Annotated in this window: 63 protein-coding genes, 1 pseudogene and 1 riboswitch (1 of these 65 only partly in view); of the genes and pseudogenes, 37 read left to right on the forward strand and 27 right to left on the reverse strand. The window is 63.9% G+C overall.

Annotation, left to right across the window (positions count from 1 at the left end):
- The first annotated feature begins 761 nt into the window (after positions 1-761).
- Together ABD837_RS23335 and ABD837_RS23340 are read left to right on the forward strand one after the other, a co-directional pair.
- Entirely contained in the window at positions 762-1046 is a 285-nt protein-coding gene (locus ABD837_RS23335) for a hypothetical protein (protein WP_345059421.1), read from the forward strand.
- Entirely contained in the window at positions 1030-1500 is a 471-nt protein-coding gene (locus ABD837_RS23340; protein WP_345059423.1) for a M15 family metallopeptidase, read from the forward strand. Before ABD837_RS23335 ends, ABD837_RS23340 begins: the two co-directional genes overlap by 17 nt.
- Before the next feature lie 73 nt (positions 1501-1573).
- Here the strand turns inward: ABD837_RS23340 and ABD837_RS23345 are convergent, their stop codons facing one another.
- Positions 1574-1996 carry a response regulator gene (locus ABD837_RS23345; RefSeq protein ID WP_345059425.1) on the reverse strand — a complete coding sequence of 141 codons (423 nt, stop codon included), beginning with the start codon at positions 1994-1996 and terminating at the stop codon, positions 1574-1576.
- 436 nt (positions 1997-2432) lie between these two features.
- On the opposite strand from ABD837_RS23345, the gene ABD837_RS23350 reads away from it, so the two are divergent.
- The 4 genes from ABD837_RS23350 (at position 2433) to ABD837_RS23365 (ending at position 5955) form a co-directional block, all read left to right on the forward strand.
- On the forward strand, positions 2433-3512 hold the full coding sequence (locus ABD837_RS23350; protein WP_345059427.1) for an ATP-binding protein: 1080 nt from the start codon (positions 2433-2435) through the stop codon (positions 3510-3512).
- A gap of 4 nt (positions 3513-3516) precedes the next feature.
- The gene (locus ABD837_RS23355) at positions 3517-3921 is read left to right on the forward strand and encodes a response regulator (protein ID WP_345059429.1); all 405 of its coding nucleotides are present in this window, start codon (positions 3517-3519) and stop codon (positions 3919-3921) included.
- A gap of 11 nt (positions 3922-3932) precedes the next feature.
- The gene (locus tag ABD837_RS23360; RefSeq protein WP_345059431.1) at positions 3933-4352 is read left to right on the forward strand and encodes a response regulator; all 420 of its coding nucleotides are present in this window, start codon (positions 3933-3935) and stop codon (positions 4350-4352) included.
- Between the two features lie 379 nt (positions 4353-4731).
- On the forward strand, positions 4732-5955 hold the full coding sequence (locus ABD837_RS23365; protein ID WP_345059434.1) for a PAS domain-containing sensor histidine kinase: 1224 nt from the start codon (positions 4732-4734) through the stop codon (positions 5953-5955).
- Positions 5956-6047: 92 nt separating this feature from the next.
- Here the strand turns inward: ABD837_RS23365 and ABD837_RS23370 are convergent, their stop codons facing one another.
- Positions 6048-6182: a hypothetical protein gene (locus ABD837_RS23370; RefSeq protein ID WP_345059436.1), complete on the reverse strand. Its 135-nt coding sequence runs from the start codon at positions 6180-6182 to the stop codon at positions 6048-6050.
- Between the two features lie 123 nt (positions 6183-6305).
- Between ABD837_RS23370 and ABD837_RS23375 the strand changes: the two genes are divergently transcribed.
- From ABD837_RS23375 to ABD837_RS23430, 12 genes are all read left to right on the forward strand, one after another.
- The gene (locus tag ABD837_RS23375) at positions 6306-6506 is read left to right on the forward strand and encodes a hypothetical protein (protein ID WP_345059438.1); all 201 of its coding nucleotides are present in this window, start codon (positions 6306-6308) and stop codon (positions 6504-6506) included.
- 102 nt (positions 6507-6608) lie between these two features.
- Positions 6609-6800, forward strand: coding sequence for a hypothetical protein (locus ABD837_RS23380; RefSeq protein WP_035565303.1), 192 nt, complete (start codon positions 6609-6611; stop codon positions 6798-6800).
- Between the two features lie 133 nt (positions 6801-6933).
- Positions 6934-10131 (forward strand): sensor histidine kinase, encoded by a 3198-nt coding sequence (locus tag ABD837_RS23385; protein ID WP_345059440.1) that lies wholly within the window; start codon positions 6934-6936, stop codon positions 10129-10131.
- 2 nt (positions 10132-10133) lie between these two features.
- Positions 10134-10781 carry a response regulator gene (locus ABD837_RS23390; protein ID WP_345059442.1) on the forward strand — a complete coding sequence of 216 codons (648 nt, stop codon included), beginning with the start codon at positions 10134-10136 and terminating at the stop codon, positions 10779-10781.
- A 312-nt stretch (positions 10782-11093) separates the two neighbouring features.
- The gene (locus ABD837_RS23395) at positions 11094-11396 is read left to right on the forward strand and encodes an STAS domain-containing protein (protein WP_345059444.1); all 303 of its coding nucleotides are present in this window, start codon (positions 11094-11096) and stop codon (positions 11394-11396) included.
- A 70-nt stretch (positions 11397-11466) separates the two neighbouring features.
- Positions 11467-12525 (forward strand): chemotaxis protein CheB, encoded by a 1059-nt coding sequence (locus ABD837_RS23400; RefSeq protein WP_345059446.1) that lies wholly within the window; start codon positions 11467-11469, stop codon positions 12523-12525.
- A 40-nt stretch (positions 12526-12565) separates the two neighbouring features.
- On the forward strand, positions 12566-12829 hold the full coding sequence (locus ABD837_RS23405) for a hypothetical protein (protein ID WP_345059448.1): 264 nt from the start codon (positions 12566-12568) through the stop codon (positions 12827-12829).
- A gap of 86 nt (positions 12830-12915) precedes the next feature.
- The gene (locus ABD837_RS23410; RefSeq protein ID WP_345059450.1) at positions 12916-13989 is read left to right on the forward strand and encodes a sensor histidine kinase; all 1074 of its coding nucleotides are present in this window, start codon (positions 12916-12918) and stop codon (positions 13987-13989) included.
- 11 nt (positions 13990-14000) lie between these two features.
- Positions 14001-14396, forward strand: a complete 396-nt coding sequence (locus tag ABD837_RS23415) for a response regulator (protein WP_345059452.1) — start codon at positions 14001-14003, stop codon at positions 14394-14396.
- A gap of 287 nt (positions 14397-14683) precedes the next feature.
- Positions 14684-15274: an RNA polymerase sigma factor gene (locus tag ABD837_RS23420; protein ID WP_345059454.1), complete on the forward strand. Its 591-nt coding sequence runs from the start codon at positions 14684-14686 to the stop codon at positions 15272-15274.
- 141 nt (positions 15275-15415) lie between these two features.
- Positions 15416-16093 carry a ferritin-like domain-containing protein gene (locus ABD837_RS23425; RefSeq protein ID WP_345059456.1) on the forward strand — a complete coding sequence of 226 codons (678 nt, stop codon included), beginning with the start codon at positions 15416-15418 and terminating at the stop codon, positions 16091-16093.
- Between the two features lie 15 nt (positions 16094-16108).
- Complete coding sequence (locus tag ABD837_RS23430; protein ID WP_345059458.1) at positions 16109-16921, forward strand: ferritin-like domain-containing protein; 813 nt, start codon at positions 16109-16111, stop codon at positions 16919-16921.
- Positions 16922-17259: 338 nt separating this feature from the next.
- On the opposite strand, the gene ABD837_RS23435 is transcribed toward ABD837_RS23430, so the two are convergent.
- Both ABD837_RS23435 and ABD837_RS23440 read right to left on the reverse strand, forming a co-directional pair.
- Positions 17260-17673: a response regulator gene (locus ABD837_RS23435; RefSeq protein ID WP_345059460.1), complete on the reverse strand. Its 414-nt coding sequence runs from the start codon at positions 17671-17673 to the stop codon at positions 17260-17262.
- 76 nt (positions 17674-17749) lie between these two features.
- Positions 17750-21037 carry a PAS domain-containing protein gene (locus ABD837_RS23440; protein ID WP_345059461.1) on the reverse strand — a complete coding sequence of 1096 codons (3288 nt, stop codon included), beginning with the start codon at positions 21035-21037 and terminating at the stop codon, positions 17750-17752.
- Positions 21038-21586: 549 nt separating this feature from the next.
- Between ABD837_RS23440 and ABD837_RS23445 the strand changes: the two genes are divergently transcribed.
- Entirely contained in the window at positions 21587-22300 is a 714-nt protein-coding gene (locus tag ABD837_RS23445; RefSeq protein ID WP_345059462.1) for a GAF domain-containing protein, read from the forward strand.
- A gap of 195 nt (positions 22301-22495) precedes the next feature.
- On the forward strand, positions 22496-22987 hold the full coding sequence (locus ABD837_RS23450; protein ID WP_345059464.1) for a hypothetical protein: 492 nt from the start codon (positions 22496-22498) through the stop codon (positions 22985-22987).
- A gap of 292 nt (positions 22988-23279) precedes the next feature.
- On the opposite strand, the gene ABD837_RS23455 is transcribed toward ABD837_RS23450, so the two are convergent.
- A complete protein-coding gene (locus ABD837_RS23455; protein WP_345059466.1) occupies positions 23280-23639 on the reverse strand; it encodes a hypothetical protein in 360 nt (119 codons plus the stop codon).
- 300 nt (positions 23640-23939) lie between these two features.
- On the opposite strand from ABD837_RS23455, the gene ABD837_RS23460 reads away from it, so the two are divergent.
- Positions 23940-27422, forward strand: coding sequence for a class I SAM-dependent DNA methyltransferase (locus ABD837_RS23460; protein ID WP_345059468.1), 3483 nt, complete (start codon positions 23940-23942; stop codon positions 27420-27422).
- 10 nt (positions 27423-27432) lie between these two features.
- Here the strand turns inward: ABD837_RS23460 and ABD837_RS23465 are convergent, their stop codons facing one another.
- The 7 genes from ABD837_RS23465 to ABD837_RS23490 all read right to left on the reverse strand — a co-directional run bounded on the left by ABD837_RS23465 (position 27433) and on the right by ABD837_RS23490 (position 31575).
- Positions 27433-27849, reverse strand: a complete 417-nt coding sequence (locus tag ABD837_RS23465) for a hypothetical protein (RefSeq protein ID WP_345059470.1) — start codon at positions 27847-27849, stop codon at positions 27433-27435.
- Positions 27850-28171: 322 nt separating this feature from the next.
- Complete coding sequence (locus ABD837_RS25090; RefSeq protein WP_425554387.1) at positions 28172-28357, reverse strand: DUF3606 domain-containing protein; 186 nt, start codon at positions 28355-28357, stop codon at positions 28172-28174.
- A gap of 36 nt (positions 28358-28393) precedes the next feature.
- Entirely contained in the window at positions 28394-28804 is a 411-nt protein-coding gene (locus ABD837_RS23470) for a VRR-NUC domain-containing protein (protein ID WP_345059472.1), read from the reverse strand.
- Positions 28801-29643 (reverse strand): hypothetical protein, encoded by an 843-nt coding sequence (locus tag ABD837_RS23475; RefSeq protein WP_345059474.1) that lies wholly within the window; start codon positions 29641-29643, stop codon positions 28801-28803. The genes ABD837_RS23470 and ABD837_RS23475 overlap by 4 nt, the downstream gene beginning before the upstream one ends.
- Positions 29531-30562 carry a hypothetical protein gene (locus tag ABD837_RS23480; protein WP_345059476.1) on the reverse strand — a complete coding sequence of 344 codons (1032 nt, stop codon included), beginning with the start codon at positions 30560-30562 and terminating at the stop codon, positions 29531-29533. The genes ABD837_RS23475 and ABD837_RS23480 overlap by 113 nt, the downstream gene beginning before the upstream one ends.
- A 9-nt stretch (positions 30563-30571) precedes the next feature.
- Positions 30572-31159, reverse strand: a complete 588-nt coding sequence (locus ABD837_RS23485; RefSeq protein ID WP_035565256.1) for a hypothetical protein — start codon at positions 31157-31159, stop codon at positions 30572-30574.
- Between the two features lie 95 nt (positions 31160-31254).
- A complete protein-coding gene (locus tag ABD837_RS23490; RefSeq protein WP_345059480.1) occupies positions 31255-31575 on the reverse strand; it encodes a hypothetical protein in 321 nt (106 codons plus the stop codon).
- 120 nt (positions 31576-31695) lie between these two features.
- On the opposite strand from ABD837_RS23490, the gene ABD837_RS23495 reads away from it, so the two are divergent.
- Positions 31696-32571, forward strand: a complete 876-nt coding sequence (locus ABD837_RS23495; RefSeq protein WP_345059482.1) for a S24 family peptidase — start codon at positions 31696-31698, stop codon at positions 32569-32571.
- A 2-nt stretch (positions 32572-32573) separates the two neighbouring features.
- On the opposite strand, the gene ABD837_RS23500 is transcribed toward ABD837_RS23495, so the two are convergent.
- The 5 genes from ABD837_RS23500 to ABD837_RS23520 all read right to left on the reverse strand — a co-directional run bounded on the left by ABD837_RS23500 (position 32574) and on the right by ABD837_RS23520 (position 36570).
- Positions 32574-32894, reverse strand: coding sequence for a helix-turn-helix domain-containing protein (locus tag ABD837_RS23500; RefSeq protein ID WP_345059484.1), 321 nt, complete (start codon positions 32892-32894; stop codon positions 32574-32576).
- 126 nt (positions 32895-33020) lie between these two features.
- Positions 33021-34013 (reverse strand): hypothetical protein, encoded by a 993-nt coding sequence (locus ABD837_RS23505; RefSeq protein WP_345059486.1) that lies wholly within the window; start codon positions 34011-34013, stop codon positions 33021-33023.
- A gap of 48 nt (positions 34014-34061) precedes the next feature.
- Positions 34062-35312: a site-specific integrase gene (locus tag ABD837_RS23510; RefSeq protein WP_345059488.1), complete on the reverse strand. Its 1251-nt coding sequence runs from the start codon at positions 35310-35312 to the stop codon at positions 34062-34064.
- A 523-nt stretch (positions 35313-35835) separates the two neighbouring features.
- Entirely contained in the window at positions 35836-36186 is a 351-nt protein-coding gene (locus tag ABD837_RS23515) for a hypothetical protein (protein WP_345059490.1), read from the reverse strand.
- Between the two features lie 81 nt (positions 36187-36267).
- Entirely contained in the window at positions 36268-36570 is a 303-nt protein-coding gene (locus ABD837_RS23520; RefSeq protein WP_345059492.1) for a phage terminase small subunit P27 family, read from the reverse strand.
- A 540-nt stretch (positions 36571-37110) separates the two neighbouring features.
- On the opposite strand from ABD837_RS23520, the gene ABD837_RS23525 reads away from it, so the two are divergent.
- Positions 37111-37563, forward strand: a complete 453-nt coding sequence (locus tag ABD837_RS23525; protein WP_345059494.1) for a hypothetical protein — start codon at positions 37111-37113, stop codon at positions 37561-37563.
- 306 nt (positions 37564-37869) lie between these two features.
- Here the strand turns inward: ABD837_RS23525 and ABD837_RS23530 are convergent, their stop codons facing one another.
- The 5 genes from ABD837_RS23530 to ABD837_RS23545 form a co-directional block, all read right to left on the reverse strand.
- Complete coding sequence (locus ABD837_RS23530; RefSeq protein WP_345059496.1) at positions 37870-38523, reverse strand: hypothetical protein; 654 nt, start codon at positions 38521-38523, stop codon at positions 37870-37872.
- Positions 38524-38694: 171 nt separating this feature from the next.
- Positions 38695-39282 (reverse strand): DUF3987 domain-containing protein, encoded by a 588-nt coding sequence (locus ABD837_RS23535; protein WP_345059497.1) that lies wholly within the window; start codon positions 39280-39282, stop codon positions 38695-38697.
- 101 nt (positions 39283-39383) lie between these two features.
- The gene (locus ABD837_RS25095) at positions 39384-39605 is read right to left on the reverse strand and encodes a DUF3987 domain-containing protein (protein ID WP_425554388.1); all 222 of its coding nucleotides are present in this window, start codon (positions 39603-39605) and stop codon (positions 39384-39386) included.
- Between the two features lie 15 nt (positions 39606-39620).
- Positions 39621-39776 carry a hypothetical protein gene (locus ABD837_RS25100; RefSeq protein ID WP_425554380.1) on the reverse strand — a complete coding sequence of 52 codons (156 nt, stop codon included), beginning with the start codon at positions 39774-39776 and terminating at the stop codon, positions 39621-39623.
- Between the two features lie 53 nt (positions 39777-39829).
- Positions 39830-39964: a hypothetical protein gene (locus ABD837_RS23545; RefSeq protein ID WP_345060019.1), complete on the reverse strand. Its 135-nt coding sequence runs from the start codon at positions 39962-39964 to the stop codon at positions 39830-39832.
- A 42-nt stretch (positions 39965-40006) separates the two neighbouring features.
- On the opposite strand from ABD837_RS23545, the pseudogene ABD837_RS23550 reads away from it, so the two are divergent.
- The 3 genes and pseudogenes from ABD837_RS23550 (at position 40007) to ABD837_RS23560 (ending at position 41692) form a co-directional block, all read left to right on the forward strand.
- Positions 40007-40767, forward strand: a pseudogene (locus tag ABD837_RS23550) (IS5 family transposase).
- A 145-nt stretch (positions 40768-40912) separates the two neighbouring features.
- Entirely contained in the window at positions 40913-41311 is a 399-nt protein-coding gene (locus tag ABD837_RS23555; protein WP_345059498.1) for a hypothetical protein, read from the forward strand.
- Positions 41312-41440: 129 nt separating this feature from the next.
- Positions 41441-41692, forward strand: coding sequence for a hypothetical protein (locus ABD837_RS23560; RefSeq protein WP_345059499.1), 252 nt, complete (start codon positions 41441-41443; stop codon positions 41690-41692).
- A 205-nt stretch (positions 41693-41897) separates the two neighbouring features.
- On the opposite strand, the gene ABD837_RS23565 is transcribed toward ABD837_RS23560, so the two are convergent.
- The 4 genes from ABD837_RS23565 to ABD837_RS23580 are packed head-to-tail and all read right to left on the reverse strand — an operon-like array spanning position 41898 to position 43371.
- Complete coding sequence (locus ABD837_RS23565) at positions 41898-42104, reverse strand: hypothetical protein (RefSeq protein WP_345059500.1); 207 nt, start codon at positions 42102-42104, stop codon at positions 41898-41900.
- A gap of 43 nt (positions 42105-42147) precedes the next feature.
- Positions 42148-42378, reverse strand: coding sequence for a GDCCVxC domain-containing (seleno)protein (locus tag ABD837_RS23570; RefSeq protein ID WP_345059501.1), 231 nt, complete (start codon positions 42376-42378; stop codon positions 42148-42150).
- 10 nt (positions 42379-42388) lie between these two features.
- Positions 42389-43009, reverse strand: coding sequence for a mercuric transport protein MerTP (gene merTP, locus ABD837_RS23575; protein ID WP_345059503.1), 621 nt, complete (start codon positions 43007-43009; stop codon positions 42389-42391).
- Entirely contained in the window at positions 43006-43371 is a 366-nt protein-coding gene (locus ABD837_RS23580; RefSeq protein ID WP_345059505.1) for an ArsR/SmtB family transcription factor, read from the reverse strand. Before ABD837_RS23580 ends, merTP begins: the two co-directional genes overlap by 4 nt.
- 484 nt (positions 43372-43855) lie before the next feature.
- Positions 43856-44056, forward strand: a riboswitch (cobalamin riboswitch).
- Between the two features lie 178 nt (positions 44057-44234).
- Here ABD837_RS23580 and ABD837_RS23585 point away from each other — a divergent pair.
- The 5 genes from ABD837_RS23585 to ABD837_RS23605 all read left to right on the forward strand — a co-directional run bounded on the left by ABD837_RS23585 (position 44235) and on the right by ABD837_RS23605 (position 47584).
- Entirely contained in the window at positions 44235-44501 is a 267-nt protein-coding gene (locus ABD837_RS23585) for a hypothetical protein (protein ID WP_345059507.1), read from the forward strand.
- A 62-nt stretch (positions 44502-44563) separates the two neighbouring features.
- A complete protein-coding gene (locus ABD837_RS23590; RefSeq protein ID WP_345059509.1) occupies positions 44564-45142 on the forward strand; it encodes a DUF6580 family putative transport protein in 579 nt (192 codons plus the stop codon).
- 6 nt (positions 45143-45148) lie between these two features.
- Positions 45149-46207, forward strand: coding sequence for a nicotinate-nucleotide--dimethylbenzimidazole phosphoribosyltransferase (cobT, locus tag ABD837_RS23595; protein WP_345059511.1), 1059 nt, complete (start codon positions 45149-45151; stop codon positions 46205-46207).
- Positions 46208-46247: 40 nt separating this feature from the next.
- Positions 46248-47030: an adenosylcobinamide-GDP ribazoletransferase gene (locus tag ABD837_RS23600; protein WP_345059513.1), complete on the forward strand. Its 783-nt coding sequence runs from the start codon at positions 46248-46250 to the stop codon at positions 47028-47030.
- Positions 47015-47584 carry a histidine phosphatase family protein gene (locus tag ABD837_RS23605; protein WP_345059515.1) on the forward strand — a complete coding sequence of 190 codons (570 nt, stop codon included), beginning with the start codon at positions 47015-47017 and terminating at the stop codon, positions 47582-47584. Before ABD837_RS23600 ends, ABD837_RS23605 begins: the two co-directional genes overlap by 16 nt.
- Positions 47585-47748: 164 nt before the next feature.
- Here ABD837_RS23605 and ABD837_RS23610 read toward each other — a convergent pair whose 3' ends face one another.
- Positions 47749-49233: a L,D-transpeptidase scaffold domain-containing protein gene (locus ABD837_RS23610; RefSeq protein ID WP_345059517.1), complete on the reverse strand. Its 1485-nt coding sequence runs from the start codon at positions 49231-49233 to the stop codon at positions 47749-47751.
- A gap of 541 nt (positions 49234-49774) precedes the next feature.
- On the opposite strand from ABD837_RS23610, the gene ABD837_RS23615 reads away from it, so the two are divergent.
- The 6 genes from ABD837_RS23615 to ABD837_RS23640 form a co-directional block, all read left to right on the forward strand.
- Entirely contained in the window at positions 49775-50077 is a 303-nt protein-coding gene (locus tag ABD837_RS23615; RefSeq protein ID WP_345059518.1) for a four-helix bundle copper-binding protein, read from the forward strand.
- A gap of 114 nt (positions 50078-50191) precedes the next feature.
- On the forward strand, positions 50192-51679 hold the full coding sequence (locus ABD837_RS23620; RefSeq protein WP_345059520.1) for a BON domain-containing protein: 1488 nt from the start codon (positions 50192-50194) through the stop codon (positions 51677-51679).
- Positions 51663-51878, forward strand: a complete 216-nt coding sequence (locus ABD837_RS23625) for a hypothetical protein (RefSeq protein ID WP_345059522.1) — start codon at positions 51663-51665, stop codon at positions 51876-51878. The genes ABD837_RS23620 and ABD837_RS23625 overlap by 17 nt, the downstream gene beginning before the upstream one ends.
- 24 nt (positions 51879-51902) lie before the next feature.
- Entirely contained in the window at positions 51903-52730 is an 828-nt protein-coding gene (locus ABD837_RS23630; protein ID WP_345059524.1) for a universal stress protein, read from the forward strand.
- A 62-nt stretch (positions 52731-52792) separates the two neighbouring features.
- Positions 52793-53665: a universal stress protein gene (locus ABD837_RS23635; protein WP_345059526.1), complete on the forward strand. Its 873-nt coding sequence runs from the start codon at positions 52793-52795 to the stop codon at positions 53663-53665.
- Positions 53666-53711: 46 nt separating this feature from the next.
- Positions 53712-53886 carry the beginning of a universal stress protein gene (locus ABD837_RS23640; RefSeq protein WP_345059528.1) on the forward strand. The gene runs 740 nt beyond the window's last position, so 175 of the gene's 915 nt are visible here — the first part of the coding sequence; it begins with the start codon at positions 53712-53714; the stop codon falls past the right edge of the window.

Raw genomic sequence — 53886 nt, forward strand, 5'->3', positions numbered from 1 at the left:
CCCGCAGAACAGACCCTCCGGGACCACTGTAAGATAACCCCATTTTAATGCGTTTACCCTGGGGGGCTCTCCCCAATGAAACCCTCCGCGAAGCGGGCCTTGCTTCTGCCTGCGTGGCCTGAACGCAAACTTTACTGGCAGGTGGCAGGCTTTTTCGGCCTGCGGCCTGCAACCAAATTTGGAGGGGCTGACGGGCGGCGTGGGGCCTTTTCCTGGCCCGGCGCGGCATGGCGGCGGTGCGGTGGGCTGGCATTGGGGTATTGCTGAAGCATCCTGGCTACTGCTGATGCGGGGGGCTTAGCGCGGGACGATGCGCAGCGAAGGGTGCCTGCAAGCGTAGGGCGCGATGGCGCGGAGGAACGCAGCGCCTGAGCGGCCGTAGCGCGGCGTGGCACCCTGAGCGGAGCAGTGGCCGGCGCGGGTGGGTGGGCTGGCATCAGGGCCTGGAACGGCGGTATCGGGCCGGTGCTGCCTGACGAGACGCTAGGAGCGGCGGGCTACGCCGGATGAAAGCGGTGGCATCGGGGGTAGTGCGCTAAGGATAGGAAGGGAGTGACCAGCGGGAACTGTGCGCAGCACCGAAGCATTCTGCGCATCAAGCAGAGACGGAGCCCTGGATAGCCTGGCCCGAAGGGAGTGCCCAAATAAAGTGCAATTATCAAATTATAAATCACGGGCAACTGAGGAAGCACAGTTAGCGTATAAATGTGTAATAAAGCAATTATCTTTAGGCTGAATTTACCCAAATTAGTACGCTACTCATGGACCGCCTCATGTTATTCAGCAGCACCAAAACCGGGCACCTGGCCCACATTTTTACAACGGCCGTGCTCGGTCAGGTAGCCAGTCAGGGCCTGGTGCCGCCGGACCCGACGACGATTGAAAATTACGGTCACCTGATTATTCAGGCGCTGGTGGCCATCGTGACCATCTGGGCGACGGTACGGAAGGCGCTGCAAAGGCCCGAATCGGTGGTGAAGGTGCCGGCAGCTTCGGTACCTGTTCCGACTCCTACCCTGCCTGCGTCCGATGCTCAGGCGGAGTAACGCGCCGGTGGCGAAGCAATTGGCGCGGCTTGCACCGCAGCTGAGCGGGGTGCAGCAGCGGATAGAGGCGGCGCGGCTGGGGCAGGCGGTGCCGAGCCTCGGGGCGGCGTATGCGCACGCGCTGGCCCGGTGGGCGGGCGACCCGGTGCTGCGGCTGCTGGGGCGGCCTTTTATTACGGAATGCTACCGCTCGCCGGAGCGGCAGGACGAGCTGTATGAGCGAGGCCGAAGTAAGCCGGGGCCGGTGGTAACATACAAGCGGGGCGGGGAATCGAAGCACAACCGGCTGCCCGCGCCGGCTTTGGATGTGGCGTTTCTGCTGGCCGACGGGGAGGTGTCGTGGTCGGGGCTGCTGCTGAGCAAGTTTGCGCGGCTGATGAAGGCGGCCGATGCGCGGGTGCATTGGGGTGGGGACTGGCCGGGGTTTAAGGACCGGCCGCATTTTGAGGTGTAGGATGGAAATGAAACGAGCGGGCCGGGTGGTCCGCTCGTTTTGGTTTTAGCATTGCAGATGGTTCGGCGCGCCACTACGCGACCGGAAAGCGGCGCTGGAAGTGGAGCTTGAGGATGGTGTCGAGCTTTTCCTTGGTGAGCGGCTTGCTGGCCAGGCCGGCGATGGGCAGGGACTCGACGCGGCCGAGGTCGTCCGAGTTCATGAAGGCGGTGTGCATGACGATGACCACGGCTTGTTGTTGGTTTTCGGGCAGCTGCTGGTAGGCGTCGACAAAGGCCATGCCGTCCATACGGGGCATCTTCACGTCGAGCAGCACGAGGACCGGGCTGGTGGGGTTGGCGTCCAAAGCGAGCTGCTCCAAGGCCGCGAAGGCTTCCACGCCGTCATTGGCCGAGAGGTATTGGTCGGCCACGCCAAGCCCTTGCAGCAGGCGTTTGTTGAGGTCGTTGGTGAGCTGGTCGTCGTCGACGAGCAGCACGCTGGAAAGTTTTATCATAAAAAGAGCAAGGCAGCGGGAAAGCCGGGCTTGAACGGGGCCTGTTGCTGGTAAACCGCCGCCGTACAAAAGTAGTGCCGGGGTGCCTTGCCAAGCCAGCTCAATGAAAAAGGCGGCACCTTCCTGTTCGCGGCCTTCGCGCCCGATGGCGCTGCCGGGTAGTTCGACAAGTTGCTTGGCAATGAGGGGCCCTATCAAAAAAACGGAAAGTATAGCACGTTAAGTAAATTAGCGTAATCGCACTTGGGAGAATTACAATCCCGCGCTGGGAAAAATGGCGGTTTTCGTTCCTCTTTTGGCTAGCATTCAGGTTAGCATTTCCATGGAATAGGCCCTTGAAAAACAGGGCTATTTCGCCCCCAATCGCTGCTGGCCCGTATGTTCTTTTGAAGGGCAGCGGTTGGCCCTTGCGGCCCGCTCTAAAACCTGTTCCGTCATGTCCAAGAAAGTCACCCCGCCCATCGCCACGAGTGAGGTCCGGTTCCGGTCCCTGTTCGACGACACCACCGACCTGCTGCTCTATCAGAACGAAAAGGCCATCATTCTGGACGCCAACCCGGCCTTTCTCGACCTGGTGGGCGAACCCAAGGACCGGGTGGTGAACCGCTCCTACAACGAATATCTGCCCCCGAAGGTGCAGCCCCTGTTCACGGAGAAGCTGAAAGAAGCCTTCACCGGCAAAACCGTGCGCTTCGATATGTTCGCCTCCCAGGGCAAGTCCGAGCCCCGGCACTGGGACGTGGTAAAAATACCGCTCCGGAAAAAAGGCGTCGTGATTGGGGTCCACATGGTTGCCCGCGATGTCACCGAAAAGACGCTGGCGCAGGAGGACCTAGTGACCCAAAACCTGGACCTGCAACAGTTTACCTACATCGTGTCGCACAACCTGCGCGCCCCGCTGGCCAGTGCCCTGGGCCTGGCCGACCTGTTGGGCACGGAAGAGCCCGGCTCCCCGCACTTTGAAGAAACGCGCACTCATCTGCATACCAGCCTGCGCCAGCTCGACCAGGTGCTGCGCGACATGAACACCATCCTCACCATTCGGGACCAGAAAAACCTGGCCGAAGCCAAGGAGGTGCCGCTGGCTAAAGTGGTGCAGCAGGCGGTGCACAACCTGCAGGAGGTGATGGAGCAGGGCGGCGGTACCGTGCGGGTTGACATTCCCGCCGACCTAACCCTGCACGCCAACCGGGCTTACCTCTACAGCATCTTTTTCAACCTGCTCTCCAACGCAATCAACTACCGCGCCGAGGAGCGGCCCCTGGAAGTGAGCGTGACGGCGACGGGCGGGGAAGGGCAGCCTACGCAAATTACAGTCGCCGACAATGGTTCCGGCTTTGACCGGGAGCGGGCGGGCGACGACGTGTTCAAGCTCTACAAGCGGTTCCACCCCCACCGCCCCGGCCGTGGGATGGGCCTGTACCTGACCAAAACCCACGTCGAGAGCATGGGCGGGAACATTTCGGTCCACAGCCGGGTAGACGAGGGCACCCGCTTTACCATCGTGATACCTTAATCAGATGGATACCCTCATCATCGACGACGACCCAACGGGCATCTTTTTGACCACCCGGCTCCTGCACCGCGAAGGGCAGCCCACCGACGTGATTACCTCCTTCGTCTCCCCGGTGGAAGCGGTGGCCTTTTTTCAGCAGCAGGGTCCCATCGACGCACTGCCCCACGTCGTGCTGCTGGACCTGAACATGCCCCTGCTCAGTGGTTGGGACGTGTTGGACGCCCTCAAACCTCTGGAAGCGCACCTGTTGGGCCGGTGCGTGTTCTACATCCTGACCTCCTCGCTGGCTCCCGCCGACGCGGCCCGCTCCCGGGAGTACCCTCTTGTGGCGGGCTTACTGCACAAACCGCTGGACGGGGCAGAGATTCAGGCGATGCAAGCCCGGCTACAGAAAACGATGCCTTCCTAACCGCTTCACCCATGCTGCAACACCCTACCGTACTGCTCGTGGACGATGACGCGGCCACGAATTACTACAACCAGCGCCTGTTGCAGCGCATGCAGGTGAGCCAGGAAGTGCTGGTGGCCAGCACGGCCGAAGACGCACTGGCCGTGCTTAACGCCCGCTGCGCGCACCCCGAGACGGCCGAATGCCCCACCTTGATTTTGCTGGACTTCAACCTGCCGCTGCGCAACGGCTTTGAGTTCCTGCGCGCCTTTACCCGGCTGCACCCGGCCTTGCCGCAGTCGTTCGTCGTGGTCCTGCTCACCGCGTTGCCCCTCGACCCCAACCTGGTGGAGGACCAGCACCTGCCCGTCACGGCAGTGCTGACCAAGCCCCTGACAGCAGAAGCCATCAATCACTTGTTACACAATTACTTCGCGGTGCCAATTCCTTAACGTGCTAGTTTCTCCGAATTTTGAGCAGAGCTCATAAACAGCCGGAGCCAGGGGAAAGCTTTTTTCCTGGGCCGCTGAGGGAGCGAAGACAGCACGAGCGCCCTTACATGGCCCGCTCAGGCTGTCTGGGAAGGAAGTGGTGGTTGCTGCCAAAGGAGCTGGCCGGGGGGGAGTGGCCGAAGTGTGCTGGAAGAAGTTGGGTGATTTTGTCGCGGGTGAGGGGTATGGTAAGGTAGCCGGCGATGGGCAAGGTGCCGCCTCTCCACCCGCCGCATGGACGAGGGCGCGGCTTTTGGCGTATACCTTGAGTCGCACGCCGCCTTAACCCCTCCCCTGGCGGCGCGGGCCGGCACTTTCCCTTCGTTATTCCCATCATTTTATGGCTTCCCCCTCGTCCACCCCGGCTTCGGCCGCCCCCGAAAAGAAGCAGGTTAAGTCCCTGCAGAAAAAGAATACCCACCTGCGGGAGCAGAAAGTAGTCGCCGACGAGCAAAAAGTGGTGGATGAGCGGTACCAGCGCAGCCAGGACCGATTCCGGACCGTGTTCGAGAACTCGCCGATGGGCCAGAAAATCATTGACCCGGACCTGTGCATCCGCCAGGCCAACCAGGCGCTGGCCACCATGCTGGGCCTGAAAAGCGTGAAGAAGGTGGTGGGACGCAAAATCATCGACTTTGCCCACCCCGACTTTGTGAAGGACTGGGAGCAGCTGCAGGAGCAGCTCTGGGACCACAAAAAGCCGAGCTTCGTGCTGGAAACCTGCCTGGTGCGTCAGGACAAGTCCTCGTTCTGGTGCCGGGTCACGTCGGTGCTCTTTCCCGACGACGAGGCCGAGGACGGGGAGCTGGGCTATACCACGCTGGAAGACATCACCGGGCGCAAGCAGCTGGAGCTGGCCAACCAGCACCTCTACGACACGCAGGAAACCATCCTGCAGCTGGCCGCCCACGACCTCAAAGCGCCCATCGCCAACATCCGCATGATAATGACCATGCTACGGGGCCACGCCGGAGTGCTCAGCATCGACTCGGACATGGCCCGGCAGGACGTGGAGGAGCTGCTGGGCATGGTGGAGCAAGCGTGCGGCCAAGCCGACGCGCTGCTGCGCGACGTGCTGTTTCTGGGCCAGCTGGAGGCCACCCGCTCGAAAAAACACCGCACCAACCTGGGGGCCTTTCTGGATAAGCGCATGGCCCTGTTCCGCCTCTCGGCACAGGATAAAGGCATCCACCTGCGCCTGGAGCTGCCCAAAACCCCCATTCACGCCGACATCCACGCCGACAAGTTCGGCCGCATCCTCGACAACCTGCTCTCCAACGCCCTCAACTTTACGCCCGCCGGCGGGAAGATTCGCGTGGGGCTGCGCCAGCTCAAAGGCCGCATCCGCCTCGTGGTGCACGACACCGGGCTGGGCATTCCGGAAGCACTGCAGCCCCACGTGTTCGACAAGTTCACCTCGGCCGCGCGGCCGGGCCTGTACGGCGACACCACCACGGGCCTGGGCTTGTTCATTACCAAGCAGATTGTGGAAATGCACCAGGGTAAAATCTGGCTTGAGAGCAAGGAAAACGAGGGCACGACCTTTTTCATTGACCTGGAATAAGGCCCCGGACCCCGGCCTCGTTTAACCCGGAGCACCGTGGCCCGGGCGCGCTGATGCCGCGGCTCCAGCCCAGGCAGCGAGCGGGGTGGCCACTACAGCGGGCGGGGTCTGGCCCTGGCTTTGGGAGCCACGCCGCGCACGGGGGCACTGAGCTGCGGGTAGTGGCCGAAGAGGAATTCGAGGCGGGCCGGCTCGGAGGTGAGGGGCTGGGGGCGGTAATTAGTCACGCAAAAGTAACCGTCATGCAGAGCGCAGCGAAGCATCTCGCTCGCATCGTTAAACGATTGATTTACTGCCACACGCGAGATGCTTCGCTGCGCTCTGCATGACGTGCTTTTACTCCTTTACTTTTGCACACCTACTTAGCAGCGGTCAACGGCGCTGTCCAGGGCGGCGTGGGTGCCAGCGTTTGGTTGAACGACATCGTTCAACGGTTCTGCCGCGAGTTGTTCAACCGGCCGTTCAGCGACGAGACGCTACGCCTGGCGTCTTTGCCGACGCAAACCACTTCGCGCCGGGCTTATTCTATTCTTGCCTTGCGCAAAATCTAGGTATAATCCGCAACTACATTCTGGTATTGGCCGCAGCGCATGGCAACGTTCCCGGCCAGACCTTTGTGAGAGCGTACCCTTGCGCTCCCTTTTGGTCCTTTTATGGCATACGACGCCCGCTTTGGCCCCACTGCCCAAACCCCGGCGCAACGTGCGCGGGTGTTGGAGCAGCTGCAGGCCGCCCTGCCCTACTTGAAAACCAAGGCCACGCCGTCCGCCCGACAGCTGTACGCCCGCTACGTAGCCGGCGAATTGACGTGGGTGGACGTACACCAGGCGCTCAACGCCGCCTAACGGCGCAAAAGCCCGGGGTTAACAGCTGATACCGCTCTTCCCCCTGGTGCTTTCACCGCTAACCTGAAACGGAAACTCTTGCGTAAGCCTTTCTAGTAGGCAATTAGCGGCTCACTGTTGCCCACCGACGTGCATGCGCAAACCTAACTCTCCTGGTTCTCAGCCCCTGGGCTCCTCCGCTCCTTCGTCCGATGGCCATGCCGCCGGCAGTAGCACCGACGCGGAAGCCCGGCGCGAATCGGACGCGAGCCTGCGGCAGGCCGTGGGGCTGGCCCACCTGGGCATTTGCCACTGGGACTACCAGACGGATATCATGCGGGGCAACGACGAGCGGTTCCTGATGCTGGGGCTGGAGCCCGCCCAGGAAATAATTACGGTGGCCCAGGCCATGGCCCTGACGCACCCCGACGACCGCCCGGCCTGGGCCGGCATCCGCCGGCAGCTGGAAGCGCAGGGCGAATTCCGGGCCGATTACCGCATCGTGCGGGCCGGCGACGGGGCCGTGCGCTGGATTTCCGAGGTGGGGCGCGTGGTGGAATGGCACCGGAAGAAGCCGGCCCGCATCAGCAGCGTACTGCTCGACGTGACGGCTAACCACGAAGCCGCCGAAGCCCTGCGCCAGTCCGAAGGCCGCTACCGCTCCCTGTTCACTAACATGGAGCAGGGCTTTTGCCTGCTGGAACAAGTGGCGACGGCCCCGGCCGAGCCCACCGACTACCGGTACCTGGTCGTGAACCCGGCGTTTGAGCGCCAATCCGGCCTGGCCGACGTGGTTGGCCGAACGATTCGGGAGCTGGTGCCTGGCATCGAGCCCCACATCATGGCCATCTACGACGACGCGGTGGCCAGCGGGGAACTCCGCCAGTTTGAAGAATACGTGGCCGAGCTGGACCGGTGGTTTGCGGTGGAAGCCGTGCCGGAGGCGCAGCCCGGCCACTTGGCGTTGCTGTTCAGCGACGTGTCGGCGCGCCGCCGGGCCGAGCAAAACCTGCGCGAAAGCGAGGCCCGCGCGCAGGCCGCCCGCACCGGGGCGCTGCAAGCCGAGCTGCTGGCCGTGCGCGAGCAGCTGCTGCGGGCGCAGGAGCGGGCCACCTTCTACCAGGTATTCGAGCAAACCACGGCTGCGGTTGCCTTGCTGCGCGGCCCGGAGCACCGCATCGAATTCTACAACGCCGCTTTCCAGCGGCTGTTTCCCAACCGGGAGCTGCGCGGCCGCCCGATGGGGGAAGTGGAACCGGAAACGGCCAGCCAGGGCCTTGTGGACCTATTGGATGGGGTGTACCACACGGGCACAACGCACTTCGGCACGGAGGTGCCCTTATTGCTGGAGCAGCCCAACGGCCAGCCGCCCAAAACCCACTACTTTAATTTCACCTACCAGCGCTTCGAGGAGAACGGCCAGCCCGCCGGCATCTCCGTGTTTGCCTACGACGTGGCCGAGCAGGTGCTGGCCCGCCAGGAGCGCGAAACCCAGCGGCAGCGGCAGCAGGAGCTGTTCGAGCAGGTCCCCGTGGCGATGGGCGTGTTTGCCGGCCCCGACTACGTGGTGGAGGTGTGCAACCCGAAGCTGGAAGCCATCTGGGGGCGGCCGGCGGCCGAGGTGTTGGGGCGGCCCCTGTTCGAGGCGCTGCCCGAAATCTGCGACCAGGGCTTTCGGGAGCTGCTGGACGGCGTGCGGGCCACCGGCACGCCCCACCTGGCCCACGAAATGCCCGGCCAGTTGCTGCACCACGGCGAGCCGACCACGGTGTACCTCGACTGCGTGTACCACCCGCTGCGCGATGCCCAGGGCACCATCACGGCCATTGCTGCCGTGGCCACCGATGTGAGCGCCCGCAAGGAAGTGGAAGCGCGGCTGCTGGCCTTCACTGCCGGGCTGGAGCGGCAGGTAGCCGAGCGCACCCAGGCCCTGGGCGAAAGCCAGGCCCATCTGCAATCCGTGGTCGACGCCGTCTCCACCGCCGTCGTGCTGCTGCGGGCCGTGCGCGACGCCGAGGGCGGCATCCTGGATTTTGAATGCGTTTTGGTGAATCCGGTTGCCCAGGCCTATTACCCCGGCCAGCCCGTCATCGGCCAGCGCTTCGCCGAGCTGAACCCCGGCATCCGGCGCACGCCGATTTTCGGGCAGCTGGTGGCGGTGGTCGAAACCGGCCGGCGCGCCGATTTTGAGGAGTATTACACCCACGAAGGCTACAACAACTGGTTTCGGCTGGTGGGGGTGAAGCTCGGCGACGGACTACTGTACACCGTGGAAGACATCACGGACCGCAAGCTGCTGGAGCAGGCCCAGAGCAAGAGCTTCGCCCTGCTGCAGCAGTCGGAAACGGTGGCCGCGATGGGCAGCTGGGACTACGACCTGGGCAACCAGGAGCTGACCTGGTCCGACGGCCTGTACCACCTCTTCGGCCGGCCCGTGGGCAGCCCCGTCGAGCTCCAGGTCTTTCTCGACGCCGTGGTGGACGACGACCGGCCCGCCGCCGCCCGCCTGCTGCGCACCCTCGCCGCCGGCAGCAGCCGCTTCGACGCGTCCCTGCGCCTGCGGGTGGGCGACGCGGTGAAGACCGTGCGCTTCAAGGCCGTGCCCGTGCCCGACGTGCCCGGCGAGGCGGTGCGGGTGCTGGGCGTGTGCCTGGACGTGAGCGACGTGCAGCGCCTGGAGGCTGAGAACCTGGCCCTGAAGCTGGACCACCACAAGGAGCTGCTGCTGGCCATTCTGCAGGCCCGGGAAAACGAGCGGCAGCGCCTGGGCGAAGTGCTGCACAACGGCCTGGGCCAGGTGCTCTACGCCACCAAGCTGCGCCTCGACCAGCTCGACACGCCCGCCCTGCACGCGCTGCCTGCCCTGGCCGCCCTGCACCAGCAAACCGCCAGCCTGCTGGCCGAGGCCATGCGCCAGAACCGCACGCTGGCCCACGAGCTGGTGCCCACCTCGCTCATTGACTTTGGCCTCGCGGCCGCCGTGCGCGACGTGTGCCGCGATTTATCGACGCCGCAGCTGCGCATCCAGTGCCACACCCTGGGCGAGGAGCCCGCGCTGCCGCAGCCCGTGCAGGTCACCCTCTTTCGGCTGGCCCAGGAGCTGGCCCTCAACATCGTGCGGCACGCCGGGGCCACGGACGCCCTGCTGGAGCTGGAAACCCTGCCCGGCGGCGTCAGCCTGCGGGCCGAAGACAACGGCCACGGGTTCGACCCGCAGACCGTGGCCGAAGGCCTGGGCCTGCGCACCGTGCGCAACGCCGTAGCCCTGCTCGGCGGCACCGTGGCCGTGGACTCCTCCCCCGCCTTCGGCACCCACATCCGCCTGCGCATTCCCCTGCCCTTATTCTCCTAGCCATGATTCGCGTTTTTATCGTTGACGACCATTCCCTCATCCGCGACGGGCTGCGTACCCTGCTCTCGGCCGACCCGCTGTTTGCCGTGGTGGGCGAAGCCGGCAACGGGCAGGAGCTGCTCGACCAGCTGCCCACCGTGGCCGCCGACGTGGTGCTGCTGGACCTGAACATGCCCGTGCTCGACGGGCTGGCCACCACCCACCGCCTGCGGGCCGAATACCCGGACCTGCGCATCCTGCTGCTTTCGATGATGACCCACGAGCGCACCATCGGCGAAGCCCTGGCGGCGGGGGCGCACGGCTACGTGCTCAAAAACGCCGATAAGTACGAAGTGGTGGCGGCGCTGCAGGGCGTGGCGGCGGGCAAGCGGTTCCTGTGCTCGGAAATCGGCCTGGGATTGTTGGAAAAAATACTGCTCCAGGAGCCCCGCAACCCGGCCCCGGACCCTGGCGTAGCCCTCACGCACCGGGAGCGGGAAATCCTCCAGCTGGTGGCCACCGGGCTCACGAACCAGGAAATCGCCGACCAGCTCTTCACCAGCAAGCGGACGGTCGAATCGCACCGCCAGAACCTGCTGGAAAAAACCGGGGTGAAAAATACCCCGGCGCTGGTGAAGTACGCCATGGAGCGGGGCCTGCTCCAGCCCTAAGGGGCGCGTGCCTCGGGCGTGGTATCAGGGAAGGAACAAGTAAGGTAGCCGCCTCGGCAGCCCCATTGGGTTTCGGGCAACCGGATGGCATCACCGTATTTATACGGGGACACAAATGGGTATTCACCTTGTGCGAATGGGGTATATATGCTGTAGCCAGCTGGATTGAGGGCCTGTTCCTTTGTATCAGTGCTAGACAAGCCTGTATCATCAGGCTAGCACGACCGCAAGTATGCCCTCTGGTTTTTCACGCCGTGTTCCGGCCGTGGCCCGCCATTTTGGTGGTTCACCCGGCGCTTTCCCCTGGTGCTTATGTCCATTCACTTTCCTGAATTGCTTGCCGGAACAGCCGCCGCTCCGGCGCTAATGCCCGTAAACCTGGCCAACATAACGGCGAAGCAGCTGGCTTGTCTGGTGGTCGCGCCGCCGGCGCACCTGCGGGTCGACTGTGGTGGCCTGCTGATTCCGCACCCGCTGGGGGTGGGGCGCTTTGTGGCGATACTGCTGCAAATGCGCCAGCGGGGCACGTGCCTGCGGCTGTGCAACGTGCACCCGGGGCTGCGCCGCTACTTGCAGCAGCTGGAGCTGGAGGCCGTGTTCTACCTAAACGGGTAAGTGCAGCTGCGAACCTAACCCGCCCGCCGGCCTGGAGCCAGGCCGTGTGACTTTACCCTAAAAAAAACCTATGAAAACGCCCAAAAAGACCCAAAAGCCTTACCGGGACATCATCGTCATCGGTGCTTCCACCGGCGGGGTGGAGGCCCTGATGGAACTGGTAAAAGCGCTGCCAGCCGACTTTCCGGCCCCCATTTTTGTGGTGATGCACGTGCCGGCCGATTCGCCGAGCATTCTGCCGCAGCTGCTCAGCTCGGTGTCGGCCCTGGAGGCCCGGCACCCGCAGGACGGGGAAGCGGTCGAGGCGGGCGTCATCTACGTGGCCCGGCCCGACCACCACTTGCTGCTCGAAGGCGACCGGGTGCTGGTGACGCGGGGCCCGAAGGAAAACCGCTTCCGGCCGTCGATTGACGCGCTGTTCCGCTCAGCCGCGTACACTTACGGCCCCCGGGTAACCGGCGTGGTGCTCACCGGCTACCTCGACGACGGCACTTCCGGCCTGTGGAGCGTGCAGCGCATGGGCGGGGTGGCCGTGGTGCAGGAACCCCACGACGCCGCGCAACCGTCGATGCCCACCAACGCCCTGGAATTTGTGGCGGCCGACCATGTGGTGCCGCTGGCCCAAATGGCCACGCTGCTGGTGCGCCTCACCCAGGAGCCCGCGCGCGCCAAAACCCGCCTGCCCGCCGCCGAGCTCGACCTGCTCAAAGTTGAGCTCACCATCGCCAAGCAGGGCGGGGGCTTCGAGCTGGGCATCATCGACAAAGGCAAGCTCACGCCTTTTACCTGCCCCGACTGTCACGGGGCACTAACCCAACTCATTGAAGGCAAGCTAATTCGCTACCGCTGCCACACGGGCCACGCCTACACCGTCAGCGCCTTGCTCAGCGAAGTCACGGAATCGGTCGAGAGCATGCTCTACCAATCGATGCGCGGGCTGGAAGAAACCAAGATGCTGCTCCACAACATCGGCATGCACTACACGGAAACGCTGCAAACGGCAGTAGCCGAGCTGTTTTTCCGCAAAGCCGACGTAACCGGTCAGCAGGCCCGCGTCATCCACGAATCCATCCTGAAGCACGAGTCGCTCAGCGGCGACCTGCAGTTTGAACGCAAGAAGCTGGCCTAGGCCGGCTGCTCCATAATCGTATCCTTCTTTCCACTGTCCGATGGTGCTGCTAGTCGTGTTGTTATTCTGCTCGTGCCTGGGCTGCCTACGGGAAGGGGTGTGGACCACCTACACGCCCGCCGACGTGGCCCGGTGGCAAGCCCACGCGGCGGACGAAACGGCGGTTCCTCGCCACCCGCTCCCGACGCAGCCGCTCGTCGCGCCGCGCCTGGCCCGTGGTTTTACCGGCCCTGCCGAAAACGCTGCGCTACGCAGCAGACCTACGGCTGCCCCCGCCAGAGAGTTGAGCACCCGCGCCGCGTGAGGTGGCTACCGACGAAGCCTGGTGGGACTGCCCGCTTGCCGGGCGCTCCGCTGCGGAAGTTGACGCGCTTTTAATCTACCAAGCCCATGATGACCCTTGCGCCCGTCGCGGATACCGATGCCCGGTTTCGCTCGTTGTTTGAGAATACGCCCGAACTCATTCTCTATCAGAATGAAGCGTCCATCATCCTGGATGCCAACCCGGCCTTTCTCACCTTGGTGGGAAAGCCGAAAGAGCAGGTGGTGAACCATCTGTACGACGAGTTTCTGCCCGCGGACGTCCGGGGCCTGTTCCGGGAGAAACTGGCGGAAGCCTTCACCGGCAAAATCGTCCGCTTCGAAGTGTACGCCGCACAGGGGAACTCCGCACCCCGGCACTGGGACGTGGTGAAGGTGCCGGTGCAAGAGGACGACCGGGTGGTGGGGGTGCACATGGTGGCGCGGGACATCACCGAAAAAAACCAGCAGCAGCAGGAGATATTCGCGCAGAACAAAGACTTGCAGCAGTTTACCTACATCGTGTCGCACAACCTGCGCGCGCCCTTGGCCAATGCCCTCGGGCTGGTGGACCTGCTGGTCCTGGAGCGCGCGGACACCCTGGAATTCAAGCACGCCCAAGGTTACCTGAAAACCAGCCTGCACCAGCTCGACCAAGTGCTGGTGGACATCAACACCATCCTGGCCATCCGCGACAAGCAGGGGCTGGCTGAGGCCGAGCAGGTACCCTTGGCCGACATCATGGAGCAAGTGCGGCAAAGCCTGCAAGACGTGCTGCACAACTGCGGCGGCACCCTGCGCACCAACCTGCCCGCCGGCTTTCAGGTACGCGGCAACCGGGCCTATCTCTACAGCATCGTGTTCAATCTCCTGTCCAACGCCATCAAGTACCGCGACGCCCACCGGCCGCTGCTGGTGGAGCTGACGGCGACCGAGGGAGTGGGGCACGGCCAGGTAATCGTCGTGGCCGATAACGGCATGGGCATTGACCTGGCGCACGCCGGTGCCGACGTGTTCAAGCTTTACAAGCGGTTTCACCCGCAGCACCCCGGCCGCGGCGTGGGCCTGTACCTCACCAAAACCCACGTCGAGAGCATGGGCGGGCACATTGAGGTGAGCAGTGCGGTGGGCAAGGGCACCCAATTTACCATCACGCTCCGCTGAGCCCGCGCCCCATGCATACGCTCCTGATTGACGACGACCCGATTACCACGTTTTTGACGGAACGAGTCCTCGCGCGCGAGGGCTTGTCGGACACGGCCGCCTCGTTCCAGTCCCCGACCGAAGCCCTGGCCTTTTTGCTGCGGCAGCTACCGGCCGGCCTGGTGCCGCAGGTCATTTTGCTGGACCTGAACATGCCTTTGATTAGCGGGTGGGACTTTTTGGACCTGCTCAAACCACACGAAGTGCAGCTGCAAGGCCAGTGCATCGTGTACGTGCTTACTTCCTCCATAAATCCTGCCGATGAGGCCCGCGCCGCGGCGTACCCGTTGGTCGCGGGGGTCCTGCTCAAGCCGCTCGACCAGCATAAAATTCAACAAATCCGCGACCATGTGCTGCCCGCCGCTTAGCGCCTATCCAAATAGGCCGTCATGCTGAACGCAGTGAAGCATCTCTATCGCATCAGTAAACCTTTTGATTGAGTTAGTTACGCAGTAGAGATGCTTCACTGCGTTCAGCATGACCGGTCTTTTCCAAGCCTATTTGGATAGGCTCCTAGTGCCTACCCGAATTGACAAAAAAGAATGTCATGCTTCATCTGGTGTCCGCTTGCCGAAGCATGACGTTCTTTTTATTCTTCGGATAGACCATTTAACGTCTCCCTCGTATCTGAATCCAACTTGCTATTACACACTCTATGAATCCAGTGCCCGCGCCGCGTGAGGCGACTCCTGACGAAGCCCTGCTTATTGAGCGCCTGCTGGCGCGCGACGAGCAGGCCCTGCGCCTGTTGCACGCGCGGTACGCCAAAAGCCTGTTGGCGGTGGTGTTGCGCCTGGTGCGCGACGAGGCCCTGGCGCAGGACGTGCTGCAGGAAGCCTGGCTCAAAGTCTGGCTCAGCTTTGCCAGCTACGATGCCGAGCGGGGCCGGCTCTTCACGTGGCTGGCGCGGGTGTGCTCCAACCACGCCGTGGATGTGCTGCGCAGCCCCCGCTACCGGTTCCACCGTCAAAACCGGTCGCTGGAAGGGGCCGGCGCGGAGTGGGTGCCCGCGCCGGCCTCCTTCCAGCCCGAACACATTGGGGTGCGGGAGCTCGCCGGGCAGCTCAAGCCCCGGCAACGCGAAGTCATCGACCTGCTGTACTTCGGCGGCTGCACGCAGGTCGAAGCCGCCGAAGAGCTCGGCATTCCGCTGTCTACGGTGAAAACGCGGGCGCGGGCGGCCCTTCAGGTGCTGTCCGCGCTGGCCCACGATGGCCGCCCGGTAAGGCCGCATCTGCGGGCCTAAGCCTGGCCCGGCTCTTTAGCAACAATCCCCTTACCAAACTGAATCTCCGGTTATTTCTTTTCAACCGCCGTATTGCCCACCACACTTCATTTTTAACCTAAAAACGAAATGCCTAGTCCCGCACCAACCACCTCACCACCCTTGGAATTTAATCCCGGCCCGCCGCTCCTCCAATCTGCCCCGCGCCGCTCCTTCCTGAAGTTCACGGGGCTTGGCTTGGCGGGGGTGGCCCTGGCCTCGGCGGGTTGCCATATCCAGAAAGAAACGCCCTCGGGTCGCCTCGATATCGGCGAACACGATTTGGCCGTGCTTAACTACGCCTATGCTTTGGAGCAGTTGGAAGGCGCTTTTTATGAAAAAGTAGTGGCCGGCTTTTACGGCGGGGCAAGCGCGCTGGAAAAAGACCTGCTCACCGACATCCGCAACGACGAAATCGCGCACCGCGAATGGTTCAGCGATGTATTGGTCTTGAAAAAAGTACCCCGGCTGCAGTTTGACTTTTCCTCCATCAATTTCACCGACCGCAAAAGCGTGCTGACGACGGCCCGCACCTTTGAGGACCTCGGGGTATCGGCCTACAACGGGGCGGGCCAGCTGCTGGCCCTGTCGCCGTTTCTGAACCACGCCGGCAAGATTGTGTCGGTGGAGGCCCGCCACGCCGCCACCATCCGCAACCTGCTCAACTTTGGCAGCTTTGCCGACAGCGACGTGATAGATGCCAACGGCCTGGACGGCGCGCGCACCCCCGCGCAGGTAATGGCGCTGGCCGACAAATACTTCGTCACCAAAATATCGGTTGCCGATTTACCCACCCACTAAATACCCCCGTTCCTTATGAACCTTTCAACTATTTTCGACGAAATCGAGCGGGTGGACCCCGAAATTTATGACCGGGTGGACGCGCGCCGCGGGGTCATCAAAAACTTCCTGCGGGGCACTACCCGCTTGGCCGCTGCCGCCGTGCCCGTGGCGTTGGGCGGCCTGTTCAATAAGGCCTACGGCCAGAAGGTATCCGGCGATGTGCTGGGCGTGCTCAACTTCGCCCTGACCCTGGAGCACCTCGAAAGCCGGTTTTACCAAACCGCTTTGGGCACCGCGGGGCTGACGCCGGCCAAGGATAAAATCAACGTTATCCGCGACCACGAAATTGCCCACGTGAAGTTTTTGCAGCAAGCCATTGCGTCGGCCGGCGGCACCGCCGTAGCCGAAGGCAAATACGATTTTACGGCCAAAGGCTTGTATCCGGACGTGTTCAAGGACTACAAGCAGTTTTTGGGGGTGGCCCAGGCGTTTGAAGACACCGGCGTGGGCGCCTACAAAGGGCAGGCCAGCGAGCTGAAATCCTCGAACGACATCCTCACCGCGGCCCTGCAAATTCACTCCGTGGAAGCCCGCCACGCCGCCCACATTCGGTTTATCCGCATGGTGAACGGCTATGCCAAGGTGAAACCGTGGATTATCGGCGATGACAACACGAAAGGAACTCCGCTGGAGCCCATCTATAAGCGGGAGTCCGACCACCGCCAGGTGCTTATCAACCTCGAAGGCATTGGGGGCTACGACGTTGGCAACGCGGCCACCGCCAGCTTCGACGAGCCCCTGCACAAAGACGAGGTGCTGGCCATTGTCAAGCCCTTTATGGCTTAAACCGGAGGCCGTTCAGGAAAGGCTCAACCCGCTGAACGCGGCAGGCGACTATGCAGGCGCTGGCGGTACTGGCGCGCTCGGAGTCGTTGCCGCTGCTGCGGCCGGACAGCGCCTGAGCCGGCCGGCGGCGGAAGAAAAAAAGTCCGGGTTCGCGCAAGCGGCCCGGCGCTACTGGAGAGGCCTCGGCGGCGTTAGCGGCATTGCGGGGCAAACGAAACGAGCGGGCCAGATGGTCCGCTCGTTTTGGTTTGGGGTGGATTGGTTTGGGGTGGGGTTTTCGTGGCCACTATCCCGTAGGTGGAGAACCCGAATAATTCCGGGGTGGCGAGCCAGGGGGGTTAAAGATGCGGCGGCAGGGTAAAATGGACCCGCAGCACGGTGGCCATGTTCTCGCGGGTGAGCGGCTTGGTGAGGTAGCCGGCGATGGGCAGCTGTTGGGCCCTGGCCTGGTCGGCATCGAGGGTGGAGGTGGTGAGCATGACGATGACCGTGTGCTGGCGCGGGGCAGCGGGCAGCTGCTGGTAGGCTTCGAGGAATTCGAAGCCGTTCATCACGGGCATGTTCAGGTCGAGTAGAATGAGGGCCGGGAAGGTTTCGGGGGCCTCCTGGCAGCAAGCCTGCAGCAGCGCGAGGGCTTCGGCGCCGTTGCCGGCCACGCGCACCTCGGGGGTTACCTGGAGGTTCCGCAACAGACGCTGGTTGAGGAAATTGGTGGTGGCGTCGTCGTCGACGAGCAGGATGGCGGGCAACATGTAGGGGGCAGTTAGCAATGAGCAAAAACCGGCAGAAACCAGAAACTACGTTCCTACCTGGTGCCAACTGCGGGGCTTAACGAAAAAGGGGGAAATACAGCCGGAAAGTAGAGCCGATACCGGGCTGGCTGTCTACTTCGATGCGGCCGCCGGCATTCTCGACCATCTTTTTGACCATGTAGAGGCCGATGCCGGAGCCCTCGACGTGCACGTGCAGGCGTTGGAAGAGGCCGAACAGCTTTTTTTGCTGGGTGGGGTCGAGGCCGAGGCCGTTGTCCTGCAATTCGAGCACAGTAAAGGCCTCGGCAGTATGGCAGCGCAGCCGGAGCTGGGGCACGCGGTCGGGGTGGCGGTACTTGAGGGCGTTGCTGAGCAGGTTGAACACCACGCTGCGCAGGTTTTTTTCGGCGAAGGCTAGCGTGGGGCACTCGGTCACGTCCACGGTCAGCGCCGCGCCGGTGGCCTGGAACTCCGGGCGCAGGTCCTGGCACACGTCGGCCACCAGGGCGGCCAGGTCAACCTCGGTGGGGGGCTGGGGGGCGTGGGCGGCTTGCAGCTTGGCGATGTCGGTGAGCTGGGCAATGGTGCGCTTGAAGCGCTCCACCGCGCCCTGCATCCGGTCGAGCAGCGGGTTGATGGCGGCTTGCGCGGGGGGCAAGACCAGCTCTTCGCGCAGGGCGGTGAGCAGCCCTTCGATGTTGGCAATGGGCTGCTTGAGGTCGTGGGAGGCGGTGTAGACGAAGTTGTCGAGGTCGGTGTTGGTGCGGGTGAGCTGGCTATTAGCGGCCGTGAGCTGCTCATTGGCCTGGGCAAGCTGCTGGCGGGCCAGCACCTGGGCGGTGACGTCGGTGGCCACGGCGGCTACGCTGTCGATGCGGCCCTGGGCGTCGCGCAGGGGCTGGTACACGAAGTTGAGGTACACCGTTTCGAGCTGCCCGGCGCGGGGCAGCTGGGCCGGCACCTCCTGGGCCACGAAGGCCTCGCCGCTGGCCACCACCTGGTCGAGCAGTTCCTTGAAACCCTGGTCGCGTACTTCGGGCAGGGCGTCGTAGAGGGCCTTGCCCCGCACCTGCTCGGGGGTGCGGCCCCAGAGCTGGGCCACGAGCGGGTTGGCCACCTCGATAACGTACTGCGGCCCCCGCAGCACGGTGATGGCCACCGGGGCCTGCTCGAACAGCTCGGCCAGCTGCACCTGCTGGGCCTCGCGCTGGCGGCGGGCCAACACCCGCTCGGTGACGTCGGTGGCAAAGATGGAGATGCCCACGATGTGCCCGGCTTCGCGCAGGGCCTGGTAGGTGAAATCGAAGTAGACGTCCTGGGGCGGCTGGCCGTCGGCCCGGGTCACGGGCAGGAGCATCTGCTGCCCGAAATACGTTTCACCGGTCTGAAACACCCCGTCGAGCAGGGCCAGAAAACCATGCTCCACGACTTCGGGCAGGGCCTCGGCTACGGTACGGCCCACCAGCTGGCGGCCGGGAAAGAGCTGCTGGTAAGCGGGGTTGACATATTCGAAGCGGTGGCTGGGCTCGCGTAGCAGGGCAATGCAGGCGGGGGTTTGCTCAAACACCTGGTAAAACGCTTCGCGCTGAGCCACGGCCTGCTCGGCGGCGGCCAGGGCCTGCCCCTGGGCGGTTTCGGCCTGCCGGCGGGCCAGCACGCGGTCCGTCACGTCAACGGTGAAGCCGAGCACGGCGTGGGGCGACTGCTGGCCGTGGCGCAAGGGCAGATAGGCCCGGTCCACGTACATGTCCTGCTGCTGCCCAGTGTGTGGGTCGCGGATGTAGGCGGGCACCTCCTGCCCCTGGTAGGGCTCGCCGGTGTGCAGCACCCGGCGCAGCAAGGCCAGAAAACCCTGCTGTTCGGCTTCGGGAAAGACCTCCCCCGCCGGCCGGCCCAGCACGACCCGGCCCTGCCCCTGGCGCTGATAGGACTCGTTGAAGAAGCCGAAGCGCAGGTCTTCGCCCTCGAAGGTGACCACGCTGGCCGGCAGCGAGGAGAGGATGCTGGTCAGCAGCTGGTCTTTTTCTTCAATCTGCTGCTGGGCCCGCTTCAAATCGTCGATGTCGAGGTTGGAGCCGAACCACTGGCGGGGCCGGCCGGCGGCTTCGGCCTCGGCCAACGGCTCGGGCACGCCCTGGTTGGCAAACCACCGGTACTGCCCATCGGCCCCGCGTAAGCGAAACTCGTAGCTCCAGGGGCCGCCGCCGGCCAGGGCCGCGCCGTACTGCTCGGCTACCAGGGGCAGGTCGTCGGGGTGGATGAGCTGCGGCCAGGCCTCGGTAACGTCCGCCCCGGGCTCCATACCCGTGTAGGCGTACCACTGGGGGCTGATGTAGAGCACCTGCCCGCTCTGGTCCACGGTGAAACTGATGCCGGGCTGGCTTTCGGTCACGCGCAGCAGCTTTTGGGCCGTGGCCTCAGTTTCGGCCCGGGCATGGCGCAGGGCCTGGGTGCGCTCGAACACGCGGGCTTCCAGCTCCTGGTTGAGCTGGGCCAGCTGGCGGGCCTGCTCCTCCAGCAGCTGCCGGGCTAGCACCGGCTCGGTGACTTCGTGGCCCACCACCAGCACCCCGTCGATGCAGCCAGCGGCATCGCGGGTGGCCTGGTAAATAAAGTCGAAGTAGCGGAGCACGAGCGGGCCGGGTCCGGCCGGGCGCAGGTACACCGGGGCCTCGGTGGCCGTGTAGGTTTCGCCGGTGCGGTACACGGCATCGAGCAGCTCGAAAAAGCCCTGCTCCACCAGCTCGGGCGCGGCCTCGCGGTAGGGCCGGCCGGTCAGGTGCCGGGCGCCAAACAGCTGCCGGTACCCCTCGTTGGCCAGCTCCACCACGTAGTCGGGGCCGCTGAGGCGGGTCATGAGCACAGGGGCCTGGGCGAAGACGTTGAGCAGGCGCTGGCGCTGGGCCTCGGCCTCGGCGTGGGCGGCCCGCTCGCGGGCCTGGCTCTGGCGCAGGGCCACTTCCACGGCGGTGCGGGGCTGGTCGGCGGTGTCGGTGACGCACACGAGCAGGCCCTCGCCCACGCGGCGGGCCGTGGCCCGGAAGTAGTTGTCGTACCCGTCGTTCTGGTAGTTGAGCTCGAACTGCGCGGCCTGGCCCGACAGGTAGGCGTCGCGCTGGAAAACAAAGGCCCCGTTTGCGGGGTCGGTGCTGTGCGGAAACTGCTGCAGATAGCTGACGGCGGGCTGGGGGGGCAGGCCCAAAATGCGCTGCGCGGCGGGGTTTAAATAGGCAAAGCTGAAGTCCACCAGCTCACCGGCCGGGCCGTAAACGGGCACGAACAGCACGACCCCGGTGAGCGAGGCATCGAGCAGGGCGGGCAGCAGCTCAGCAGGCGGAAACTGCGCGGGTAAGGCTTCGGACATAAGCAAAAGGCAGAATGGAGAACGAGGCTTAAAACCGCGCCGGGCACCGGTCAAATGCACCCCCTCGGCCCGAATACGGGGAAACCAGTCTCGCGACTGGTTTGGAGGCCGACTTGCCGTTCTGACAACCCTGCAACTGACGTGATACAGGTGGTGGTGGCGCGGACGTTGGCTTCGCGGACCTTGAATAGTGACCCGTAAAGCCGGTGGGGAATCGAAGCACAACTTTCTGCCGGGCCGGGCACTGGACGTGGCGTTTCGGCTGGCCGATGGGACGGTGTTGTGGTCGGGGGTGCTGCTGCGTCCGGCTGTTGCGCGGCGGATGAAGGCGGCCGATGCACGGGTGCGCTCGTCCCGGAGGGGTTTCCGGCGACTAGCTGCGGTTTAAGGACTGGCCACTTTGCGGGGTAGGGTGGAAACGAAGCGGACGCGGTGGGCCGCTCTTTTTGGTTTAGGCGAATTTCACCACCACGGCCCGGTGCAGTCGGTATGGGAGCCGTTTTCGGATGACTATCTTGCGCCCGTCGCTCGCTTTTTCCTGCTGCCCGCATGGCAACCCTTCCCCCTTCCGCCCTGCCCAACGACGAACCCGCCCGGCTCCTGGCCTTGCGTTCCTTCGAGGTGCTCACCGCCCTGGCCGAGCCCGTGTTCGAAGAGTTCGTCGCGTTGGCCGCGCGCCTGTTCCAGGTGCCCATCTCGCTCCTGTCCGTGGTGGAGGAAGCCGACGTGCATTTCCCGGCCAACGTGGGCATGCCCGGCCACCGCCAGCGGCCGCGCGCGGAGTCCCTGTGCTCCACCGCCATTTCGCTGGCCCGGGCCGTGGTCTACCACGACGTGACGCTGGAACACCACCCCCCTATTCCGGCCGAGGCCCTGCGGGCGGCGGAACAAAACCACGTGCGCTTCTACGCCGGGGCCCTGTTGCGGCTGCCGGACCAACGCCCGCTCGGCACGCTGTGCCTCATCGACCGCGCGCCCCGCCCCTTCACCCCCGACGAGCAGCGCATTCTGGAGCTGCTCGCGGGCCTGGTGAGCCACACCCTGGCCGTGCGCTACCGGTGCCGCGCCCGCCCGGACGCCGGCGAAGCCCAATGGGTGCAGCTGAGCGCCGAGCTGCAGGAAGAAATCGGAGCCCTTAACTCGCTGGTGCGCTATCTCAACGCCCGCAACGGCAGCCAGGTACCCGTGCCGACGGCCTTTCTGGCCCAGGTGGAAGGCCGCCTGCACGACTTGCAAGGGGTGCTGGATGCCCACCGTTTCTAATGCAAGAAATGGCGTGGCGCCGGGCCGCGCGGTTGGTGGTGGCGGAAATGGCCTGGCAAGGGGCCGAGTTGCCGCAAACAACAAGCAATGGTCTTGGTTCGTACTGACATTACTCAACAATGCCTAAAACGGCACACAAGCCCGGCGGCCTACCAGCTGCCTTGGGTGCCCGCCCGCCGGGCTTTCCCCCTACCTATGATGAACGAAACTACCGTTAACGAAGAAGACACCATGCAGGCAGAAATAGCCGAATTTACCGTGCTGCTGGACCAGCAGGGGGTGCACGCGGCCCTGGGCTACCTGAACCACCGCACGGCGCACCGCTACACGGGCGTGTACCGTTTTGATGGGGACATGCTGCGCAGCGAGGTGCTGTTTGACCGGAATTTAGACGACGTGCGGCTGGGGGCCGACGCGCCCATGGCCGCCACGTACTGCTCGCTGGTGGGCCGCCACGAGGCGCCGGTGCAGATTCTGGACGCCGCCGTGGACCCGCAGGCACTGGGCATCGAAACGCCGGTTATTTCCTACTGCGGCGCGCTCATGCGCGATGGGCAGGGCAAGGCCTTCGGGACGCTATGCCACTATGACTTGCAGCGCTGCCAGGAGCGCACCACCGACCAGCCTCTGCTGAACGCCGCCGCGCAGCTGCTGTACCAGCACCTGCACCCGGGCGACGCGCAGTAGGCTGGGGCAACAGCTTGGTGAGTACGCCGGCGCTGGACGTGGCCTTTCGGCTGGCCGATGGGGAGGTATCATAGTCGGGGGTGCTGCTGCGTCTATCGCGCGGCGGATGAAGGCGGCCGATGCGCGGGTGCATTTGCCCCGGAGGGGTCTCCGGCAACTAGCCGGGGTTTAAGGACCGGCCGCATTTTGGGGTATGAGGGTAAAACAGAACGAGCGGACCTGGTGGCCCGCTCGTTCTGTTTTGGCGTGAAATGCGGCGATTGAATCCGGCGCAGACAGGGAAGCACCGGCTTTAGTTATTGCGGTCGGTGTCGGTGACGGTGATGACGTTGCTGCGGTCGATGGCAATGGTGTATTCGTGGCACTTGCTCACGTCGGTGGTTTTGACGTAGTCGACGTTGTTGACCTTGAGCGTGAACGTGGTGGAGCCGGCCGCGTAGTTGGCGTAGTCGGACGAGGCCCCGGCGGCCACGTTGTTGATGTTGACGGTGCTGCCTCCGGAGGTCTTTATCTGCACGCTGGCGTTTTGGGTGCCGTTGTTGGTGATGCGGGCGCGGGGGTCTTCGTCGCTGCACTTCTTGCTGCAGCCGCTGGCCGCGAAGGCGAGCACGCCGGCGAAGAGCAGGGACGCGAAGGGAGTAAGGATTTTCATGGGGTTGGGGAATGGGGTACGGATGCCCCCGGCGGGGTGCGGGAGACGATGCAAACTGCCCAAGGCGAAGATGGTGCCACGGTTCCCGCTGGGTTTTGAGCTTTTGCGGTCCATCAGGAAGGAAAAGGCGGATTCTGCCTGGCTGACAGCAAGCAAAGCTAGTCAACAGGAAAACAGTTTTTCGGCAAATCAGGCCAACGGTTTAGCAACCGTTGGCAATGAAAGCTACCTTCGCCCTTCTGCCCACCCGCTGGCTTTTTTCGGAAAGCCGCCCTACGCCGCAAGGACTCCTTACCCCACGTGCTGTACACCGACTTTGAAACCCGCTGGCTGAAATCCGGCGGCGCGGAACGGGCCAACTATGGCCTGTTTCTGACCGACCTCTGCGACCTGCTGGGCGTGGCCCGGCCCGATGCCACTTCCGACGACCCCGCGCAGGATGCCTACGTGCTGGAACGGGCCGTGACGTTCAGCAACGGCGGCCCCGGCGGCAAGGGCAGCACCGGCCGCATTGACCTCTACAAGCGCGGGTGCTTCGTGCTGGAAACCAAGCAGGGCACCGACACGCCCGACCAGCAGGCCAAGGCGGCCAAAACCGAGTTGGGCCTGCCCGCCGACAAGCGCCGCAAGGGCCACGCCGTGCGCGGCACCGCCAAGTGGGGCCAGATGATGGAGGCGGCGCGCCAGCAGGCGCTGGGCTACGTGCGGGCGCTGCCCGGCTCGGAACCCCGGCCACCGTTTGTGGTGGTGGTCGACGTGGGCTTCTGCATCGACCTGTACAGCAACTTCGCGGGGGTGGGCGACAACTACGTGCCCTTTCCGGACTCGCAGACGTACCGGCTGCGGCTGGGTGACCTGGCCGACGAGAAAGTGCGGGCCCGGCTGACGCAGCTCTTCACCGACCCGCAGCAACTGGACCCGAGCCGGCGGGCGGCGCAGGTGACGCGGCAGCTGGCCGGGCAGCTGGCAGCCCTCTCGGCGCAGCTGGAGCGGGCCGGGCACGCCTCCGACGTGGTGGCGCAGTTTCTGATGCGCTGCCTGTTCACGATGTTTGCCGAGGACGTGGCGCTGATTCCGAACCACTCGTTTTCGGGGCTGCTGGCGTCTTACGCGGCCACGGCGGAGCTGCGGGGCCTGCTGCCTGATGCGCTGCAAAGCCTGTGGCATACGATGGACAAAGGCGGCTTCGCACCCGACCTGCGGGCCAAGCTGCGGCGCTTTAATGGGCAGCTGTTTCATGATGCCTCGGCGCTGCCGCTGAATGCCGACCAGCTGACGCTGCTGCGCGAGGCGGCCAAAGCCGACTGGGCGGAAGTGGAGCCGGCCATCTTCGGGACGCTGCTGGAACGGGCCCTGGACCCCAAAGAGCGGCACAGCCTGGGGGCGCACTACACCCCGCGCCGCTACGTGGAGCGCCTGGTGGTGCCGGCCGTGGTAGCGCCGCTGCGCCGGGAGTGGGCGGCGGCGCAGGCAGCCAGCGCCCGGCGTCTGGAGGAGAACAAGCCCCGGGAAGCCCGCGAGGAGCTGGTGACGTTTCTGCGGCGGCTGACGTCGGTGCGGGTGCTGGACCCGGCCTGCGGCTCGGGCAACTTCCTGTACGTGACGCTGGAGCACCTCAAGCGGCTGGAAGGCGAAGTGCTGACTGCTATCAACAGCTACGGGCAGACGGGCCTGCTCGACCTGGGCGGCGGCACCACGGTGAGCCCGCGCCAGCTGCTGGGCCTGGAGCTGAACCCGCGGGCGGCGGCCATTGCCGACGTGGTGCTGAAAATCGGCTACCTGCAGTGGCACCTGCGCACCAACGGCATCACGCAGCTGGCCGAGCCGCTGCTGGACGAGTACCGCAACATCCGCCAGCAGGATGCCGCCCTGCGCCACGACGCGCCCACGCCCCGCCTCGACGCCCACGGCCAGCCCGTGACCCGCTGGGACGGCACCACCCGCCCGCACCCGACGACCGGCCAGCCCGTGCCCGACGAAACCGCCCGCATGCCGGTATTCGACTACCCCAACCCCCGCCCCGCCGAGTGGCCCGAAGCCGATTTCATCGTGGGCAACCCGCCGTTTGTGGGGCCGGCCCGCATGCGCGACGCCCTCGGCGACGGCTACACCGAAGCCCTGCGCCGCGCCTACAAAGGCAAGGTGCCCGACTCGGCCGACCTCGTGATGTACTGGTGGTACAATGCCGCCGCCGCCGTGCAGCGCGGCCCCGCCGAGCGGTTCGGCTTCATCACCACCAACAGCCTCAAGCAAACCTTCAACCGCCGCGTGATGCAGCCCTTCCTGGAAGGCGACCCGGCCCTGCTCACCCTCACCTTCGCCATTCCCGACCACCCCTGGGTAGATGCCGCCCAAGGGGCCGCCGTGCGCATCGCCATGACGGTAGCCGAACGCACCACCGCCGGCTCTGCGGGCCAGCTGCTGGTGCTGAAAACGGAAGCCGTGGCCGAAGGAGAAGAAGCGGCTGAAGTGACGTTTGAGGAACAGCAGGGCCAGATTATGCCAGACTTGTCAATCGGAGCTGATGTAGATAGCACCACTTCTTTGAAGGCAAATGCAGGACTTTCGAACAGAGGCGTTCAGTTATATGGAGCCGGGTTTATTTTAGAAGAGGAAGAAGCTAAGCAAATGATGGCTTCTGACAACGATAAGACGAGAGCAACAATTCGTGCCTATGTAAACGGGCGTGACCTTGCAGCAAACGGAAGGGGCGTGCTTGTAATTGACTTCTTTGGATTTACAGAAAGTGAGGCTTTACAGCAGAACCCTATTGCCTTTCAACGAATTCTTGAGAGAGTCAAACCTGAAAGGGACCAAAGTCGTGAGCCACAAGTGAAAAAGAAATGGTGGCTTCATGGTAGAACTCGTGACGATATGCGAGTGTCAACAGCAGCCTTGAGCCGTTTCATCATTACACTACGTGTATCCAAGCATAACTTCTTCGTTTTCTTAGACTCAAATACGCTTCCTGATGACAGGATTGTAATTGTTGCGTCTGATGATGCTTATCATCTCGGCGTACTTTCAAGTAAAATCCATACAGTTTGGTCGTTAGCGACTGGCAGTCGTCTTGGGGTTGGAAATGACCCTATTTATAACAATTCCCGGTGCTTTGACCCCTTCCCTTTCCCTGCCGCCACCGAAGCCCAACAGGCGGAAATCCGTAAGCTGGCCGAACAGCTCGACGGCCACCGCAAGCGCCAGCAGGCGCAACACCCCACGCTCACCCTCACCGACCTCTACAACGTGGTGGAGAAGCTGCGGGCCGGGCTGCCCCTCACGGCCAAGGAGCAAGTAACCCACGAAAACGGGCTGGCCGCCGTGGTGCTGGAGCTGCACAAGCAGCTCGATGCGGCCGTGGCGGCGGCCTACGGCTGGGCTCCCGCCCTGCCCGACGCGGAGTTGCTGACGCGGCTGGTGCAGCTAAACCAGCAGCGGGCGGCGGAAGAAGCGGCGGGCACGGTGCGCTACCTGCGGCCGGCCTACCAGGCCCCGGCGGGCGCGGGCAGCGAGCAGCTGTCGATGCGCCAGGGGCTGACCACGGAAGTGGCGGGCAGCGAGGCAACGGCCGTGCGGCGCGAGTGGCCGGCGGGACTGGCACAGCAGATGCGGGCCGTGCGCGAGGTGGTGGAAGGCAGCGCGGGGGGGGCGCTGACGGCGGCGGGCGTGGCGGGCTGCTTTGCGGGCAAGGTGCGGGCCGCGCAGGTGCAGCCGCTGCTGGAGTCGCTGGCGGAGCTGGCGCTGGTGCGGCACGTGCCGGAAATGGATGCGTATGCGATGTAGCGCGAAACCCCTACCCGACCTGTTCGAGCCAACCCGTCGCTTCGGCTTCGGTTTCGAAGCGGCGGAAATACATGCTAGCGGTGTTGGCCTGCTGCACAATCTGGCCCATGGCGAGGCGGGTGAAAACATTGTGGGACATTACGACGGCCCCGTATAGCCCGGCCGGGTGCTGGGCGGCGGTGTCGCGCCAGTAATCCACTAGCCAGTCGACTTCCTCGGGGGTGAAGGGCGCCAGCAGGCGTTGGTCGGACAGGAAGTGATGCCAGCCGTTGCGCTCCAACACGTGGCGCACGTGGCGGAACAGGCCCTGCAACTCGGACAGTTTACGCTGGCCGGCACTGAACCGGAAAAGGGCGTAGCCGTCGGGGTGCTCGTAGAGGCGGCCGACGGCGTTTTCGAAGTACAGCCTGGGAGAAGCAGGGGTCATTAACGAGGGGAAGGGAACGGGGGGCTGCGCCGGGGGGGCGTGGTGGGTTGCCAAATGTATGGCCGTTTTACGCTTTCGCGGCCTTGCCGGGGCCATGGGTAACAGAAAGCCCTTTCGGTTAGGAAAGGGCTTGCTTCAAGGTGGCGACAGGAAGATGCTGGGTTAACGGCAAGCCAGGAGCCTATCCCAAATGGCCGTCATGCAGAGCGCAGCGAAGCATCTTTACCGCAGCAGCAATCCATGTAAAAGAGGCAGTTGTGCGGTAAAGATGCTTCGCTGCGCTCTGCATGACCGTTCTTTTTTCGCCCTATTGGGATAGGCTCTAAGCGGCACGGTTGCGTAGCTCCCGGTCCACGGCATCGGCCAAGACGCTGGCTTTGGCGACGGCAGCGCGGAGCTGCTCGGCGGAGCAGTTGAATTTCTGGGCCCGGTAGCGGACTTCGTGGGTTTCGTTGACGTTGACGCGGGCACGGTCGGCGGGGCCGCGGTCTTGGAGGTTATCGGGCAGGGGGAAAGCAAGATTAGTGGCTTGGGCTGAGGCTTATCAGGCGGCTTGACGATGCAGCCCCCGGCTTTCGAACGACTGCTGGAACTGGGCGAAATCGTGGGCGACGAAGGCCAGGCCGTGGGCGGCTTTGAGCTCGGTGAGGAAGGTGCGCTGGTCGTCGCGGAGCTGGTCACGGCCGGCTTTGACTTCGACGCCGATGAATAGGCCGTCGCGGTTGCGGAAGCCGATGATGTCGGGGACGCCGCGGCGGCTTTGGGGATTTACGCGCCAGCGGGCTTTGGCGGCGTCGTAGATGCCAGTGGTGTTCTGGCGCCAGACGGTGTAGCCGTGGTGGGTGAGGAAGGCCAGGATGGCGCCGGTGATGTCGGCGGCGTAGAGCTGGCCGAGGTCGAGGGGCAGCTGGTCGTGCTTGCGGGCGAGGGCCATGGCGGGGGGTTCGGGGTTCATGAGCGGACGCGGTATTTGTCGGCCAGGGCCTGGTCTTCGGTGCGGTGGCGGGCGTTGATGGCGGCCTGGGCCTCGGGGCGGGGCTGCCAGTCGGCGCGGGCTTTGCGGACGTTGGCGGCGGCCACGTCGGCGCGGCTTTGGGCGGCCTGGGCGGGGGTGATGAGGCCGCGGCGCTCCCGGGCGGCGGTGAGGCTGAGTTTGCGGCGCAGTTGGTCGGCGTTGGGGTGGTCGGGGGCGATGCGCAGCTGCAGGTGCTGCGTCAGCTGCGGGCCGAACTGGCGGAGCTGGGCCACGGCGCTGTGCTCCAGGCTACTGCCCTGGGCCTTGCGGTCGTGGTGCTGGCTTTCGAGCCAAGTGGATTTCTTGTCGAAATAGGCGTTGATGATGGCGTAAATCTGGCTGGCATCCAGGGCCTGGTAGAAGATGGTGCCGCTCGTGCGGGCTTCTTTGAGGGCCAGCAGAATGTCCTTGATGCTGTCGTGGGTGTAGGTTTGGGCCAGGGTGTCGGCCACTTCGATGATGTCGGCCGGGCCGAGCTTGTCGGGTACGCGCACCGAGTCGACGAAGCATTTGAGGAGAAGTACCAGCAGCTTGACCACGGTGGCCTCGCCGAGCCGGTGGTTGAGCTGGAAGATTTTGGGGGCGGCGAGGGCCACGGTGCGGTTGAGGCCCACCGACATTTCGGCCACGATTTCGCTGGCTTCCTCGTTGGGGGTGCGGGCCAGCTCACGAATCGTAGCGGCTGCTGCGGTAGCCAGTAGGGCGTGCTCCGGCGTGGCCGGCTGCAGCGTTGGGGCGGTGGACGCCGGGAGCGAGTTTGAGGCGGTTATCGCGAGCATCGTTGAGCATGAAGCGTTTGGCGGTGGCTACCCAATCTTTGCGGCGGGGGGCTTCGCCGGTGGTTTTGTCGCGCCAGCTGGCGACCAACTCGTGGTAGAAAGGCAGGTCAGCCAGGGCGTAATCGGTGCCGGCAAATGCGGCGGTGAAGTCTTCGAGCGAGGCTATCACCGATTGAGCGAAGGGCAGGTCAGGGGCTGGGCCGCGCCGGGCCGATTGATTGGGCGGGGCGGTGGCCGCAGCGCGGATGGTGTCGGCGTGTACCCCCTTCTTTTTTTGCGCAACTTTTTTCTTGGGGGCTGCGCCTGGCGGCGGCTGGGAATCGTCGGACAGTTCCGGCTTTTTTGAATGCCCGTCGTCTGGGGGTGAAGCCCCTCCCCTATTTTTTTGCGCAGCGGCAGCGCTGTTTACTACTACACTGTTTAAGAGTATTGTTTTACTTACTATAGTGTCTTGGGCCACTTCTGGCCCACATGAAGCCTTCATCGGGGCCACTTCTGGCCTAAGTGCTTGGGTCAGTTCTGGCCCCGATGCGGCGGTTTTATGTGGGCCAGAAGTGGCCTCGGTGCGGGGGTTCATCGGGGCCACTTCTGGCCCTGGTGCGGCGGGTCTGGGTTGTGCCACGTCGGGACAGGACAAGTCGCGCAGGAGGCAACGGCTTTGGTCGTAGCGGGACTGGCTGGGGTGGTAGGTAAGCAGGCTCCAAGTGTCGAGGTCGCGCAGTACGGCGCGGTAGGTATGGCGGCTGCCGATGCGGGCAGCCTGCATGGTGGCGGCATGGTCGAGGTCGAGGGCTGCGGGGAAGCGGGCGGCGTTCCACTGGAAAAACAGGGCCCAATACAGGCTGACGTGGTGCGGGGTGGCCCCGGCCTGGGCGCGTAGCCACTCGTGGGCGGCGCGGGTGTGCTGCACATAATTCACGGCGGCGGGCTACTGGGCCCCGCCAAGCTGCGCGGCGGCGGGCTGCTCGAACAAATCGAGTTGGCGGAATTCGGTGCATTTGCCCCGTAGCGCGGCCTCTACCTCGGCTAAGGCCTCCAACAGCTCGGTTTCGAGCAGGGGAGCGTAGAGGTAGCTGCCCTGCTCGTCATCGAAGGACTGGTAGGGCGTGGTCAGGTTGAGCACCCGGCCACCGATTAGCTCGCGCTGGCCTATGAGCGTGACTCCGCTTTGGTTGCGGCCCATCGAGAAGCCGGTGACGGTGAATTGCTCGAATAGCGCGGGTAACTCTTCGGATTCGTCGGGCCAGTAGTCGGGGCCTTCGGTCAGTTGCTCGGTGAGCAGGCAGAGGTGCGGCACCAGGCGGCTGAGACGATGGGTGAGGTCAGGGTGAACCTGTTCGGCACAGGTCAGGGCGAAGCTGCGCGGGGGCGCGTCCTGGGTGCGCTGCTCGGTGAACTCGCACGTTAGGTGCTGGTCCTTGAGTTTGGCCTTCTGGATGGTGATGATGGAGGCAGCGGCCTCAGGATTGTCTGGGACGGACCCGGCTGGGCCGACGACAGGTAATAGCTGGGACATGGTTGGCGAGAATTAGGGATGGAATGGGCAAAGCGGTGCCAGCAATGCCTTTTTTAGGGCATTGTGCGCAAGGAGAATCAGGAAGAGGGTTATGCTTAGGCGGCCAGGGCCTGGCGGCGGGCGTCGAACGCAGCGCGGGCCTGCTTCTCGGCTTCGATGGCGTCGAGCACGGCGGTGGCGATGATGGGGTTGTTGCGGCCGTCGCGCTGGATGGTGGTGTAGATGGCAGAGCGCGTATAGGTGTGGCCCTGCTCGATGAGGCGGCGCAGGGCGTCGCCGACCACATTGGTGCGGTCGCCGAGAGCCTTAATCAGCTCGTGCAGGGTGGGTGGCTTGTCCATTTTGTTATCCCTGTCTTCCATTTTACTATCCTTGTTTTCCATTTTGTTATCCGTGACGTACATTTTGTTATTCATGACGTACATTTGTAAGAATTACTAAGGCAATTAACGCACAAATGCGGAAATACACTGCCTAATGTACACTAAACGAGGCCCACATTTATGGAATCTGTTGAGCAACAACCCAAAAAAGAAATGTCAGCCGGCGTAGATGGGGACACCGGTGGCCGCATCAAGCAGCTTTTTGAGCATTACCGCCTTAGCACCTATGAAGCGAACCAGAAACTGGGCTACGCCCGGTCCTCAAAGCTGTACAAAGTGCTTAGCGGGGACGTGAAGCCGTCGTATGAAACGACGACGGATTTGCTGTCGGCCTTTCCGGATGTATCGGCCGAGTGGCTGCTGATGGGCAAGGGGCCGATGCTGCACAGCGCGCAGCCGGCCGCTATTGAAATGCCTAAACCAGCGGCGCAACTACCGCGGGCGGTGTTCAGCAGCGCACAGGTGTTGACCGTGACGCTGGACCGGACGGGCAACGAAACCACGATGCTGGTGCCGCTGTCGGTGCAGGCGGGTTACCCGACGCTATGCAACGAGGCGGTGTACCTGCAGGACATGAAATCGTACCACCTGCCGGGTTTCGAGTACGGCGAGTACCGGGCGTTTGAGGTGGACGGGGACAGCATGTACCCGACCTTTCGGCACCGCGACATCGTGGTGTGCAAGAGCGTGGACCGGCTGGACCTGCTCAAACCGGATGAGTGCTACGTGGTGGTAACCCATGAAAACCTGTTGCTCAAGCGCATTCCGGCCGTGATTACCGACCGGCGCGGGACGTTCGAGCTGCACTCGGACAACCCCGCTTTCAAGCCCTACAAGCTGCCGGTGGAGGATTTGCAGCAGCTGTGGATGGTGCGGGGCTACCTCTCGTCGAACATTCCGGGCAAGCCCGACTATACGGCGGCCCGCCTGATGGAGCGGCTGCAGGAGGTGATTGAGCTGCTGGGCCACGATTACAACGAAGTGCGGCAGTTTCTGAACCAGGGGGCCGCGGCCACGGCGCGGAAATAGCGCTACGCACGGCCGGCCCCCTTTCCGGTTTTGACGGTGCGCTTCTCGGATTTGAGCGCGGCCAGTACCTCGGCGCGTTTGAGGTAGGTGCGGCGGCCCATCTTGTGGTAGGTAAGCAGGCCGCGGCGCTTCCACTCGTGGACGGTCTGGGGGCACACGTCAAGCATCTCGGCGGCCTCCTGCACGGTCAGCAGGTCGGTGGCAGGGGTGTCAGACGTGCCCTGGGCCGTGGCGGGACGCTGGTTGGTTTCGTGCCGGAAGATGGCCCGCAGGTCTTCGAGCAGCTGAGCATAGGGAACGGGGCTTAGGATGAAGGGCTCCATGTGCGGGTGCCGCTGGGGGTGTTGGCCAGCGACGGCACAAAGGGAGCCTGTTTTTCATGCGGGGTCAATCGTCCGCATGAAGTCCGCACGAATCCCGCACGAACGCACGTAAGGTCTGCACGAAAATCAATGTTCTGCTTTCCAGATGGTAATCCAACGCAGAGACTCGGCGTAGTAATCGTGAAAGGCGTTGCTGGCTTGGCCTTTCGTGTCGTAGTTAGCCATGCGCAGGCTGATGTCAGCCTTGAACTCGGTTACGAAGATTTGCCGCCACGTTGGCCCTTCCAGCTTCAGCAGTAGCCCTTTATCGGCCAAGGCCCGATAGGCGGCGGGGAAGGCACTTTTCACTTTGCCGGGCTTGCCGGTCAACTCGCCCAAGTGCCAGTGGCCGGTTTGGGCGTCGATGGCACCGAGCTGTGCGAGCAGGTCGCGGACGTTGGCCGGAGTAAGTCCGTTTTGGCACAGCATTTCCAGGTTTTGCGGCTTGGCATCGGGCGGGGGCAGCGGCGGCTTGGCGGCGGGAGCTGGCCGTGGCACTGACTGCCGGAACTGTTCGGCCACGTTGCCGAGGCTCTGGGTGCGGCTGCGCCCGGCAAAGGGTATCAGCACCCCAAACAAGTAGCGGAGCAGCTGCCGGGTGCTGTGGTCGTCCGTGCGGTACATCACCCGGCGTTGCGCCGTAGCCTCCCATTCGGCCCACAGGCTGGCCCTGGCCCCGCGCAGCCGGGAGCTGCCGGCGTACTCGCAAACTGCTTCGGTGAGCCGCACGGCCAACCAGGAGAAAAAGTATGTGTCGATGAACAGCGTGCGGTTGTAGTCCTCCTCGTAGGCGCGGATGGGTGACGTGCCCTGCACCCGCTTGAGGTCATCGGCTGCTTCGGGGTATCCCTCCCTGTTTGTGCCCCCTCCCATCGTCAACCGGCACAGGTACCTGATTCGAGTTTCGGGGGTGCCGCATTGGGCCAGGTGTTCTTCGAAATAGTCGACCAGGTTATCGGAAGAAAACGGGCTGGGTGCGCTCAGCCAGTCGCTCAGGTCGAATGCCAGGCTTTCGTAAGCGTCGCCTACTTCCAGCGGAAGTGCGTCGACTGGAATGGGGTATTGGCGAATAACGGCCACGAATGCCTGTTTGGTGAGGTAGAAAATGGAGGGCTGGCGCGGGCCTCGTTACGCGAAGGCGCGGGAAAACTCGCTCAGCATTGTGTCTTCGCTCACATTGACGTAGCGCCGGAACGCGGCCAGACTTTTGTGGCCCGTGATGCGCATCACCACCTCGGGCCGCACCCCGGCCTCCAGGGCCAGCGTGACGAAGGTGCGGCGGGCGGTGTGCGTGGTCACGAACTCGTACTTGGGGGCGGTGTGGGCGCGACGCTGGCCGCCGGCATAGCGCACCCGCTCGGTGGGAGCCTCGATGCCGGCCAACTGCGCCAGCTCTTTGAGGTGGCCGTTCAGCTTCTGGTTGGCAATGGGGCGCAGGGTGCCGGCGGTCACGCGGGCCAGCAGCGGCTGGGCCTCGGGGCGCACTGGCACGGTGAGCGTGGTGCGGGTTTTCTGGGTGGTTAGGCGTAGGCGGTCGGGCTGGACGTGTTCGGGCTTCAAGGCGGCTACGTCGGAGAAGCGCAGGCCGGTGTACACGCCAATCAGGAAAAGGGCGCGGGCATTGTCGAGGGTGGGGTGGGTATTCAGGTCGAGGTCAGCGAGGCGCTGCACCTCAGCGCGGGTCAGAGTTAGAATTTCCGGCTCTTGGTGCTGCCAGCGGAATTGCTTGGGCTCGACAACGACGGGGTAGCCGTTTTCCTGAGCCCACACCAAAAAGTGCTTGATGCGAAACAGGTTTTTGTTGATGACGCTGTCGATGAGGTTGCGCTTGGTGAGCAGGTAGCGGGCAAACTTCTCGCCGAAGCCGTGGCTCACGGTGTCGAAGTCGATGGCGTAGCGTTCGATGCGTTGCATGTCGCGCAGGTGGCGCAGGCAGGTGCGGTACGTGCGGACGGTGTTGGGGCTTTGCGTGAGGCCGCGGTTCTCTATCCAGTTGGAGAAGGTGGTGAGCAGGTCCGGACGGGCGGGGGCTTCGATGTCTGCGCTGTCGAGAACAGGTTCCGGCTCCGACGCACTTTCTACGGGCTCGGCCACGGTCTTCAGGGTGGCCAGCGTTGGCAGGGTGCCCACGGCGCGGTGGTCGTCGTAGCACTTGAGCAGCCGGGTCTTGGTGTCCTCTAAAGTATCGTTGATGCTGCTGTTGTTGGTATGCGAATAGCCGCGCGTCAATGCCTTTTGGTCTTCCTTGTTCCAGTGCTGCGGAATGATGGAAATGCCAACGTAAACCTTGTGGCGCTGGCCGTCGAAAGTGACGGATGCAATGATGGGCGTGGGCTTGTCGGCGGCCGGATTATAGAGCAAAAATGTTACCTTAGCCATGCTTTAGAGGGGTTTTAGTTGCCACTCTAAAGATACAAACGGCTGTCCGATATCGGACAGGAAATCGGACAGTTTGGACTTTATTAACGGATTTAATCAGATACTAACCGATGCTGAAATTTTGACAAAGGCGTTTTCAGTCGGTTTGAGAGGGTTTTAGCACGTGTAGCGTCGGGTGGGGTCGGGGTGCTTTATTCCTTACACGACCACAGAAATACCCCTTTGCAGCTCGCAAAGGGGCATTTTGCTTTTCAAGGGTACACGTAGGGGTACACGGGTTGACTTTTTCGCCAAGTATACGCGGCTTATCTGGCTACATAAGGGGCCGCCCCAGCCACGTCAGCAGGCCCCAAAGGATTGCCATACAAGCCGGCATTATATAGAAGTTGCGGGCATCGAATTGGTCTGGTTGTTCATCTGGTTGCACAGTTGCAAGGTAACGTATCTTTGTGCAAGCCCGAAATGTTGTAATTACCAGTTCTGCCAAACGGTTAGCCCCGCGTTCATCAATTAGGGCGCGGTGCTAATCAAAGCTACCTAGCAGCCAGCTAGCGTCCCCTTCGTTGGTCAATCGGTTTGCGCCTCGTTCGTCGGGGCTGGGGCCGCCAAGTTTTAGCGTTACTTCAATGGTTGACCTTTCCGTATCGGCGGCTAGGGTGGTGCGTTGCAGCTTCGGGGTTATGAATTCGGCCAGCTTCACGTAGGCGTCAATGTAATCCTTGCCGGTAAGGGTGTCGAGTTGCGCGGCCAGCTTCGCGGCGTCGGCGCCAGCCAAGGCGGCGCTCATGACTTCGCGGGCCGTCGTAGTGGCCTTGTTGGGGGTGCCGGGTTTGCGGCCCGTGGGGTTGCCGGAAATGCCTTTTTCGTAAGCCATAATCAGGGGTTAGGGTTGTTAATCGTTGTTGTTTACAGGAAATGGGCGGCGGGGCTTTTTCGTGGGCAGCCGGTGGCTTCATCATTTCAAGTCGGCTAACATATCGGCAAAAGGGTCTTTGGCGTCCTCTCCCAGCTGAGCGCTCACTTTGGAACGAGCGGCCGGGGTAAGCCCGAATTGGGAAAGCATGGCCAAAGCGCGGCGCCAGGCATCGGCGGCAATGGCCACTTCGGGGTTCGGGCGGCGCATGATGTTGCCGCTAACGGTGGTGGTCTCGTAGGTTAGCCCCCGGTCTTGCACGGCTTGTCGGGCTTGCGCCCACTCGGCTAGTGCTTCCGTCAGCAGTTGCAGGGCGGGGCCATCGGCCACGGTACATACCTTCACGTCCAGCAGCACGCCCCCAACGTCGCCCTAGTACTGCCGAGCCTTGTCGCTCAGCCAGTTGGGCGGGGTCGGTAAGAGCACAGAAGGCGTGGGCTCGTGGGCGTTGGCGCGGCTGGGTTGCAACGTGCCGGCCAAGGTGTTAAGATGGGTTGGTTTGGGAGGGCGTCCGGCTGGCATATAACGGAATTTAAAGGGCGATAAGTAAGAGGTGAGGGCAAACTTTTTGGAGTCGAATTATGCACGCGTGTGTGTGAAGGGATATATGCGGTTACCATATGGAGCCGTGCGAGGGACTTAGCCCCCCCACCCCTTCATTATGCACGTCAAAGAAATCTCCTCAGGCAGCGGTCTAGCCTAGAGGCATGGGTGTGAGCTGATTATCAGTATCGTGCTTGTGTTGCTGATTAATTTCTGAAACGTATTAATGGAAGTCGCGTACAAGGGGGCCGCTCCTGTTTTAAGCTGGTATAGTGTTTGCCTAAGCAGTACTTAAGGAGCGTTGATTTCTTGTTATTACTCACATCTTATCCAATCTACACTATGAAAATCTCCCTGAATAAACTCGCCGCTTTTGCTCTTTTCACGGGCCTCACTTTTGCTGGTGACCTAGTCCAGGCTCAAAACCGCATTGGCCTCGCTGTCCAACAAGGCAATGGGGCATACGTCCAGAAAACTGACCGCGTGGGGTGCACAAGCAACGCCTTTCTCGGCATCCCGACTTTGGCGCAGAATGGCTGTGTGAACATGAAACAGGTTAAGTTTATCGTAGCGCCCTCCGGCCAGTCCTCTTCTGTTTGGAAAGGCACAGTACCTGCTGAGTCGCGTCCCAGCACGCGCATAACATTCAACTCTACTTACACTGAAGAGGTTGAAGGCCCGACCAAAGGCCTGGTTTACAATACGGTAGCCGTAACCGAGCCCAATGGCGACGTAACCTTTACGCTTACTGCGCGCGGTAACAAGATGGCCGGTAAAGCCGCGTCGAAGAAGTAAGCGCCTGTTGCAGAATACGCAGTTGCTAAAAAGCCCCACTCTAACCGGTGGGGTTTTTTATTGCCGGTGAGTGCCAGGCCTAGGTGAAGGTGCCACCATCGAGCATTACGACTACAACTTGCAAGCCACCCTATACTCAGGCCCGTTAGTGGCGGTCCGCTTTATCATCATCGGTGTGCAGAAGCCGCGCCTCAAGCGGTTAAAGCGCCCCCCTGAGGTCTGGCAGGTCGAGGCAACGCCGACCCCTGGCTGCATCGAGCAGGGTCGCAAAAAGTACCTGCGTCTGCTCAAGGCCTTTACCCAACATTAGCCCCACCCCTTCATGCTCACAGTAGGCCCTGATTTGCCCCGCGCCCGGCTCCCCCGCCCCTGAGCACCCCCGGCATCCTGCCCCGATAAATTTCCGCCCATTAAGTCTCGAAGCCCCTGCCGACACCCAATACCATCCTGCCGACCACAAAAAAAGCCCCCGGCCGTGGCGGAAGCAACCGAGCGGCCCAGCGCGTCAAACACCGTCACCACCGTGCCCGGTATCGCGCCCGTGGGCGTGGCCGCGCCGCCGTGGGCCGGGTTGGTGTAGAGCTGCACGGCCGTGGCCGCCCGGCCCGCCGCGGTGGCCAGGGCATCGCTGCGGGCGCTGGAGCGCAGCGTAAGGGCGTTGCCGTTGATGGTCAGGTTGCCGGTGAGGGCCAGCAGTTCGGCCGCTTGCTCTATGTGCCAATACAGGCTGTTTAGTGCGTTGCTCAGTACCGTTAGCTCGTAGTAGCGTTGGGCCTGTCCGACAATGGAAAGCGCGGGCTTTTCGCTGTGGGCTTCATGGGCAAAGGCTACCCGGCAAGCTCGCATGGATTCGCGGGGCGTGCTGAATATTTCCAGCGTAGCTAGGCCGCTCATATAGGCATAGAACAACTGAGCCAGTGGGGTATCGGTTTTGATTCTTTCTAAAATGAAGCTTCGCATGAGGTTGGGTAAATCAGTTTTGCATTGGTGTGCCATTTGTGCCGTGCCATTTTTGGCATTGGCACAAATGGCATAGTCAGCCGCTCGTTAGCCAGTTGCCCACGGTGCGGAAGGGTACGCCCGTTTGCTCGGCTATTGCCCGGTAGCTCAGGCCGGCCGCGTGTAGCTCTCTCACCTTAGCCTCCTGCCCAACTTTAGCCGCATAGCGCCCCCCGCTGGCCCCAGCAGGCTTGGGAAGGGAAGCCAGCACGGGGCGCGGGCCGTGTCCATAATGGCTAGGGCGGTGCCCACGTCGGCCGGGTTGCATTCGAGTCGGCCGGCGGGGGCTTGCCCTTTTTCAAAGCAGCGCAGCACGGTCAGCAGGCCGGCCACCCGAAAGGCAATCAAGCCCAGCCGGAACGCCTGACTGGCTCCCGCGCCCCCGCCGTGGGTAGTGGCTTCCTGTAGGCCCGCCGCCCCGGCCGCGTTCAGGCGGTGCCAGTCGGAGACCGTTAAGGCTATTTCCACGGGGTACGCGCCGGCTTCATCGATCAAGGGCGTGGCCTTTATCATGCGGGTAAGCTTCCCGGCCAGGGTGTCGAAATACGGGTCAAGGGGCGGGCCGGCACTGGGGCTTACATCTTGCCAGGCATGGGCTTGCGCGAAGGTGTAGAACAGGAACCGGCTCACTAACCCATCTTCCGCCGTGGGCATCAGGCGCGGGAGCTGGCCAGGGGTGCCGGTCAGGGCAATGCTCAGGGCCGGCCGGGCCAAGTCCAAGTGTTAGCGGTCAGTTTTGCGTAGCAGCGACACGGGTTCGTGCTGAAAGGCTTTGCGTAGCACGTCGCTAAAATTGCCAAAGTCAGCCCCCAGCGCCCCGCTCATGGTGTCGCTTCGGTTTCGCACATGATGCCGCGCCCGTCGTTTTCAGCCAGGGCCGTGGCCAGGGCTGCGGCGGTGGCGTTGCCCGGTAAGTACAGCAGCTTGTGCGGTGGCGGGGCATCGGGCGGCGGGCTCAGGCTGGCTTTGGCCTTGCCGGCGTTTTTGTAGGCGGCCAACTCGGCATCGTACTCGGCACGGGCTACGTGGCTGGCATCGGTCAGTTCTTTGTGGAAGGGCTAGGCCAGCCGCCGTGCCCAGGCTAAGGTTCCCTTCCCGCTGGCCGCCGGGGCAATGATGAACGCAAACAGGTTCAGGCCAAACCGGCGCTTGTTGTAGGTGCCGCCCACGGCCGGAAAACAGCCCGACAACACGGCCAACGTGCCCAGCAGCATTACGGCTTTTTGGCGCGTACTTCCTGCTCGGGCAGGTGAATGTAGGCGCAGAATTACCGGATGGAAACCAGGGCGCGGCTGGGCTTGCCGAGCTGCACCCGGATGCGCTGCAACAGGCGCTTGCCGGCCTGGTAGCCATTGCCGGTAAAGGCAGCTGCTTCCTTCGGGTAGATACAAACCTGGCACATAGTAGGCACTCCTAGGTTGTACGGACACTTATCTTTGCGTTCGTGAGCAGTGTTGATGAGATTAGTGACCGTGCCTGGGCCGCTTTGGCTCCCCATTTAGCGGGCAAAGCGGGCGACGTTGGCCGCACAGGAGCCGATAATCGGCTCTTTCTCAACGCCGTGTTCTGGCTGGCGCGCCACGGCTGCGCCTGGCGGGGGCTGCCGGCGCATTTTGGCAAGCACGACACGCTGCGCAAACGCAGCCGGCGTTGGGCCCACAAAGGCATTTGGCAACGCTTGTTCGAGGCCGTGCAGGAACCGGACTTGGACTGGGTGATGCTCGATTCGACCGTCGTGCGGGCCCACGCGCAGGCGGCGGGCAGCCGAAAAAAAGCCGCTTCGGCGACGAAGCCCTCGGCCGCAGCCGCGGCGGGCTGACCACCAAAATTCACGTGCTGGTTGACGCGCTGGGCAACCCGCTGCGCGTGGTGCTCGGGCCCGGCCAGCAAGCCGATTGCCGACGTGCGGCCGACGTGCTGGTGGCCGCCGATGGCGCGGGCAACGCGCTGGCCGACAAAGCCTACGACACGGACGCGGTAGTGGCGGCCGTCGAGGCCTTGGGCGCACAAGTCGTCATTCCCAGCAAAAAAAACCGCAAAACCGTTCGGCTTATCGACCGCAACCTGTACCGCGACCGCAACAAAATAGAGCGGTTTTTCAGTCGCCTCAAGCAATTTCGCCGGCTGGCCACGCGCTACGAGAAAACGGCCAGCAGTTTCCTCGGAATGGTGCATTTCGTTTCAGCCCTTTCGTGGCTTCGCTAATTGTCCGTACAACCTAAGGTATAGTTGGCTAGTCGAATTTATAACCACTGATTTAGAGGTAGTAGGGTCGTGAAATTTTACAGCTGGTTCGGATAACTGCCCGGGTGCGCTTGCTCCTGGCAGGCGGGGCGCTGCAGTGGTAGGTGTGGCTCAACTGGCACCACGGAGATGCTCCGCTCCGGCGCGGAAGCTGCCCGTCAAGCTGCTTGCGGCAAATGCTGCTGGTGCCACAGTTGCTCCGCTGGCGGAACAGGAGCGGGTGACGTGGGTGGTCGACGGCGACACGTACGAGGTGCTGGCCGGGGGCATTGTGTACCATGCTGCCCCCACCAACGCCGTAGTGGCCGCGCCGCTGGTCATCCTGCCCGTGAACAGCCCGGCCCCGGTGAACCAGGCGATGGTGGCCAGCTTTCCGGCTGCTCCGCCCGCAGCTAACCTAGTGGTGGGGATGGTGGGCATCAACTTCTACCAGCAGGTGAATGGCAAGTTCTACCCGCTCAACAGCAACAGCACCGACCCGCTGGCCATTGAGTACGGGGCGTAAGTCACTAAGAACCCAAGGCACAAAGCGGCCAGCCGGTAGCGGTCAGCCGCTTTTTTCTTCATTAATTTCAATATCTGAGTTATCGTAATCATGGCATTAACGGCCTTTCAAGCCTAATTCAAGCGGCGCATGAAGCGCGCTATTAAACTACGGGCCAAGGCTGACCAGAAGGCGCGTCGCTACACTAAACTGCTGCCGGATGCCATCGGGGCGGCTGAGGACGCGATGATACAGATGGATGCGCTCAACCAACTTTATAATGTGGACGTGAGCACCTACACGCTGCTCACGCAGGCACTGCACTCCAACAGTGGGCAGGAAGTACTGGAAGAGCATTTGGCGCAAAGCACGCCTGGTGAAGAGGTGGTCATCTTCAACTAGGCGCCGGATGGCAACGGCGGGCAGGAACTGCCAGCCAACCCACTGTTTAGGAAACTGGTGGCGGGCACGCTAATTCTTTCGCCACCGCAAATCGACCTGCAACAAGCATGAGTGGAAAATCTATCTGCACTACACAAAAACCCTTTTTACAGCATGGAAACGAGTTTTTTTTGTTAAGCGGCAGCCCGAATGCCCGTGCTGAAAGCTATTTGACCAGCGCCGGAGCCAAGTTAACGGCGGCGGTTGTGGTGGTTTTCTTGGCGCAGCAGCTGGCACCAGCCTTCTCATCTTTCGAGCACTGCGGCTTGGTTTCGGTTGCAGCCTTTTTACCTTTCTTGCCGGGCTGGCCGTCCGTGGCGGAGGCGGTGCTGATGGTGGCGAGGAGAGTCAGGGCAAGCAGGAGGTTTTTCATGAGTGGGGAGCGTAAATTGGTTGAAAATGAGAGCTAATGTTGATTAGCAGCAGCCACAGGCCCCTTTGCCCTGTTCCTGGATGGGTGGGCAGGGTACGGAGCCGTAGGAGCAGTACACGCAGCAGTCGCCGGCCAGAGGCTTGAGTACGGTGTGGCAGTTAGTGCATTCGTAGAACCACTGGCAGGCGTCGGTGGGCATCTGCTCGGCCTGCGCGTGCTGGCAGACGGGACAGGTGAGCACGGAGGTCAGGGTAACGGGTTGGGTCGGGGCCACGGGACGGCGGTTAGCGGGTGGGGTTCAGAACGAGGTAGCCGGTGCTGTTTATGGCGTTTTCTACCTGGGTAGCCTGTGCGTGGGCGGCATCGAAGCGCACCTGGGCGGTTGCTTGGTCATAGGACACGGCTACGGTTTGCACGCCGGGCACTTGCTGCACCTCACTTTCGACGTGGCGGGCGCAGGCCTCGCAAGTCATGCCGCCGATGCGGTAGGTGCGGGTTTGCCAGACGGGGGCAGGGCCATTGGCGGCCACGGCCGGGGCACTAGGCCTGGCGGGGTAAAGTGCAGCGCCGTAGTACGGGAAGGCCAGTAGCACAGCCGCGAGCACCGTAACAGTCGCCAGGAAGCTGGTTGACTGCATAACGGAGCGTTTCTCGGGCACAGTGCAGCAGTCGGCCGCTGCCAGCGCGGGGCGCAACTGGCGGTACCAAGCGAAGCCGAGCACGGCCACCGTGAGGCCCACCAGGTAGAGGCGGTAGGGTTCAAGCCAGGAAAAGGAACTGGCCACGCCGCCAAGGCCGCCAACCACGGCCAGCAATGGCGTGATGCAGCAGAGCGAAGCGGCCAGCGCGGCCAGCAGGCCGGCGCCAAATAAGGACTTGGATGGTTGAACAGGGGCGTTGTTCATTGGGCGGGTTGGGTGGCGGTGAGGCGGGCCAGCAGGGGCTGAAGCACGGGCAGGTGCTCAGCGTTGAGGGAATAGAACACGGTTTGGCCAACTTTGCGGGCGGTGACCACCCCGCCGTCCTTCAGCTTGCGCAGGTGCTGCGACACGGCTGAAATGTTCATTCTGAGTACGTCAGCCAAATCGCACACGCAGAGCTGCTTGTCGGCGAGCAGAAAGAGCAGCTGCAGGCGCACTTCGTTGCCGGCCAGGGCCAGCACACTGGCCAGCGAGCTTAGCGCGGGGGCTGCCTGGGCCAGGCGCTCCTGGCACTGCTGAATGTGGTCGGTGTCGGCAAAGACCCGAACGCAGGAGGTTGGATTCATGGAGAAAGAGAGTGGAAAAACTACTATCGTATTTAAGCTAATGCTAAAGTACGGACAAAAGCCTCCTATTTTGCCTAACGGCTGAGCAATCACGGCCTATGCGCCAGGCGACCTGTAATTCTTCCTCGCGGTAGTAGTCCTAAACAATTGCTGCGAACAGGGCTACCTTTTCTCTTGAAATTGCACCGAGTACTATCAACTGGCCTTTCCGGCCTGCGAGGGCAGCGACCAGCGCGGCCGCCCTACCCGCTGCCTCGACCGTAGGGGACCCCGAGCCGGCCGCTGCTGCTCACCCCGGCCGCCCGCTGAGCCGTGGCCCTCACCACCACCGAAGCCGGGCAGCTGCTAAACCCCGGCGAAACGGGCAGCAGCTGCTTCAACAGCTGCCCCTACGCGGCGTAAAGCGGAAGCACCGCCCTCAAATTTTCGCCACGCGGGGCCCCAAAACCTGTATCTTCGCCGCCGTTACGCGGGGAATGCGCTGCATACCCCGACGGCGAAAGGTTTCCGGCTTCGGCCGGAATCAAAAGGGAACCGGGTGCAACTCCCGGACAGACGCGCTACTGTAAGCTCCCGCCGGCCCTGGGCCGGCCACGGCGTTCCACGCAGCCATTGCCCCGGATTGGGGCGAGAAGGCGGACCGCCGGGAGCAAGTCAGGAGACCTGCCTTCCGCCGGCTGATGCTGCCTCCGCGCTATGGGGCTCTACTCAGAAGTAGCACCCCGGTTCCCGGACGCGGCCAGCGGCTGCGTGGCCGGAGGGTGCTTGCTGCTGGCCAGGGCTTTGGAAACGGAACAGCGGGCGTAACCCGGCCGGCATGCCCGCCGCCCGGCTGCTGTCTGCCACCCGCTTGCCCGCCGTCCATGCTTCCTTCGCCCGACCCGCAGCTTGCCCGCGCCGAAACGCGCATTTTCAAGGCCGTGTTTTCCAACACCGCCAACCACTACGACACGCTGCTTGGGGGCACCAGCAGCTTGCAGGTGCGCATGGAGCTATTCATGGAGCAGATGGACTCTGACGAACGGCTGCTGGCCGTGACCAGCCTGTTCACCTTCGTGGCCGTGGACGGGCACCGCCGGTCGGTGCCCGTGCGGCCCGCCGCCGCGCTACCACCCGTGGCGGCGGCCTGAACTGTCCGCCTCCCATTCACTTCCCTCCTTCTCGCTTTCTCTTACCACCTCATTTTATTTCCATGAAAGAAGTTCTGACCCCGCGTCTCTGGGTGTTGCTGGCCTTTGTGCTGCTGGCCGTGCTGGGCCGGGTGGCCCTGCCGCACTGGCCCCACCTGCCCAATTTCGCCCCCCTCGATTCGATGGCCCTGTTTGGGGGCGCGTACTTTGCCCGGCGGCGCTGGGCCGTGGCGGTGCCCCTGCTGGGCGTGTGGCTGAGCGATTTGGTGCTCAACTACCAGTACCTGGGCCACGTGCAGCTGTTTTATTCGGGCTTTTACTGGCAGTACGGCACCTACGCCCTGCTGGCGCTGCTGGCCCACGCCGGGCTGCTGCGGCGCGTGAGTTTCGTGCGGGTGGCCGGGGCCGGCGTGGGCGCGGCGGTGCTGTTCTTCCTGATTACCAACTTCGGCGTGTGGCTGGGCTCAGCCACTTATCCGCAAACCGGCACCGGGCTGCTGGCCTGCTACGCGGCTGGGCTGCCGTTTTTCAATCATTCGCTGCTGAGCAACCTGTTCTACTGCACCGTGCTGTTTGGCGGGCTAGAGCTCGCGCAGTGGCGCTTTCCGGTGCTGGCCCGGCCCCGCCTCGCTCATGCTTAACTACCGATGAACGAATTCACCATTCCGGCGCTGCGCCCGCCCGACGCGGCACTGGCCGCCACCATTCAGGCCAAAATCGACACCAAAACCAAGCCCCTGGGCGCGCTGGGGCAGCTCGAAGCCCTGGCCCGACAGGTCGCGCTCATTCAGCAAACCATAACGCCCGTGCTGCACCGGCCCCACGTGCTAGTGTTCGCGGCCGACCACGGGATTGCCGCGGCCGGCGTGAGCGCCTACCCCGCCGACGTAACCCACCAGATGGTGCGCAACTTCGCGGCGGGCGGGGCGGCCATCAATGTGTTCTGCCGCCTGCACGGCCTCGAACTGCGCGTGGTGGATGCCGGCGTGCGCGGCTCCTTCGCCGATCTGCCGGCCGCGCGCAACCAGAAAATCGCCGAAGGCACCCGCAACTTTTTGCACGAGCCCGCCATGACGCCGGCCGAAATGCACCGGGCCCTGAACCTGGGCGCGGCCCTGGTGAGCGAGGTGCACGGCACGGGCTGCAACGTGGTGGGCTTTGGCGAGATGGGCATAGCCAACACCAGCAGTGCTGCCGTGCTGCTGCACCGGTTGGGCGGTGTGCCCCTGGCCGACTGCGTGGGCCGCGGCACGGGCCTCGACGCGGCCGGGCTGGCCCGCAAACACGCGGTGCTGGCCGCCGCCGTGGCCGCCCACCCCGCCGTAGACGGCACCGACCCGCTGGCGGTGCTGGCCACGTTCGGAGGCTTCGAAATCGCGCAGCTGTGCGGGGCCATGCTGCGGGCCGCCGAGCTGGGCATGGTGCTGCTCATCGACGGCTTCATTGCCTCGGCGGCACTGCTGGTGGCCTGGCGGCTGGCCCCGGCCGTGCTGCCCTCTTGCGTGTTCAGCCACGAGTCAGCCGAGGGCGGGCACCCGCACCTGCTGCGGGTGCTGAGCGCGCAGCCCCTGCTGCGGCTGGGCCTGCGCCTAGGCGAAGGCTCGGGGTGCGCCCTGGCTTACCCGCTGGTGCAGGCGGCCGTGGCCTTCTTCAACGACATGGCGTCGTTTGAAAGCGCTGGCGTATCGCAAGTCGCTGCCGACTAATAATCGTCCCAATTCTTTCTTTCTCATTCAACAGTAAAAAATGCGCCGCCAACTACACGTATTTCTGACGGCCGTGATGTTCTACACGCGCCTGCCGTGCCCGGCCTGGGTCGACCATTCGGAGGAATTGCTGAACAAGGCCACGGTGTATTTCCCGGTCATCGGCTGGCTGGTGGGCGCGGCGGCAGCGGCGGGCTACGTGGGCGCACGGTGGCTGTTCGGCAACGCCGACGTGGCCCTGCTGCTGAGCACGGTGGTGAGCGTGCTGCTGACCGGCGCATTTCACGAGGACGGCTTTGCCGACGTGTGCGATGGGTTCGGAGGCGGCTGGACCAAGGCCAAAATCCTCGATATTATGAAGGACAGCCGCCTGGGCACCTACGGAGCCGCTGGGTTGGGACTGGTGCTGGCCCTCAAGTTTGTGGCCCTGCGCGGGCTCCCACCGGCCTGGGTGGTACCGGCCCTGCTGCTGGCCCACCCGCTGAGCCGGACCACGGCCCTGACCTGTATTTTCAGCCACGACTACGCCCGCGACAACGAGGATAGCAAAGCCAAGCCCGTGGCCAAGAAGCTGGGCCGGGCCGAACTGACCATCGGGCTGCTGCTGGGTGCGCTGCCGTTGCTACTAGGGGCCGCTTGGGCCCGGCAGCCGCTGCTACTGGCAGTAGTGCTGCCGCTGGCGGCTGTGAAAATGTATTTGGCCGGCTACTTCCAGCGCTGGATTGGGGGCTACACCGGCGACTGCCTGGGGGCCATTCAGCAAGTGGCTGAAGTAACCGTATACCTGTTTTTACTGGCTTTATCGGCATGGACCTTTATCTAATCCGACACACGGCCGTGGCCGTGGCGGGCCGCTGCTACGGCCACACCGACGTGCCGCTGGCCGACACCTTTGCCGCCGAAGCCGCGCAGTTGCGCGCCAAGCTTCCGGACGGGGCCCCTGGCTGGCGGGTGCTTAGCAGCCCTGCCGCCCGCTGCTGCCGTTTGGCCGAAAACCTCTGGCCGGAAACGGCGATTGCGGAAGATGTCCGGCTGCGCGAGCTGCACTTCGGCGCGTGGGAAAACCGGCCGTGGGCGGACCTGCCGCCGGACGAGCTCAACCCCTGGATGGCAGACTTTGTGGCGCAGGCACCGCCCGGCGGGGAGGCGTTTGAGCACCTGCACGAGCGCACGGGCGCGCTGCTGGCCGAATTGTTGGCAGCCCCCGCGGCCGGGCCGGTGGCGCTGGTAACCCACGCCGGGATAGTGCGCAGCTTGCTGTGCCACGCGCTGGAGCTGCCGTTGGCGCAGGCGTTTCAAGTAGCCGTGGATTTTGCGTCGGTGTCGGGGCTGCGCCACCAGCACGGACGCTGGGAAGTACGCTTCGTGAACCGCTGAGCAAGGGCCGCCGGCAGAAGGCCTTTTTCTTGTATTCCAGGCGACAGTTCACCAAGTCGGCTCATTTGCTGCCGGGCGTTAGGCTTAACTCCAAACCGCCAGAAAGAGCAGAGAGAACGTTTTTTTTTGCACGCCTTCATCTGGTCGGAGAAGCACCGGCTCTGCTAGAGCTTATGGTGGGTTTGTGGATTAGGGGTTAGGGATACTGCCGGCGCTAGCCCACGCCCAAAAAGCTGCTGACTCAGCCGTTCATCCTGGCGGTACACGTCGGCATAAAAACGCAGCTGGCCCGCCACCACCGCGCAGGTCGCGTAGCGCACATACAGCGCCACCGGCCGCCGCAGGTAATAGCTGCGCGGCTTGGGGGCCGCTTCGCATTGGGCTTCCGTGGGCAGCTTGGCGCGGGCGGCGTCGGGGCCCAGCAGGTAGGCGGCCAGCTTCATGGGGCGCTCCATGCGCATGCAGCCGTGGCCCAGTGCCCGGTAGGGTTTCTGAAAATCCGAGGTATTGAATGTCGCGTGCAAATACACCGAATACGGGTTGGCAAAGCGGAAAATGATGTTGCCCAGCGCGTTTTCGCAGCCAGCGTTTTGGCGGATGGTGTACGGGAAATGCTGCGCCGATACGGTCTGCCAATTCACGGTAGTCGGGTCCAGGCGCTGGCCGTTGGCATCGTAAAGCGTGTAGTTATTATCAACCAGGAAATTATGCTCCGAAGTTGCCCGGGTGCCGGCCTGCATGTGCGGCAGTATTTCCTTGGTGGCAATGCTGTTGGGCACCCGCCACTCCGGCGCCACCGTGAACGAGGTGAGCCGGCTGCTGAGCGTGGGCGTGGGGCTGGCGGGCCGGCCGATGACCAGCCGGTGGGTTTGCAGCACCCGGCCGTGGCGCACCACTTCCAGCTGGTAGGCGGGCAGGTTTACCAGCACATAGTCGGCGGCCGGAATGGCCTCCCAACGCCAGCGCTCCAGCGTGAGGGCCATTTGGCGGGCGCGGCGGGCGCGCTGCGCGGCATCGGGCCCCGCGGGCTGCCGCCGCCAGCGGGCCAGGGCTTGCTGCAGCTGCTGGTACTCGCGCTGCTGGGGCTGGCACTGCAGCAGGGCCCGGGCAAAGTCCGGGGCTGCCAGGGCGCGCGCCAGCCAGGCAGCGGGGGCAAACGGCACCCCGGCTTTTTCCAGCGGCGAGGGCGTGAAGGCCCGTAGCTGCCCCCGGCGCAGGTGCACGGCAAAGGTCAGCAGCCCATCGGTGAGCAGCACGTCGAACCGGGCCAGCTGTGCGGGCTGCCGCTCGGGTGCCCCGGGTTGGGCCAGCGAGTCGGCCAACGCTTGCAACGCTCCCGCGTGGTAGCGGCTGGGCAACAACCCGAAGTCTTCGGCGCGGGTGAGCAGGGCCAGCGCCGTGCGGCCCTGCGCCGACGGTTGGTACGCGGCACACCAGGTGGGGCTGTAGGCGCGACCACGGTAGAAGCCCCGGGCCTGCTGGCCCTGTACCAGAGGCAGCGATTCCGCCAGCGTATCGGCCAGCAAGGCTTGGATGCGGGCAGACGTTGCACCGGGCGCGGCCTGGACCGGGCCGGGAATTGCGGCATCGGGCCGGGCCGCGAACAGCGACAGCAGGATGAAGGGGAACAGGATGAACAGGAACCGCATCGGGAGCAGGGAAATGAACTTGTGGGGCTGGGCCAGAGCGGTAAAAAGCCGTCGAAAAGCCAGCTAAAAGCTGGGAGCAATTTCCGGCAGAAGCGCCCGGGGCGCCCTGTTATAGGTTTTGTTCCCAGTTGATTTATATCATGCTTTTGGCGAGCCCGGGCCGGTAATCTTGCGGGGCGAATACCGCATGACCGGCTCCTCAGCTGGCTGCCGGCTGCCGGCAGTGAACTTCTGGCTAAAGCCAGGCAGCGCGGGCCACCATTCGCGGGGCTTAGCGCCGCGCACCATTTGTAGCTCAGCCCCACTCTACCCAACGCAACGACTTGTGCTGCTTCGCCACGGCGAAAGCGTGCGGAACCAGGAAAACCGCTTCACCGGCTAAACCGCCTCCGGCACTACTACCGGGAGTAAAAGGTGGACGCTGCTCAGTGCAGCGGAAGCCTGACAAACGTCAGGTACCTGGGCAATTATCGTCAGGGCATGGCGGGCTGGGACGGCGGATTTTTGCAGATATAAATCCCTGCTCCCCAATCCCCTTCTCATGACCTCCCACACCCAAACCCAGCTCGATGCCCTAAACGCCTGCGTAGCGGCCTGCGAGCACTGCAGCAGCGCCTGCCTGCAGGAACCCCACGTGCAGATGATGGCCCGCTGCATCAGCCTCACCCGCGACTGCGCCGACGTGTGCGCCCTGACCGCCCGCCTGCTGGCCCGTGGCTCGGCGCATGCCGAGCACCTGCTGGAGGAATGTGCCGAAATCTGCCGGGCCTGCGCCGATGAGTGCGCCAAGCACGAGCATCGGCACTGCCAGGAGTGCGCCGAGGCCTGCCGCCGCTGCGCTTAACCCTTGTGGCCTGCGCGCCAACAGCCATCAAAAATCCGGCGCAAGCCCTTCTCACCAAGCACGAAGCTGTTGCTCCAGCAGAAGCAGCTCCGCCACCATCAATCCCACCCGCCCATGCAAACTACCCACCTCGAAACGCCCCCCGCTCCCACCGGCGAACTCGCCGATGCCGACATCACGGCCGCTATCGAAACGCTGCTGGCCACCAAAAAGGGCCTTACCGCGCACCTGATTGACGTGCAAACCCGCGAGGGCATTGTGGAATTGAGCGGCTTCACCAATAACCTGCTGGCGAAGCAGCGGGCCGAGGAAATTGCGCTGGCCGTGCGGGGCGTGCGCGGCCTGCACAGCGCCCTGGCCGTGCGCACCGCCGACGTGCCCGATGCCGAATTGCAGCACGCCGTGGCCCGCGCCCTGGCCGACGACCCCGCCACCGACGACTACCAGGTGCACACCCTAGCCAGCCACGGCGTGGTCACGCTGAGCGGGCTGGTGCAGTCGTGGGCCGAGAAACAGCTGGTGCTGCGCGTAGTGCAGGGCGTGCGCGGGGTGCGCGGTTTTGAAGCCGAACAGCTGATGATTCGGGGCGGCGGAATTCTGAATTCGGACGAGGAAATCACCACCCAGATTCGCGAGCAGTTCGACTGGGATATTCGCGTGAACGGGGCGCTGGTGGTGGTGCGCACCAACGAGCAGGTGGTGCACCTGTCGGGCACGGTGGGCACGGCGGCCGAGAAGGACAGACTCGTGGCCATTGCCTACCAGACCGGGGCCACCCGCGTGGATGCCCGCGACCTGTTTGTGGCCTACTGGGCGCTGGACCGCGAAATCCGCCGCGAGAAATTTGCCCCCAAAACCGATGCCGCCATTGGGGCGGCCGTGCGGGCCACGCTCCGCTTCAATCCCCGGGTGCGCTCGGCCGAAACGCTGGTGCAAGTGCTCGATGGGGTGGTGACGCTGGCCGGCACCGTGAGCAACCTGCGCATCCGGCTGGATGCCGAGCAGGACGCCCGCCACGTGGTGGGCGTGGCCAACGTACACAACCTGCTGAAAGTGCGGCCAACCCGGTTGGTGCCCGACGAAGACATTCGCCAAACCATCGCGGCCGCCCTGGCCCGCGACCCCTACGTGGGCCACCTGGTATTTGGGGTGCAGGTGCACGGCGGGCAGGCCCTGCTCACGGGCCCGGTCGACACGCATTTTGAGCGGGAGCACGCGGGCGAGGTGGCGGCCGGGGCAAGCGGCGTGCTCGACGTAAATAACCGGCTGGTGGTAATGCGGGCCGCATCGGAGGCCAGGCCCTCGTGGCCCGCTTTGTTGCCGGCAGGGGCTGGGCCGAACCCAACTCTGCTCAGCCCCGACCTGGCCCTGGCCGCCCGCATCCGCACCCGCTACAACTGGTCGGCGGGCCTGCACGACCAGGACCTGACTGTGCAGGTAGCCAACGGCCGCGCCACCCTCACCGGCACCGTCGATACCTGGCTCGACCGCCGGCTGGCGGCCGAAGAAGCCCGCGAGGCCGGCGCACACGAAGTAAACAACCACCTGCAGGTGCTGGACCGCATCCCGCAAACGCTGGCCGGCCATGGAATCGAAGCTTAGCCCCAGCCTGAACCGCACCGACGACGCGGCGTGGTTCGTCAGCGCCGGGACGCGGCAGGAGGCGCAAGAAGCCGATGCGTGCATGGCCTCCGATGACTGGCTGTACGAAGCGCCCCGCATACCCTCAACCGTCCGGCCACCGCTGGCGAAGCGCCCACCTGGCCCATTTCTGCCAAAGCAGCCCGCGCCGGTGCGCTAATTTTCTCACCTTTTTTTCATTCTCATGATGCCCTCCCTCGTTGTCCTGACCGATTTTTTTGCCGTCACCAACCGCGCCCTCTCCTACGCGGCCGGCCTAGCTGTGCCGCTGCACGCGCAGCTCGTGCTGCTGCACACGCGCTACGACGGGCTGCCCGTGCCGGAAGGGTTCAATGAGCGCCACACCGCGCCGGGCGAGTGGAAAACCGACCAGGCCCTGCGGCACCTGGCCGCTGAGCAGACTGTGCCCACCGAAGTGGACGTAGCCGAAGGCTTCCTGCCCGAGGCCGTGACGGAGGCCGTGCGCCGCCATCATCCCTTGTGCATGGTGCTGGGCCGGCCGAGTGCCGCCACCGAACCCGCCGAGCTATTGACCAACGCGGTGATGGACCTGCTGCGCCACGCGCCGCATCCGCTGCTGCTGGTGCCCGCAGTGGGCTGGGACGCATTTCCGCCCCGCCGCTTCCTGCTGGCCGTGGACGGGCAGCCCTTCACGTTCAACGACGCCGACCACCAAGAGGTGCTGAGCCGCCTGCTGCAAGCCACCCACGCCACCCTCGACGCGGTGTACGTGACCGACGACGAGCACGCCCTGCCCGGCGCAAGCAACGTGCTGGAAACGGTGCGCGCCAATGACCTGGTCAGCACCTTCGCCGAGAGCCGTTTGCACGAAGTGTACCACGCATCGGCAGTGGCCGGCGTGCTGGAGGAAACGGCCCGCCAGGAGGCGGATGTGCTGGTGGTGGTGGTGCGGCGCCACAGCTTATTGGGCAGCCTGTTCCACAGCAGTGTCACGGCGCAACTCATTCAGGAAAGCGCCATTCCGGTCCTGCTGCTGCCCGCGGAGGATTAACGCCTTGGCCCGGGCGCGGGCTGGTTCTTTTTGCGTGCTGCTCCACCTTTTTGCTCTTCGCGATGAATTCGTCCGTCTTAGTACTCGCCAATTTCCCGGAGGCCGCCGAACACACGGCGCGGGTTGCCGCCGCGCTGGCCGCCCCGCTGCACCTGCCGCTGGTGCTGCTCCACCTCGATGTGTATCCGGTGATGCTTGAACCGGAGCTGGTGGCCGCCTCAGCCGAGCAAACCCAACGCAACGAAGCCGAAACCATGGCCGGCCTGCGGGCCCTGGCGCACCGCTTGCCCGGGCCCACGCAGGTGGCCGAGTCGGGGGGCATTCTGTGCGACGCGGTGGATGCGGCCGTGGCGCAATACCACCCCCTGCTGCTGGCGATGGGCCTCAGCCCCGAACACGACATGCTGGACCACTGGCTGCACAACCAGCTGCTGCCCGTGCTACGGGCCACGCACCAGCCGCTGCTGCTGGTGCCGGAAAGCTGCAGCCCGGCCGCCCCGGCCCCTCCCCGCCGCGTGCTGCTGGCGCTTGATGCCGAGCCGTTCCGCCTCAATGCGGCCGCGCGGGCGCTAGCGCCGTTGCTGGCGGCCTGGCAAGCCGCCTTCACGGTGGCGCACGTGGTGACCGGCCAGGAGCCGGAAGCCAACCCAAGCCGCATGGCAATGGCCGATGTCCGGGCCAGCGGCCTGCTGCCGCCGGATGCCCCGCTGTGGCTATACCAGGAACGCCACGCCCAGCCGGCGGCTGGCGTGCTGCAAGCCCTTGCTGATACCCACGCCGACTTGGTGGTTTTGATGGCCCGGCCGCACAGCTTCCTGGGCCGCCTGTTCCATCGAAGCGTGACGGCGCAGGTGCTGCGCCACAGCCGGGTACCGGTGCTGCTGGTGCCCGTGGAGGCACCCGAACTACCTGGCTGGATGCCCGCCATGACCTGAGAAACGAATTAACCCGCTGCCTTTTTTATCTAAAGACACCCCGACCATGTCGCTCAACCTTGTTGTTTTCGCCGGCTTTTATCCCACCGCCCGCCACACGGTGCATTACGCCAACAACCTGGCGCAGGCCCTCCACGGGCAGTTGGTGCTGCTGCACGTCAAGCGGGCCTCCTCGTTCGACCCCTACGAGCTGATGGCCGAAAGCTTCCGCCAGGAAGAGC

The sequence above is a fragment of the Hymenobacter glaciei genome (assembly GCF_039539585.1).
GTDB classification, from domain to species: Bacteria; Bacteroidota; Bacteroidia; order Cytophagales; family Hymenobacteraceae; genus Hymenobacter; species Hymenobacter glaciei.

Bases quoted from the DNA above. Each gene is read 5' to 3' on its own strand.
- ABD837_RS23585 (WP_345059507.1), top strand. From the start codon at position 44,235: ATGCTTCCTTCGCCCGACCCGCAGCTTGCCCGCGCCGAAACGCGCATT.
- ABD837_RS23495 (WP_345059482.1), top strand. From the start codon at position 31,696: ATGTCAGCCGGCGTAGATGGGGACACCGGTGGCCGCATCAAGCAGCTT.
- ABD837_RS23475 (WP_345059474.1), bottom strand. From the start codon at position 29,643: ATGCTCGCGATAACCGCCTCAAACTCGCTCCCGGCGTCCACCGCCCCA.
- ABD837_RS23455 (WP_345059466.1), bottom strand. From the start codon at position 23,639: ATGAAAATCCTTACTCCCTTCGCGTCCCTGCTCTTCGCCGGCGTGCTC.
- ABD837_RS23440 (WP_345059461.1), bottom strand. From the start codon at position 21,037: ATGTCCGAAGCCTTACCCGCGCAGTTTCCGCCTGCTGAGCTGCTGCCC.
- ABD837_RS23610 (WP_345059517.1), bottom strand. From the start codon at position 49,233: ATGCGGTTCCTGTTCATCCTGTTCCCCTTCATCCTGCTGTCGCTGTTC.
- ABD837_RS23515 (WP_345059490.1), bottom strand. From the start codon at position 36,186: ATGGCTTACGAAAAAGGCATTTCCGGCAACCCCACGGGCCGCAAACCC.
- ABD837_RS23510 (WP_345059488.1), bottom strand. From the start codon at position 35,312: ATGGCTAAGGTAACATTTTTGCTCTATAATCCGGCCGCCGACAAGCCC.
- ABD837_RS23415 (WP_345059452.1), top strand. From the start codon at position 14,001: ATGCATACGCTCCTGATTGACGACGACCCGATTACCACGTTTTTGACG.
- ABD837_RS23560 (WP_345059499.1), top strand. From the start codon at position 41,441: ATGAAGCGCGCTATTAAACTACGGGCCAAGGCTGACCAGAAGGCGCGT.
- ABD837_RS23405 (WP_345059448.1), top strand. From the start codon at position 12,566: ATGGTGCTGCTAGTCGTGTTGTTATTCTGCTCGTGCCTGGGCTGCCTA.
- ABD837_RS23490 (WP_345059480.1), bottom strand. From the start codon at position 31,575: ATGAATAACAAAATGTACGTCACGGATAACAAAATGGAAAACAAGGAT.
- ABD837_RS23340 (WP_345059423.1), top strand. From the start codon at position 1,030: ATGCTCAGGCGGAGTAACGCGCCGGTGGCGAAGCAATTGGCGCGGCTT.
- ABD837_RS23360 (WP_345059431.1), top strand. From the start codon at position 3,933: ATGCTGCAACACCCTACCGTACTGCTCGTGGACGATGACGCGGCCACG.
- ABD837_RS23620 (WP_345059520.1), top strand. From the start codon at position 50,192: ATGCAAACTACCCACCTCGAAACGCCCCCCGCTCCCACCGGCGAACTC.
- ABD837_RS23350 (WP_345059427.1), top strand. From the start codon at position 2,433: ATGTCCAAGAAAGTCACCCCGCCCATCGCCACGAGTGAGGTCCGGTTC.
- ABD837_RS23450 (WP_345059464.1), top strand. From the start codon at position 22,496: ATGATGAACGAAACTACCGTTAACGAAGAAGACACCATGCAGGCAGAA.
- ABD837_RS23545 (WP_345060019.1), bottom strand. From the start codon at position 39,964: ATGTGCCAGGTTTGTATCTACCCGAAGGAAGCAGCTGCCTTTACCGGC.
- ABD837_RS23605 (WP_345059515.1), top strand. From the start codon at position 47,015: ATGGACCTTTATCTAATCCGACACACGGCCGTGGCCGTGGCGGGCCGC.
- ABD837_RS23630 (WP_345059524.1), top strand. From the start codon at position 51,903: ATGATGCCCTCCCTCGTTGTCCTGACCGATTTTTTTGCCGTCACCAAC.
- ABD837_RS23530 (WP_345059496.1), bottom strand. From the start codon at position 38,523: ATGCGAAGCTTCATTTTAGAAAGAATCAAAACCGATACCCCACTGGCT.
- ABD837_RS23335 (WP_345059421.1), top strand. From the start codon at position 762: ATGGACCGCCTCATGTTATTCAGCAGCACCAAAACCGGGCACCTGGCC.
- ABD837_RS23385 (WP_345059440.1), top strand. From the start codon at position 6,934: ATGCGCAAACCTAACTCTCCTGGTTCTCAGCCCCTGGGCTCCTCCGCT.
- ABD837_RS23590 (WP_345059509.1), top strand. From the start codon at position 44,564: ATGAAAGAAGTTCTGACCCCGCGTCTCTGGGTGTTGCTGGCCTTTGTG.
- ABD837_RS23525 (WP_345059494.1), top strand. From the start codon at position 37,111: ATGAAAATCTCCCTGAATAAACTCGCCGCTTTTGCTCTTTTCACGGGC.
- cobT (WP_345059511.1), top strand. From the start codon at position 45,149: ATGAACGAATTCACCATTCCGGCGCTGCGCCCGCCCGACGCGGCACTG.
- ABD837_RS23410 (WP_345059450.1), top strand. From the start codon at position 12,916: ATGATGACCCTTGCGCCCGTCGCGGATACCGATGCCCGGTTTCGCTCG.
- ABD837_RS23635 (WP_345059526.1), top strand. From the start codon at position 52,793: ATGAATTCGTCCGTCTTAGTACTCGCCAATTTCCCGGAGGCCGCCGAA.
- ABD837_RS23485 (WP_035565256.1), bottom strand. From the start codon at position 31,159: ATGTCCCAGCTATTACCTGTCGTCGGCCCAGCCGGGTCCGTCCCAGAC.
- merTP (WP_345059503.1), bottom strand. From the start codon at position 43,009: ATGAACAACGCCCCTGTTCAACCATCCAAGTCCTTATTTGGCGCCGGC.
- ABD837_RS23565 (WP_345059500.1), bottom strand. From the start codon at position 42,104: ATGAAAAACCTCCTGCTTGCCCTGACTCTCCTCGCCACCATCAGCACC.
- ABD837_RS23470 (WP_345059472.1), bottom strand. From the start codon at position 28,804: ATGAACCCCGAACCCCCCGCCATGGCCCTCGCCCGCAAGCACGACCAG.
- ABD837_RS23435 (WP_345059460.1), bottom strand. From the start codon at position 17,673: ATGTTGCCCGCCATCCTGCTCGTCGACGACGACGCCACCACCAATTTC.
- ABD837_RS23445 (WP_345059462.1), top strand. From the start codon at position 21,587: ATGGCAACCCTTCCCCCTTCCGCCCTGCCCAACGACGAACCCGCCCGG.
- ABD837_RS23395 (WP_345059444.1), top strand. From the start codon at position 11,094: ATGTCCATTCACTTTCCTGAATTGCTTGCCGGAACAGCCGCCGCTCCG.
- ABD837_RS23625 (WP_345059522.1), top strand. From the start codon at position 51,663: ATGGAATCGAAGCTTAGCCCCAGCCTGAACCGCACCGACGACGCGGCG.
- ABD837_RS23430 (WP_345059458.1), top strand. From the start codon at position 16,109: ATGAACCTTTCAACTATTTTCGACGAAATCGAGCGGGTGGACCCCGAA.
- ABD837_RS23615 (WP_345059518.1), top strand. From the start codon at position 49,775: ATGACCTCCCACACCCAAACCCAGCTCGATGCCCTAAACGCCTGCGTA.
- ABD837_RS23380 (WP_035565303.1), top strand. From the start codon at position 6,609: ATGGCATACGACGCCCGCTTTGGCCCCACTGCCCAAACCCCGGCGCAA.
- ABD837_RS23500 (WP_345059484.1), bottom strand. From the start codon at position 32,894: ATGGAGCCCTTCATCCTAAGCCCCGTTCCCTATGCTCAGCTGCTCGAA.
- ABD837_RS23465 (WP_345059470.1), bottom strand. From the start codon at position 27,849: ATGACCCCTGCTTCTCCCAGGCTGTACTTCGAAAACGCCGTCGGCCGC.
- ABD837_RS23355 (WP_345059429.1), top strand. From the start codon at position 3,517: ATGGATACCCTCATCATCGACGACGACCCAACGGGCATCTTTTTGACC.
- ABD837_RS23400 (WP_345059446.1), top strand. From the start codon at position 11,467: ATGAAAACGCCCAAAAAGACCCAAAAGCCTTACCGGGACATCATCGTC.
- ABD837_RS23345 (WP_345059425.1), bottom strand. From the start codon at position 1,996: ATGATAAAACTTTCCAGCGTGCTGCTCGTCGACGACGACCAGCTCACC.
- ABD837_RS23390 (WP_345059442.1), top strand. From the start codon at position 10,134: ATGATTCGCGTTTTTATCGTTGACGACCATTCCCTCATCCGCGACGGG.
- ABD837_RS23420 (WP_345059454.1), top strand. From the start codon at position 14,684: ATGAATCCAGTGCCCGCGCCGCGTGAGGCGACTCCTGACGAAGCCCTG.
- ABD837_RS23600 (WP_345059513.1), top strand. From the start codon at position 46,248: ATGCGCCGCCAACTACACGTATTTCTGACGGCCGTGATGTTCTACACG.
- ABD837_RS25100 (WP_425554380.1), bottom strand. From the start codon at position 39,776: ATGCTGCTGGGCACGTTGGCCGTGTTGTCGGGCTGTTTTCCGGCCGTG.
- ABD837_RS23365 (WP_345059434.1), top strand. From the start codon at position 4,732: ATGGCTTCCCCCTCGTCCACCCCGGCTTCGGCCGCCCCCGAAAAGAAG.
- ABD837_RS23580 (WP_345059505.1), bottom strand. From the start codon at position 43,371: ATGAATCCAACCTCCTGCGTTCGGGTCTTTGCCGACACCGACCACATT.